The organism is Polaromonas sp. P1_F2, assembly GCF_056405735.1.
The window spans coordinates 225,940-281,881 of record NZ_JBFUBN010000004.1 but is presented as its reverse complement, the minus strand read 5'-3'; the positions used below and the strand labels follow the sequence as shown (position 1 = coordinate 281,881).

Annotated in this window: 51 protein-coding genes (2 of these 51 running past the window's edge); 20 read left to right on the top strand and 31 right to left on the bottom strand. The window is 65.2% G+C overall.

Annotation, left to right across the window (positions count from 1 at the left end; all coding sequences use genetic code 11):
* Positions 1–87, bottom strand: partial view of a selenoneine synthase SenA gene (senA, locus tag AC1D0O_RS10975; protein WP_477653676.1) — the 5' end (the start) only. 1,158 nt of this gene lie to the left of the window's left edge; only the first 87 of its 1,245 coding nucleotides appear in the window; the start codon lies at positions 85–87; its stop codon lies beyond the left edge, outside the window.
* 438 nt (positions 88–525) lie between these two features.
* Here senA and AC1D0O_RS10970 point away from each other — a divergent pair, with 438 nt between their 5' ends.
* Positions 526–2,292: a FimL-related protein gene (locus tag AC1D0O_RS10970; protein WP_477653554.1), complete on the top strand. Its 1,767-nt coding sequence runs from the start codon at positions 526–528 to the stop codon at positions 2,290–2,292.
* Between the two features lie 89 nt (positions 2,293–2,381).
* Here AC1D0O_RS10970 and AC1D0O_RS10965 read toward each other — a convergent pair whose 3' ends face one another.
* Positions 2,382–3,047, bottom strand: a complete 666-nt coding sequence (locus AC1D0O_RS10965; RefSeq protein ID WP_477653553.1) for a glycoside hydrolase family 25 protein — start codon at positions 3,045–3,047, stop codon at positions 2,382–2,384.
* Between the two features lie 11 nt (positions 3,048–3,058).
* Positions 3,059–3,727: a hypothetical protein gene (locus AC1D0O_RS10960; RefSeq protein WP_477653552.1), complete on the bottom strand. Its 669-nt coding sequence runs from the start codon at positions 3,725–3,727 to the stop codon at positions 3,059–3,061.
* A gap of 506 nt (positions 3,728–4,233) precedes the next feature.
* Between AC1D0O_RS10960 and AC1D0O_RS10955 the strand changes: the two genes are divergently transcribed.
* Both AC1D0O_RS10955 and AC1D0O_RS10950 read left to right on the top strand, forming a co-directional pair.
* Positions 4,234–5,229, top strand: coding sequence for an FHA domain-containing protein (locus AC1D0O_RS10955; RefSeq protein WP_477653551.1), 996 nt, complete (start codon positions 4,234–4,236; stop codon positions 5,227–5,229).
* A 15-nt stretch (positions 5,230–5,244) separates the two neighbouring features.
* Positions 5,245–6,738, top strand: coding sequence for a serine/threonine-protein kinase (locus AC1D0O_RS10950; RefSeq protein ID WP_477653550.1), 1,494 nt, complete (start codon positions 5,245–5,247; stop codon positions 6,736–6,738).
* 55 nt (positions 6,739–6,793) lie between these two features.
* Here AC1D0O_RS10950 and AC1D0O_RS10945 read toward each other — a convergent pair whose 3' ends face one another.
* The 7 genes from AC1D0O_RS10945 to AC1D0O_RS10915 all read right to left on the bottom strand — a co-directional run bounded on the left by AC1D0O_RS10945 (position 6,794) and on the right by AC1D0O_RS10915 (position 16,473).
* On the bottom strand, positions 6,794–9,118 hold the full coding sequence (locus AC1D0O_RS10945) for a glycosyltransferase family 2 protein (RefSeq protein WP_477653549.1): 2,325 nt from the start codon (positions 9,116–9,118) through the stop codon (positions 6,794–6,796).
* Complete coding sequence (locus tag AC1D0O_RS10940) at positions 9,119–9,973, bottom strand: FkbM family methyltransferase (protein ID WP_477653548.1); 855 nt, start codon at positions 9,971–9,973, stop codon at positions 9,119–9,121.
* Between the two features lie 20 nt (positions 9,974–9,993).
* Complete coding sequence (locus AC1D0O_RS10935; protein WP_477653547.1) at positions 9,994–11,376, bottom strand: hypothetical protein; 1,383 nt, start codon at positions 11,374–11,376, stop codon at positions 9,994–9,996.
* Positions 11,377–11,410: 34 nt separating this feature from the next.
* Entirely contained in the window at positions 11,411–12,058 is a 648-nt protein-coding gene (locus AC1D0O_RS10930) for a tail fiber protein (RefSeq protein ID WP_477653546.1), read from the bottom strand.
* Positions 12,055–14,838: a hypothetical protein gene (locus tag AC1D0O_RS10925; protein WP_477653545.1), complete on the bottom strand. Its 2,784-nt coding sequence runs from the start codon at positions 14,836–14,838 to the stop codon at positions 12,055–12,057. The genes AC1D0O_RS10930 and AC1D0O_RS10925 overlap by 4 nt, the downstream gene beginning before the upstream one ends.
* A gap of 284 nt (positions 14,839–15,122) precedes the next feature.
* A complete protein-coding gene (locus AC1D0O_RS10920) occupies positions 15,123–15,740 on the bottom strand; it encodes a hypothetical protein (protein WP_477653544.1) in 618 nt (205 codons plus the stop codon).
* Between the two features lie 112 nt (positions 15,741–15,852).
* Positions 15,853–16,473: a hypothetical protein gene (locus tag AC1D0O_RS10915; protein ID WP_477653543.1), complete on the bottom strand. Its 621-nt coding sequence runs from the start codon at positions 16,471–16,473 to the stop codon at positions 15,853–15,855.
* Positions 16,474–16,745: 272 nt separating this feature from the next.
* Here AC1D0O_RS10915 and selD point away from each other — a divergent pair, with 272 nt between their 5' ends.
* From selD to AC1D0O_RS10900, 3 genes are all read left to right on the top strand, one after another.
* Positions 16,746–17,822: a selenide, water dikinase SelD gene (gene selD, locus AC1D0O_RS10910; protein ID WP_477653542.1), complete on the top strand. Its 1,077-nt coding sequence runs from the start codon at positions 16,746–16,748 to the stop codon at positions 17,820–17,822.
* A gap of 378 nt (positions 17,823–18,200) precedes the next feature.
* A complete protein-coding gene (locus AC1D0O_RS10905; protein WP_477653541.1) occupies positions 18,201–18,800 on the top strand; it encodes a TRAP transporter small permease subunit in 600 nt (199 codons plus the stop codon).
* A 15-nt stretch (positions 18,801–18,815) separates the two neighbouring features.
* Complete coding sequence (locus tag AC1D0O_RS10900) at positions 18,816–20,609, top strand: TRAP transporter large permease (protein ID WP_477653540.1); 1,794 nt, start codon at positions 18,816–18,818, stop codon at positions 20,607–20,609.
* A gap of 196 nt (positions 20,610–20,805) precedes the next feature.
* Here the strand turns inward: AC1D0O_RS10900 and AC1D0O_RS10895 are convergent, their stop codons facing one another.
* The 6 genes from AC1D0O_RS10895 to AC1D0O_RS10870 all read right to left on the bottom strand — a co-directional run bounded on the left by AC1D0O_RS10895 (position 20,806) and on the right by AC1D0O_RS10870 (position 28,116).
* The gene (locus AC1D0O_RS10895) at positions 20,806–21,885 is read right to left on the bottom strand and encodes a TRAP transporter substrate-binding protein (RefSeq protein ID WP_477653539.1); all 1,080 of its coding nucleotides are present in this window, start codon (positions 21,883–21,885) and stop codon (positions 20,806–20,808) included.
* Positions 21,886–22,119: 234 nt separating this feature from the next.
* On the bottom strand, positions 22,120–23,199 hold the full coding sequence (locus AC1D0O_RS10890; RefSeq protein WP_477653538.1) for a TRAP transporter substrate-binding protein: 1,080 nt from the start codon (positions 23,197–23,199) through the stop codon (positions 22,120–22,122).
* A gap of 267 nt (positions 23,200–23,466) precedes the next feature.
* The gene (locus AC1D0O_RS10885) at positions 23,467–24,546 is read right to left on the bottom strand and encodes a TRAP transporter substrate-binding protein (RefSeq protein WP_477653537.1); all 1,080 of its coding nucleotides are present in this window, start codon (positions 24,544–24,546) and stop codon (positions 23,467–23,469) included.
* A gap of 365 nt (positions 24,547–24,911) precedes the next feature.
* The gene (dxs, locus tag AC1D0O_RS10880) at positions 24,912–26,819 is read right to left on the bottom strand and encodes a 1-deoxy-D-xylulose-5-phosphate synthase (RefSeq protein ID WP_477653536.1); all 1,908 of its coding nucleotides are present in this window, start codon (positions 26,817–26,819) and stop codon (positions 24,912–24,914) included.
* Positions 26,820–26,878: 59 nt separating this feature from the next.
* Positions 26,879–27,799 (bottom strand): polyprenyl synthetase family protein, encoded by a 921-nt coding sequence (locus tag AC1D0O_RS10875; protein WP_477653535.1) that lies wholly within the window; start codon positions 27,797–27,799, stop codon positions 26,879–26,881.
* Between the two features lie 56 nt (positions 27,800–27,855).
* The gene (locus AC1D0O_RS10870; RefSeq protein ID WP_477653534.1) at positions 27,856–28,116 is read right to left on the bottom strand and encodes an exodeoxyribonuclease VII small subunit; all 261 of its coding nucleotides are present in this window, start codon (positions 28,114–28,116) and stop codon (positions 27,856–27,858) included.
* Between the two features lie 281 nt (positions 28,117–28,397).
* Between AC1D0O_RS10870 and AC1D0O_RS10865 the strand changes: the two genes are divergently transcribed.
* The 3 genes from AC1D0O_RS10865 (at position 28,398) to AC1D0O_RS10855 (ending at position 31,427) form a co-directional block, all read left to right on the top strand.
* Positions 28,398–29,516 (top strand): aromatic ring-hydroxylating oxygenase subunit alpha, encoded by a 1,119-nt coding sequence (locus AC1D0O_RS10865; protein ID WP_477653533.1) that lies wholly within the window; start codon positions 28,398–28,400, stop codon positions 29,514–29,516.
* Between the two features lie 98 nt (positions 29,517–29,614).
* Positions 29,615–30,517, top strand: a complete 903-nt coding sequence (locus AC1D0O_RS10860) for a DMT family transporter (protein WP_477653532.1) — start codon at positions 29,615–29,617, stop codon at positions 30,515–30,517.
* 10 nt (positions 30,518–30,527) lie between these two features.
* A complete protein-coding gene (locus tag AC1D0O_RS10855) occupies positions 30,528–31,427 on the top strand; it encodes a sulfurtransferase (RefSeq protein WP_477653531.1) in 900 nt (299 codons plus the stop codon).
* A gap of 103 nt (positions 31,428–31,530) precedes the next feature.
* On the opposite strand, the gene AC1D0O_RS10850 is transcribed toward AC1D0O_RS10855, so the two are convergent.
* The 11 genes from AC1D0O_RS10850 to AC1D0O_RS10800 all read right to left on the bottom strand — a co-directional run bounded on the left by AC1D0O_RS10850 (position 31,531) and on the right by AC1D0O_RS10800 (position 39,253).
* Positions 31,531–31,806: a hypothetical protein gene (locus AC1D0O_RS10850; RefSeq protein WP_477653530.1), complete on the bottom strand. Its 276-nt coding sequence runs from the start codon at positions 31,804–31,806 to the stop codon at positions 31,531–31,533.
* A 188-nt stretch (positions 31,807–31,994) separates the two neighbouring features.
* Positions 31,995–32,174, bottom strand: a complete 180-nt coding sequence (locus AC1D0O_RS10845; protein WP_436157812.1) for a hypothetical protein — start codon at positions 32,172–32,174, stop codon at positions 31,995–31,997.
* 146 nt (positions 32,175–32,320) lie between these two features.
* The gene (locus AC1D0O_RS10840; protein WP_477653529.1) at positions 32,321–33,589 is read right to left on the bottom strand and encodes an FAD-dependent oxidoreductase; all 1,269 of its coding nucleotides are present in this window, start codon (positions 33,587–33,589) and stop codon (positions 32,321–32,323) included.
* Positions 33,590–33,671: 82 nt separating this feature from the next.
* The gene (locus AC1D0O_RS10835; protein WP_477653528.1) at positions 33,672–33,941 is read right to left on the bottom strand and encodes a hypothetical protein; all 270 of its coding nucleotides are present in this window, start codon (positions 33,939–33,941) and stop codon (positions 33,672–33,674) included.
* A 46-nt stretch (positions 33,942–33,987) separates the two neighbouring features.
* Positions 33,988–34,203 carry a hypothetical protein gene (locus AC1D0O_RS10830; RefSeq protein ID WP_477653527.1) on the bottom strand — a complete coding sequence of 72 codons (216 nt, stop codon included), beginning with the start codon at positions 34,201–34,203 and terminating at the stop codon, positions 33,988–33,990.
* Between the two features lie 240 nt (positions 34,204–34,443).
* On the bottom strand, positions 34,444–34,749 hold the full coding sequence (locus AC1D0O_RS10825; RefSeq protein ID WP_477653526.1) for a hypothetical protein: 306 nt from the start codon (positions 34,747–34,749) through the stop codon (positions 34,444–34,446).
* Positions 34,749–34,976 (bottom strand): hypothetical protein, encoded by a 228-nt coding sequence (locus tag AC1D0O_RS10820; RefSeq protein ID WP_477653525.1) that lies wholly within the window; start codon positions 34,974–34,976, stop codon positions 34,749–34,751. Before AC1D0O_RS10820 ends, AC1D0O_RS10825 begins: the two co-directional genes overlap by 1 nt.
* A 138-nt stretch (positions 34,977–35,114) precedes the next feature.
* Positions 35,115–35,957, bottom strand: a complete 843-nt coding sequence (locus tag AC1D0O_RS10815) for a ZIP family metal transporter (RefSeq protein WP_477653524.1) — start codon at positions 35,955–35,957, stop codon at positions 35,115–35,117.
* A 361-nt stretch (positions 35,958–36,318) separates the two neighbouring features.
* A complete protein-coding gene (locus AC1D0O_RS10810) occupies positions 36,319–37,230 on the bottom strand; it encodes a dienelactone hydrolase family protein (RefSeq protein WP_477653523.1) in 912 nt (303 codons plus the stop codon).
* Positions 37,231–37,386: 156 nt separating this feature from the next.
* Entirely contained in the window at positions 37,387–38,187 is an 801-nt protein-coding gene (locus tag AC1D0O_RS10805; RefSeq protein WP_477653522.1) for a fumarylacetoacetate hydrolase family protein, read from the bottom strand.
* 160 nt (positions 38,188–38,347) lie between these two features.
* Positions 38,348–39,253 (bottom strand): helix-turn-helix transcriptional regulator, encoded by a 906-nt coding sequence (locus tag AC1D0O_RS10800; RefSeq protein WP_477653521.1) that lies wholly within the window; start codon positions 39,251–39,253, stop codon positions 38,348–38,350.
* Positions 39,254–39,393: 140 nt separating this feature from the next.
* On the opposite strand from AC1D0O_RS10800, the gene AC1D0O_RS10795 reads away from it, so the two are divergent.
* From AC1D0O_RS10795 to AC1D0O_RS10775, 5 genes are all read left to right on the top strand, one after another.
* Positions 39,394–39,966: a GbsR/MarR family transcriptional regulator gene (locus AC1D0O_RS10795; RefSeq protein ID WP_007865774.1), complete on the top strand. Its 573-nt coding sequence runs from the start codon at positions 39,394–39,396 to the stop codon at positions 39,964–39,966.
* A gap of 65 nt (positions 39,967–40,031) precedes the next feature.
* The gene (locus AC1D0O_RS10790; RefSeq protein WP_477653520.1) at positions 40,032–40,577 is read left to right on the top strand and encodes a thiol-disulfide oxidoreductase DCC family protein; all 546 of its coding nucleotides are present in this window, start codon (positions 40,032–40,034) and stop codon (positions 40,575–40,577) included.
* Between the two features lie 61 nt (positions 40,578–40,638).
* Complete coding sequence (locus tag AC1D0O_RS10785; protein ID WP_477653519.1) at positions 40,639–41,052, top strand: hypothetical protein; 414 nt, start codon at positions 40,639–40,641, stop codon at positions 41,050–41,052.
* Between the two features lie 48 nt (positions 41,053–41,100).
* Positions 41,101–42,039 carry an SAM-dependent methyltransferase gene (locus tag AC1D0O_RS10780; RefSeq protein ID WP_477653518.1) on the top strand — a complete coding sequence of 313 codons (939 nt, stop codon included), beginning with the start codon at positions 41,101–41,103 and terminating at the stop codon, positions 42,037–42,039.
* Between the two features lie 16 nt (positions 42,040–42,055).
* Positions 42,056–43,105, top strand: a complete 1,050-nt coding sequence (locus tag AC1D0O_RS10775; RefSeq protein ID WP_477653517.1) for an SRPBCC family protein — start codon at positions 42,056–42,058, stop codon at positions 43,103–43,105.
* A gap of 51 nt (positions 43,106–43,156) precedes the next feature.
* Here the strand turns inward: AC1D0O_RS10775 and AC1D0O_RS10770 are convergent, their stop codons facing one another.
* Genes AC1D0O_RS10770 through polA form a run of 3 tightly spaced genes read right to left on the bottom strand, consistent with a single transcriptional unit; the run spans position 43,157 to position 47,785 of the window.
* Positions 43,157–44,308, bottom strand: coding sequence for a M28 family peptidase (locus AC1D0O_RS10770; protein WP_477653516.1), 1,152 nt, complete (start codon positions 44,306–44,308; stop codon positions 43,157–43,159).
* Positions 44,280–44,948, bottom strand: a complete 669-nt coding sequence (locus AC1D0O_RS10765; protein WP_477653515.1) for a hypothetical protein — start codon at positions 44,946–44,948, stop codon at positions 44,280–44,282. The genes AC1D0O_RS10770 and AC1D0O_RS10765 overlap by 29 nt, the downstream gene beginning before the upstream one ends.
* Before the next feature lie 5 nt (positions 44,949–44,953).
* The gene (gene polA / locus AC1D0O_RS10760; protein ID WP_477653514.1) at positions 44,954–47,785 is read right to left on the bottom strand and encodes a DNA polymerase I; all 2,832 of its coding nucleotides are present in this window, start codon (positions 47,783–47,785) and stop codon (positions 44,954–44,956) included.
* Between the two features lie 155 nt (positions 47,786–47,940).
* Here polA and AC1D0O_RS10755 point away from each other — a divergent pair, with 155 nt between their 5' ends.
* The 4 genes from AC1D0O_RS10755 to AC1D0O_RS10740 all read left to right on the top strand — a co-directional run bounded on the left by AC1D0O_RS10755 (position 47,941) and on the right by AC1D0O_RS10740 (position 51,078).
* Positions 47,941–48,291, top strand: coding sequence for a hypothetical protein (locus tag AC1D0O_RS10755; RefSeq protein WP_477653513.1), 351 nt, complete (start codon positions 47,941–47,943; stop codon positions 48,289–48,291).
* 54 nt (positions 48,292–48,345) lie between these two features.
* Positions 48,346–49,296, top strand: a complete 951-nt coding sequence (locus tag AC1D0O_RS10750) for a homoserine kinase (RefSeq protein WP_477653512.1) — start codon at positions 48,346–48,348, stop codon at positions 49,294–49,296.
* A gap of 156 nt (positions 49,297–49,452) precedes the next feature.
* Positions 49,453–50,277, top strand: coding sequence for a BPSS1780 family membrane protein (locus tag AC1D0O_RS10745; RefSeq protein ID WP_477653511.1), 825 nt, complete (start codon positions 49,453–49,455; stop codon positions 50,275–50,277).
* A 30-nt stretch (positions 50,278–50,307) separates the two neighbouring features.
* Entirely contained in the window at positions 50,308–51,078 is a 771-nt protein-coding gene (locus AC1D0O_RS10740; protein ID WP_477653510.1) for a FecR family protein, read from the top strand.
* Between the two features lie 3 nt (positions 51,079–51,081).
* On the opposite strand, the gene AC1D0O_RS10735 is transcribed toward AC1D0O_RS10740, so the two are convergent.
* Positions 51,082–53,511, bottom strand: coding sequence for a UvrD-helicase domain-containing protein (locus AC1D0O_RS10735; RefSeq protein ID WP_477653509.1), 2,430 nt, complete (start codon positions 53,509–53,511; stop codon positions 51,082–51,084).
* 60 nt (positions 53,512–53,571) lie between these two features.
* Here AC1D0O_RS10735 and AC1D0O_RS10730 point away from each other — a divergent pair, with 60 nt between their 5' ends.
* Together AC1D0O_RS10730 and AC1D0O_RS10725 are read left to right on the top strand one after the other, a co-directional pair.
* Complete coding sequence (locus AC1D0O_RS10730) at positions 53,572–54,258, top strand: hypothetical protein (RefSeq protein WP_477653508.1); 687 nt, start codon at positions 53,572–53,574, stop codon at positions 54,256–54,258.
* Positions 54,259–54,336: 78 nt separating this feature from the next.
* A protein-coding gene (locus tag AC1D0O_RS10725; protein WP_477653507.1) for a VIT domain-containing protein crosses the window boundary here: on the top strand, positions 54,337–55,942 show its 5' portion. It continues 1,424 nt past the right edge of the window; the window shows 1,606 of its 3,030 coding nt (coding positions 1–1,606); its start codon is at positions 54,337–54,339; its stop codon lies off the right edge, out of view.

Genomic DNA, 55,942 nt, shown 5'->3' with positions numbered 1-55,942 from the left:
ATGCTGGTATTGCGCGAACAGGTGCAGGGTGTTGTTGCGCGCATCCATCAACGCCAGCGACAGCGGGTCACGGCCCGCGCCGCGCATCGCGGGCGAATCCGTCAGGGCGCCTGCCGCGGCCGGCGATGAGGAGGGTAATGAATTTGGTGTAGCGTCTGAAGCCAAGGCTGCCGTCCTGCCGTGCCCGGTGGTGATGGCCGCCAACAAGGCGCCATCACACCTGCGCACGCGTGCAGGCCAGAATAGCAGAGACAGGGCCGCCCCGGCGGCTATAAGCCGATAGCGTGCATCACGCATTTCCCCCGGCCGACGCCTGTCTGTCGCGCCCGCCCCACCGCCGGTCGGCCCGGGTAAACCCATCCGTATTTTCCCCTTCTGATTCGGCAAGGACGCGGATAGACTGCGGCCAGCGCCTCCCCGACAGGAGGAGGCCCTGCCAAACGCAGCGTTTTCCCCAAAACCACGATTCCAACGATTTCCACGATTTCCACGATTCGAACTTCAGTCCCCCACTGACCTGACCCCATGCAACTACACGACCTGAATTCAGCGCCCGCCGAACTCGACATGACCCTGCTGGACCTCGGCCCCCTGGCCTGGGTGCTGGAAGAATTGCGCAAATCGCTGGAAGGCTCCACCAAGGCCCTCAAACGTTTTATGCGCGAGGCCGAGGCCGGGCGGAACTCCGACATCGGCGCCCTGGACGCGACCCAGTTGCGCACCGCGCGCCAGCAGTTGCACCAGGCCGTGGGCGCGCTCGAAATGGTGGGCATGAGTGCCCCCGCGCTGGTGCTGCGCGCCATGGAAACGGCGGTGCAGAAATTCATCCAGTCGCCGGCGCTGTGCACGCCGGACGCCGCGGGCAAGATCGAGCTCGCCGGCTTCTCCATCGTCCACTACCTGGAAAACGTCCTGGCGGGCAAGCCGGGCTCGGCCGTGTCGCTGTTTCCCCAGTACCGCGACATCCAGGGCCTGGTCGGCGCCGACCGCGTCCACCCCGCCGACCTCTGGGTTTTCGAGTGGCGCTGGATTGAGCCGGTGCTGGACATCACCGTCCCCGCCTGCGAATACGGCGATGAAACCCGGCAACTGCTCGACAAGCTGATGCTGACCTTGATCCGCACCGGCGCCCCGGAGGCCGCGCGCAGCCTCAGCGACATCTGCCTGGGTTTCGCCTGGACGCAAACCGGCATTGAGTCCAGGACCTTCTGGAAAATCGCCGCCGGCTTTTTCGAGGCGCTGGCGCAAGGACTGCTGAACGTCGACCTCTACGTCAAGCGCGCCACCTTGCGCGTGCTGCTGCAATACGTGTGGCTGGCCAAGGGCACCGAGGCCTCGGCCCGGCTCGCCGAAGACCTGCTCTTCCTGTGTTCCCAGGCCAAGGTCCAGCGCGCCGCCGACTCGCCCGTGCTGTCTGCGGTGCGCTCGGCCTACGGCTTGAAACGCTTCAAGCCGGTCGACTATGAATCGCTGCAGTTCGGCCGCTTCGCGCCGGCCCTGATCGCCCAGGCCCGCAAACGCATCGGCTCGGCCAAGGAAACCTGGTCCGCGGCGACCGCGGGCGACCTCGGCAAGTTCAAGACGCTGACCGACCAGTTCAGCCTGGTCACGGATTCGCTGGTCAAGCTGCACCCGCCCAGCGAATCGCTGGCGCGTGCCATGGGCCGCGTGATTGAAAGCACGGTCAGCTCCGGCCAGGCGCCCAGCCCCGAACTGGCGCTGGAATTCGCCACCGCCGTGCTCTTCCTGGAGGCCGTGTTCGACGACTTCGATCCCAACGACCCCCAGCTGTGGGCGCGCACGGCGCGGCTCGCCGAGCGGCTCGAGAGCGCGCGCAAGGGCGGGAAGGCGCAGCCCCTGGAATCCTGGATGGAGCAGCTCTACCAGCGCGTCAACGACAAGCAGACCATGGGCAGCGTGGTGGGTGAGTTGCACTCGTCCCTCGCCGCACTGGAAAAATCGCTGGACCAGTTTTTCCGCACGCCCGAAGACACGAAGCTGCTGGCCGTGGTGCCGGGGCAACTGGCGCAGATGCAGGGCGTGCTCTCCATGCTGGGCCTGGACCAGGCGGCGCTGGCGGTGACCCACATGCGCGAGCTGGTCGAGCGCATGCTCAAGCCCGGCGCCGACGAACAGCAGGCCCAGACGGCCGGCGCCTTCGACCGTCTCGGCAACAACCTGGGCGCCCTGAGCTTCCTGATCGACATGCTCAACTACCAGCCCGCGCTGGCCAAGCGGCTGTTTGTCTACGATGCCGCCAAGGGCGAACTCAAGGCGGACAAGGACCAGTAAGCCGGCTCAAAGACGCCTGCCGCGCTGACCAGATCGTGTACCGCGGCGAGGTGTTGCCCTGGATGCGATGCTGAGGGTCACGTAACGGGTCATGGGAGTCCCTGGCCGGAAGCGGTTTGAGAGCCGGTCAGCGCTTCAAAGGCTTCCGGCTGGAACCAGTTCTGGTCCACATCGCCGGCTACGCCGGGCACAAGCGTTCCGCCATTGACGGTGCCGTCGCTGTACTGCCAGCACGACCACGCCTGCCAGGGCGCGGGAACGGTGGGCTGCGCCGCGTAGTCGGCCAGCCACAGCGGCCGCGCGCCCAAGGACTGCGAGGCCATCGCTTCGCCGGCCAGAAGGGGAACCAGCTTCTGCCAAAACCCGCCGTCGGTGTAGACCATGGTCTGGCGCCCGAACAAGGCGTCGGCGGCGGCGGTGAAATCCAGCACCCACTGCAGCACGGCCTGGGCGCCGCATCCGTCCGGGGTCTCGATGTCCAGCACCGGCGGCAAATCATTCGGCCCCAGTGCCCCCACGGTCGCGAAAAATTGCTGGGCCTGGGTTTGCGCATCGGTACCCGGCCGCCCGAAGTGGTAGGCGCCGCGCCGCAAACCGGCGGCTGCGGACCCCGCCCAGTTTTCCTTGAAAAAGGGATCCACCACGTAAATCCCTTCGGTGGCTTTGATAAAACAGAAAGCCACATTGCTGCCGGCCACCTGCGGCCAGTTGATGCTGCCCTGGTAGTGGCTGACGTCTATGCCTCTCAACAACATGCTCGCCTCCCTCAGACGACGTTGTTGAGCATGTCGACCTGCATCTGCTGCAGGCCGTCGATCTTGAGCACCGTCTCCAGCGCAAGGTGGTTGTCCCACACCTCGCCGCAGTTGTATTTCAGCTTCTTCGGATTGGCCAGGCTGCCGCTGACTTTCTGCTGGAAGGTGGTGGTCACGCCGTCGGTGGCCTGCACGCCCAGTGCCCAGTGGTCCCAGCCGTACCAGCTGCTCGATTTCATGATCATGGTGTAGACGTCCGAGCCTTCGTCGCCCAGCACCGTGTGGCCGTTGAGCTGCGCGGTGATCGTCATCAGGGCCACGCGGCAGGCATCCTGCGCGTCTTCGTCGCCGTCCAGCGCGGCTTGAAGGTTGTCGGCCAGCGCCCGGTGAAACCGGCGCGTCTGCGGAAAAATCTCGTCCGTGACGGCGAAGAAGCCAGCATTGAGGCCGGTAGGCACGCGCTCGTTGTCGAACACAAAAGCGCCCTCGCCGGAGTTGTAGATGGAGGGGGCGGTGTAGGCGTTGTCGGCGCTCTCGTACTCGCCCGTCAGGGCCCAGCCCCAGCAGGCGGAAAAGATGAAGGGCGGCTGGTCCGACGTCGGCACGATTTCGCCATCGCGTGGATGGTCTTCACCGGCCGGGGCCAGCAGGTTGCGTTGGGCGTCGCTGAGTCTAGGCATGGACTTCTCCGAAAAAAGGGGGTTGCTGCGAAGGGCAGCCGCCGCGTCGCTGAAGAAATTGTCGGCGCGGGTCCGTGCGCTGGCGATTACAGCGCATTACACGCGGCCGGCGCCGCGCCCCGCATCGCTAACACTTTGAGGTTCAAACGCGCTCGCGCAATTTTCCTGGCGAAACGTTTTGACTTAAGGCCCATGCGCCCCACCGCCGGCCATCGCCATGCAGGCGGAAAGTCCCGATTGAACTGCGTTTCGAATCAGGTCATGCTGTGTGTGAAAGCACGGCTCGCGGGCTCCTCCTGAACATGCCCGCCATGCAAAGCTGAATCAAGGCAATTAATGCCGAAACGGAGTTGTTCTCTAAATACGGCGCCGCGGCGCTTGACGATGATTGAACGTCTCGCAGATACTGCGCCGACCGATACGGTTTTCCAACACTGGCAGGATGCACAACGCCGCAGAGCGATGGCTCATGCCATGGGCTTGATGCCAAGAAGGGGAGAAGGCAAGTGGCTATTCTGAAAAACCGCGCCACGCAGCGCAAAATCTATCTGCGGGCACACCATGTCTTCGGGCGGGGCCGTTCCGCCGACACCCTGCTTGAAAACCTCGACGCCTCGCAGCTGCACGCGTCGATACGCTGGACCGGCAAGGCCTGGGAACTGCACGACCACAGCCGCAACGGCACCCTGCTCGACGGCGCGCTGCTCTCCAACACCAAGGGCCTTCCGCTGCGCGTGGGCGGCGTCCTGGCCTTCGGGCGCGAAGGCGGGGCCGCCTGGCTGGTGGAAGACCTGTCCCCGCCGCGCAACCTGCTGTGGCCGCTGGGCCATGACGATCCCTACATCCCCCTGGGCCACTCCAACCTGCTGCCGCAGGGCCTGGCCGCCGAGCTGTCCATCCACCGCAGCGACACCGGCCAATGGGTACGCACCACGCCCGAAGGCAGCTGGCTGCTGGAAGACGGCGACGAGGTCCGCTTCGCCGGCAAGGCCTGGTGCTTCCTGCTGGCGGCCGAGGTGGTCTCGACCATGGACTGCATGGCCGGCGGCAAGGCCCTCTTGAGGCGGCCGCAGCCGGCGCTGTTCTTCAAAGTGAGCCAGGACGAGGAACACGCGTGGCTGGAACTGCACGACGCCGGCCTGCACCTCAACCTCGGCGAACGTTCGCACCACTACGCGCTGCTGATCCTGGCGCGGCTGCGGCTGGCCGATGCACAGCGCCAGCTCACACCGCACGCGCAGGGCTGGGTCGAACTCGATCGCCTTGCCAAGATGCTGGGCCTGGAGCCCGGCCACCTGAACATCCAGATCTTCCGCATGCGCAAGCAGCTTGCGCTCGCCATGCCGCACGGCGCGCGCGTGCCCGAACTGATAGAGCGCCGCCGCGGCTCGCTGCGCTTCGGCGGCCTGCGCTTTCGCATCATCCGCGGCGGCGCGCTGGAGGCCGACTTCGACCCACTGGCCGGCGGCCAGAGCCTGCCTGAAGAATCGCTGCTGGCCTGACCCCCGCCCCCGATCATGACGCGGGTGCCCACGCACGGCTTTCCCGTGGGCGTGCCGGGTTACCAGCCGCTGGGCTTGCTGGGGCAAGGCGCATCGGGCCAGGTCTTCAAGGCCAGGCAGCGCAGCACCGGCCAGTTCGTCGCCATCAAGATTCCCCATACGGCTTCGGCCGACGACCCCGCGGCCAACCGGCGCGTGCAGCAGCGCCTGCACCAGGAGACCCGGGTGCTGGCCATGCTGCAGCACGCGCACGTGGTGCGGCTCATCGACAAAGGCATGGCGGCGGGCGGGCTGCTTTTCGCGGTGCTTGAATTCATCCCCGGCGAAACACTCAGGGATTTCCTGCAGCGCAACGGCGGCCTGCCCCTGCAAGACGCCATGGCCCTGATGGCGCAGCTGCTGGACGCCCTGACTTTTTTGCACCAGCACCAGGTGGTGCACCGCGACCTCAAGCCCGAGAACATCATGGTCGCCTCCGCCGGCACGGCGCTGCAACTCAAGCTGCTGGACTTCGGGCTGGCCAGCCACCAGGGCGAGCCGCGCTTCGAGGCCGGCGCCGAGGGCACGCCCGCCTACTGCGCGCCCGAGCAGCTGCGCGGCGAAGCCTGCACACCCGCGACCGACATCTATGCCTGGGCCCTGGTGTTTCTCGAATGCCTGAGCGGCCGGCCCTTCGTCCAGGGCGCGGACGTCGGCGAAGTACTGCAGCGCCAGCTCAGCGACACAGCCCACGCCTTGCCCGAAGAACTGGCAGGCCACCCGCTGGCGCCGCTGCTGCGGCAGGCCCTGCAAAAAGACCTTGAACAACGCGCGGCCGACGCGGCCGGCCTCTACCTCGACCTGGTGCAGTGCCTGGCGCAACTGCACGGCGCGCGCCAGGCGCCCTCCGCGCCGCCCGCCCCCGTGGCCGGCGCCAGGCAGCTGACGCTGGACAGCATGGACATCCGGGAGGACGCCCACAGCGCCGAGCATGCCCTGGGCATCCTGTGCGTCGCCCTGCGCCTGTACCCGGCGAGGAATTCCTCACTGGCCCTGGCCTACCTGCAGGAGATGCGCGAGCAGCAGATGCGCTGGTGCGCCAACGCCGTGCAGGGCGGCCAGGGCGAGAGTGCCGGTGTGCTCGGCGACTGCATGCTGTTTCATTTTGAACAGGGAGACAGCAGCGCGCAGAACCTGCAGCAGGCAGCCGTCGCCGCCATGGACTTATGCACACGCGTGCAGCGCAGAAGCCGCCTGCTGGAAGTCCAGCACGGCGTGCGACTCGAAATTTCAGGCGGCATCCACAGCGTGATACCGGCCTCGCGCCAGGACGCCACCAGCCGCAACCAGGGTGCCAACGTCGCGCTACACCTGAACAGCGTGGCCGCACCCGGCGCCATCGTCGCAAGCCAGCACGCCCGCCGCGAGCTCGCGGCGAATATGCAGCTCGAGGAATACCTGGGCACGGCGGCCGCGCGGCATGAGGGGGAGGAGCGGGTGTTCAGGCTGATGGCCGATTACCGGGCTTGAGCCCGCCCGAAAATATTCTGCGCGCGAGACCCCGCGAGAATAGGCCACCCCACCCTCACAACATCAAGCTCTCCACCTGCTCCACCGGATAACTGCGCCAGCGCCGGTTCAAGGTTTCTTTAGGGCTGGTATTGCGCGCGTGCACACGGGCAACATAAAGGTGCTGGTCGGGGTTGATCGCGATGCGCTTTTGCTGCGGGGCCCAGACAAAGGCGTTGTCTTCGCCGATATTGATGTCGGCGAAGGGCGCGCCGCGCCAGAACTCTCGGCGGTAGCAAAGGGTACCGCCGCAGACCCAGGGTGAGCGGCCGTCGTAGACGTATTGCCAGGCGCGCCGGCCCTCGGGTGCGTAGAAAAATATTTTGTCCAGGCCGCAGATGTCGGCGCCCTGCTCCAGCAAGGCCTTGGCCTGCGAGCTGAGCCAGCCGGGCGCCATCCAGTCGTCGTCGTCCCAGTGCGCGATGAGTTCGCCATGGGCGAGTTCACAGGCGATGTTGCGTTTGGCGCCCAGGGTCAGCTTGCCGTCCAGCCGCATGTAGTGGATGCTTGGGTGCGGCGGGATCAGGTCGGCGATGCTGTCGCGGCCGTCGTCTAGCACGATGAGTTCGCGCCGGCCGTCGTAGTCCTGTGCGAGGAAGTTGCGGATGGCCTGGGGCACGAATTCGCGCCGGTCGGCGGTGGGCATGATGCAGGACAGCATGGGCCGCGCGGGCGGTGCGGCGCGCGGCGCCGGCGGCAGTGGCGCGGCAACAAGGGCTTTTTGCGGAAAGTAAAAATCGCGCTCCTCAGGCTGCAGGCACTCAGGCTGGGGCATGCGCGTCCAGGCGTTTTGCTGCAGGTACTGCCCTTCCTTGAACTTCCAGGTGTTGCCGTCGTGGCGCACGTAGATCTGCAGTTCGCGCCCGGGCACGCGGCACAGGCGCGCGCCGGTGCCCAATATTTTCAGCAGGAAGTCGGCGTCTTCGCGCAGGGAGGTGGCGGGGTAGCGGCAGTCGGCCTGCCACAGGCTGCGCCGGAACACCAGGGTGCCGCCGCTGACGTTCTCGACGAACATGCGGCGGAACAGCGCGCGGCTGGCGGCCCAGAACTCGGCCTGGGGCCGGGCCATGAAGAGCATGTCGTTGAGGCCGGTGACGTCGGCGATGTTGTGCAGGACGGGCGCGGCCTGGCGGCTCAGGCGCTGGTCGCCGTACCAGTCGTCGTCGTCCCAGTGCGCGACGAGTTCGCCCTGGGCCAGGCGCACCGCCTCGTTGCGTTTGGCGCCTATGCTGGTCCCGGCAGGCATGCGGACGCAGCGTATGCGCGCGTCGCTGATGATGTCGGCGGGCAGGTCGTTGTCTTCCTCGTAAATGATGATGAGTTCGAGCGCCGGGTAATCCTGGCGCTGGAAGTAGCGTATGGATTGGGCGACGAAGGCGGACCGGCCGCGCGTGGGCATGATGCAGCTCATCAGCGGTGGCGCGGCGGCCGGCGCCGGCAAGGGTGGCGGCGGTGCTGCGGCCGGGCCGGCGGGCGGCGGCACAAAGATGCGCATGCGCTCGGGCATGGCGAAGTAGCGGCACTGCTCGCCGGCGCAATGGGCGTGGTAAGGCAGGTGGTGAGGCGGGGGCTGCTGGTGCGCCTCGCCGCGCCAGGCGCAGAAGCGGTCCTGGTAGAGCCGCTTGCTGGCGTCTAACAGGGTTTCCTGCAGCCGCGACTGCCGCGGGCAAGGCGGCGCGCGGTGCACAAAAGCGCCCTGGGCCCAGACGCCTCGGAAGCCGGCGCGCGCGGCGCGTATGTTGTAGTCCATCTCCCAGCACGGGCCCTGGGCATAGGCGGTGTCGGCGGCGCCGATGGCGGCCACCACCTCGTTCTTCACCACATAACAAAAGTCCGAGAGGCTGTGCAGCGGCTCGAGCGTGGTGCAGGCATTGCCGAACTTTGCCGCCAGCGCATCGGCTTGCATCCACAAGGCGTCCTGCGTGGCGGCGCAGGCCGGGGCCGCGGCCTGCTCATTCCAGCAGCGGTTGGTCGAGGGGCCGGCCAGGCCGTGGCTGGCGTCGGCATCAAGCGCGGCCAGCAACAGCTCCAGCCAGCCGGGCGTGACGCGCGCGCCGTTTTCGAGGAAGACATAGATGTCGGCCGGCACGCCGACCAGCCGGTTGAAGCAGGCGGCTGCGCCTTCATGCACGGGCCCGGGCAGCTGCGCGATGCCAGGAAGGGTGTCGAGCAGCGCCTGCAGCGCGGCGGCCGTGGCCTCGTCGGCCGGGTCGGGCAGCAGCCGCAGGCCGAAGGGCATGGGCGTGTTCTCGAACAGGCTGGCCAGGGTGGCGGCCAGGGCGTCGTGGTGCGCGGCCACATGCACGCCGACCAGGATCTGGCGCTCCTGCGGGGCCGGCATCTACCACTCCTCGCGGCTGGCAAGCAGGCCGGCGCCCAGCAGCGCTTCGAGCTTGCGCCAGGGGCTGCCGGGCGCTTCGTCGCCCCAGTCGTCCACCGTATCGAGCATCTGCTCCAGCGCCACCGCGCGGACGTCCACCGTGCTGTAAAAGCGCGGGTAGCACAGCAGCAGTTCCTCGATGCAGGCGCGCACCAGCGCCTCGCGGCGCGCCGGCTCGGGCGCGTGGAAGGAGACATACAGCGTGGGCAGGCCGAGCTGCGGCAGGCGCCGCCACAGGCCGGGGATCACGGCGTACTCGCCGCCCTCGATGTCCATCTTGATGAAGTTGCAGTCGTCAATGGCGTTGACGGCCAGGAAGCGCTCCAGGTCCATGCCCTGGACTTCGCGGCAGGGCTGGCCGACGGCGCCGGGAGCGGCCAGCATGCCGGACATGCTGTCGCCGAACTCGCTTTGCGCGCCGAAATACAGGCCGCCCGCATACAGTTGCAGCGGGCCACTCTCGGGACCGATGCCGTAGGGGTAGAGCGCGATGTTGGGCCGCAGCGCGGGATTCGCCTCGACGTTGGCGGCCAGTTCGGCAAAGGCCACCGGGTCGGGCTCCAGGGCATGCACGCGGCGCGACAGCATGGCGCCATAGAGCACCGTGGGCCCTATCCAGGCGCCCATGTCGACATAGGACCTGTCGGGCCGCAGGAAGCGCTGGAACACCTCGAAGGTCTGCGGCTCCCACAAGCCGGCGGCGACACGGCGCCAGAAGTCCTGGCGCGCATCGCCGGCGCGGACCCGGAAGGCGTGTTGGTGGATGGACACGCTGAGCGCGTGCCGCGTGTCGTCCTGCAAGCTGATGGTTTGCACGGCCGGCTCCGCTGGGCCGCTCACCAGCACGTGAAGGGCTCCGCGCCGGAGATGTCGGCGCTGAACGCGAAGGCGTTGCCCTGGAAGTCAAGGTCGGACACCTTGATCTTGCACCAGACCATGCCCGAGTAGGGACTGCTGCCGGGCTTCAGTTCCATCTGGATGCTCACGTTCTGCTTGAGCGAATCTTGCGTCTGCAGCGACAGCGGCAGGTAGTAGTTGTTGCCGTAGAAGTTGGTCTGCTTGCTGCGCGGTTCGCAGACCATGGTCACGAACTTGCCCCTGTCGTCGTAGACCAGCAGGAAGACGAACTGGTAAAGGGGGCTGGCCTGCCAGAAGAGCCGCACGGTGTGGCCCGGAACGGTCTGTTGCGCCGGCAGGTCGCGCACGGGGTAGATATTGACCACGCCGGGGCCGCTGGGATAGACGTGGCTGATATCCACCATGGTCCCGTTGTCCAGCGGAAGCTGGCCGTTGCCGACCGGCGTGCTGGAGGTCCGCGGAACATCGGCCAGCGGCGGCACCTGCTCGGCCAGCGTGGAATGGCGCGCGGTGCCGGAGCCGTCGCAGTTGAACACATAGCCTCCGAACTGCGTGACCACGCTGGGGGCCTGCACGCCCATGCCGCAAGAGGGCACCAGTTGCAGCTGGATCAGGTTCTCGCCCGGCAGCTGCGGCGACTTCTGCAGGCGGCGCACGGTGTCGCGATGGTCGAGGCAGACCTCCAGGCCCCAGGTGATGCCGGCCAGCGAGAACACGCCCGCGCCGTCGTAGTTGAGCACCTGCTGCTCGCGCCCCGGGCCGCCCGTGGTGGACGGCGCCAGGTGGTTGACCTCGCCGAGCAGCAGGCTGTTGGCAGTGGCCGCGGTGGCGAGAAAGTCGACACCCGACATGAGTTCCTTCATCACCACGACCGTGCCCGCGTCACCCTGCGCCATCATGTTGCCCTGCTGCACCAGCGCGAAGTTGTAGACCTCTTTATTGGCCAGCGGGTCGATGTCGTAGGGCGGCGCCTTGAGCGTGGGCGAGGACACGCCGAGAATGGTGCCGAAGACGAACACCCAGTCGGCCCAGTCCGCGAGGGCGGCGTAAGCCTGCAGCCTGGTGATGATCTGCTGCACATCCTCCATGCCGTAGGCGCCCGCCGGGCCCCGGAAAAAGAACTCCGGCGCCATGAAGACATTCAGGGTGTCGCTGGGCACAGGCGGCGACGACGAGGGCGGCGAGGCGGACGGCTGCAGCACATCGAACGCGGCGTCCATGGCGCGGAACATCAAGGCGCAGCGCGCCTCGAGGTCGAACTCCGGGTTGTCCAGCCCGAGGTAGGCTTTCGACCCATCGGAATTTACTTTGGGCGCGGTATCCACCACGTAGCCTATGAATCGGACCTTGCTGTAAGCCATGCTGTTTCTCCTGTGAAAATTTTCTGGGGTGGGGTCAGGCGGAAGTCCGCATGAACGGCGTCAAACCACAGGTGAACTTGATGATGTGGTTGACGTAGACGTTGATGGGACGCGTTTCGTACTGGCTGACCAGCACCGGGGTTTTTTGGCCCTGGCCGGCCACCGGCCCGCCGGTGGTAAGCGTGGGCGTGGCGCTGGGCGCACCGGCCGCCGTGCCGCTGGGCGAGGCGGTCGCCGGCGCGGGCGCGCTGTTGTAGCTGTGCTCGTGGGTTTCCACCGCGAAGGGCTGGGTGGAGCCCACGCCGCTGCTCTGCCCCTGGCCGTCGCGCGGCACCTTGCGATCGGCGATGTCGGGGTCGTTCTTCGTGCCGGTGCCGTTGCCGCGCAGGAAGAAGCCGCGGTAGTCGGGGATCCGGAACTCGTTGCCGCTGCCGCCATAGACATAACCGAGCACCGCGAACAGCTCGGGGTAGTCATAGGTGCGCAGCAGGCGGCCGTCGCAAAACATCCAGCCCCAGGCCTCCAGCGGGTCGGTGACGTAGGCCTGCGGCGTCACGGTGGTGGCGGCGCCGGCGCTGTCGGGTGCGCCCAGGGTGCCGGCGAAGGCCGTGACGGAGCCGACCGGCAGCTCGCCAAAGCCCGGGCGCACGAAGAAGGGGTTGTTGATGCCGGGCGCCATCATGGTGCCGCACTCCCCGCATTCTCGATAGCGGCGCCGGGCAGCACCTGCGTGCCGGCGCCGGGCTCGTCGAGCACCTGCATGGCCGTGGGCACCACCACTTCCCAGCACGGGCCTATAGGCCGCAGCGGGGGGCGTTGCGGCCCGGACTGCTTGAGGTCGTTGACCAGGGGGACGTCGCCGGGATTGGCGGGCGCCAGCCGGTCGCCGGAGGCCCACAGCATGCCGGACGAGTAGAAGTACAAAAACGCCATCACGTGCGCGGGCCGCACCGGCAGCAGCACACGCGCCTGGTCGGCCTGCAGGAAGCTGGAGAACAGCGCGTCGTCATCGGCGGCCAGGCTGCCGAGTTCGAACTGCGCGCCGCCCGGGCCCAGGCCGGGACTGGCGTAAAAGCTGTAGACCATCTCGTTCCACTCGAGCACCTCGTCGAAGAACTGCAGGTAGCGCGGCTCGTAGACGGCGAACTCCGAGGGCGGCGACAGCGCGCCGCCGCGCGAGTCCATGCCGGTCAGCGTGAGCATGCGCTCGAGCAGCAGGCGCAGGCAGGCGTTGCGGAGTTCGCGCTGCTCGGTCTGCCGGTTCGCCAGGGGCGAGCGTGGGGCGATGCGTCCCTGCGGGCCGCCGTCGGCGCGCGTGTGGTAGCCGGCCAGCCGCTCCTGGTAGGCGCGCATGACGGCGGCGTAAATGCGGATGCGCCACTCGTCCATGCAGCGCTCGGAAGGCGCGCACTGGATCTCGACGTTGACCTGCACCTGCGGATCGACGGGCGGCGACAGGCTGGGCGGGTAGTCGAGCACGGACACCGGCACGCTGTTGTCCTCGCCGAACAGCGCCATGCCGTCGGGGCTGCCGGTCGGGGTGTAGGCCTGCCGCCCCACCAGCACCACGGGCGCCGGCAGCCCCGTGGGCGCGCTGACGTAAGCCACAAAGGCCTTGGTGGCGCAATAGCCGGCGGGAACGGCGACCTGTTTCTCTTCACCGTCTCTCAAGGTGGCGGAGGCGAAACGCTGCGCCAGCGGCGGCGGCTCGAGATCCAGCACGCCGTAGTAGGCGCCCAGGCCGGCGTAGTTGCCCGGCTGGATGTCTTTGAAGGTGGCGATGTGCAGCCGCAGCGGCGGCACCGGCTTGACGAAGTCCTGCCCGGCCGAGGCCTGCTCGCCGGCGATGAAGGCGGCGGCGGGCTTGCAGACCATAAACTCCATCATGAGCCGCTGGCCGTAGTTGACGACGCAGGCCTCGTAGACCTTGTTGAGCCAGCGGTAGACGCCGCGCAGGCTGCGCGTGCCGGCCGTGTTGTCGACCAGGCTGACCACCGAGTCCTCGGTCTGGCTCATGGTGCTGCTGGAGCGCGTGAGGCTCACGCTGCGGCTGATGCGGTTGACGGTCTTGTTGAGGATGTCGCGCGCGAAACGCGTGGTGTCGTCCAGGCCCGGCGTGGCGCCCGGCTGCACGGTCTTGCTCCAGGAGCCGTCCAGCGTGGCCTGGGTGGGCGGGCCGTAGCTGCTGGTGAACTTGTTGTACTGGTTGGTTTCGATGGACTCGGCCACCGTCTTGCGCGACTCCTCCTGCAGGTTGCTGCGTTCGTCCGCGGCGTCGTTCTGCAGCAGCTGCTTCTCGCCGCTGCTCTGGTGCGACTCGTCGAGCTGGCGGTGGGTGCGCCTGTGGGTCACTTCGCGGCGCTCGCCGCGCATGACGTTCTCGATGCGCGCGATCTCGCCGCACTGGTAACGCAGCAGGCGCTGGCGCACCATCTGCAGGTCGCCGATGGCATAAGGTTCTATCCAGCCCGGCAGCCCCGGCGGCGGGGAAGCCGCGGGATCCTGGGCCTGCGCCGCCGGCAACGGGAACACCTGCGCGCTGAGCACGGGCGTGGCCTGCAGCAGCGCGCTGATCTGCTGCGTGCTCAGGCAATCCAGCCCCGGCACGAGGACGGGCGGCGCCGCGGGGATTTCGCCGGCAGCCGCGGTGGGGGCATTGGCGGCGGTAACGGCAGCATTGGCTTGCGCGAAGCTCTCGAAGGGCTGCAGCCCCACCTCGATCAGGTGCGCCATCAGCAGCGCGCGGGTGAATTCGTCGAGCAGCGCGCTGTCGTAACCCAGCGTGACCACCAGGGCGAAATAGCTCTGCCAGACCTGGTCCAGCGCTTTGGCATAGCCGGTGGAATCAAGATAAGTCCAGTCCAGCGCATAGCGCGACAGCAGCCGCGTGAGCTGCTCGCAGGCTTTGGCCAGCCAGGCCGCGGGTGCGTCGTCCGGTTTGGGCAGGCGCATGAAGAGCTGGGGGAACTCGCTGACGGGGCAGGCCAGGCTGTTCATGTCGCGGACGAAATCTCCGGCGTAGACCTTGCCGTCGATGAATTCCACGGCCAGTTGCTGCGCGGCCTCGCGCGCGCCCTGCGCCAGGTTGCGGGCGTTCACCAGGTCGCCGAAGAAGCCGCTGGAAGGCGGGCTGGAACTGACGTAGTTGACGAAGCCGTAGAGCAGGTCGTCGGCGCCCACCTTGGGCCAGCGCCGCACATAGACATAAGGAAACAGTTCGTCAGGATGGCTGGTGACGATGGGGATCGGCTCGACCGGGTCGACGGAGGGATCCGGCTCTATGGGCGGCCCCGGCGGCCCCGGTGGCGGAATCGGCCCGCGGGTCGGGCAGGCCACCATGTTGCCTTCGAAGTGGTGGTCGTCGCCCTGCCCTCTCGTGCCGTAGTGGATGTTGGCGAAGATGGTGGTATTGGGGACACCATCAATGTTTACCGGTGTTTTTTGCTGCAGGTAGCCTCGCACGTAGCAGCCTGAGCGAAACTTGAAATCAAAGCCTTGCTTTGGCCGCAGCTTGGTAATCGTGACCCGTTGGCTCTCTGACAGACCTGACTTGCAAGACACGTCGGCGCATGACGGAATGTCATCGGCCGGCTCGCGATTGATCGTGATGTCGAAAACCAGACAGCCATCCAAGGCAGTCCATTTTCTTTTGATCATTTCGTTCACGGTGTGTGTCCTGGAGAACAGCGCCTAGGTCCAGGCATCGGCGCAAGGCTGCCGAACAGCCGGGCGCCGACGCCGGGGCCTTAGCACATCTGGATGTTTTCGAGGTTGAAGACAAACGGAGTGGAGTTGGGGCCAGGGCCGCCGCCTGTCATCACAATGTCCGCACTGGCAATGCCCAACAAGGACAGCTCGGTGTTGATGTTGGAGATGATGGCCGAGTTCATGACTTCGCCCTGCTCGACTTGCGATACCACGCCGATCCAGATGGTGGGCTTGAACTCGAACACCGCTTTTTGCTGGGGTGCGATCGAGGTCTTGACCGCCAGCAACTTGCCCGACTTGTAAATGCTCGCGTTGACGGCGCCTTTGGGCAGGTTGTTGAGCACCTGCACTTCCTTGGAGCTGGTGCCGGTGCCCGCGGCGATCAGGCGATCACCCGAACTGGTCAAGGCCATCTGGAACATCTGGCCGTTTCTGGCGGCCAGTTGAGGGGTGAAGTTACCGTGGCTGTCACTGGCACCGACCTGCATGGCCATAGGGAACTCGAAGGGATGATTGTCGCCCTGGCCGCAGTACTTGATGACCTGCCAGGCCACGGACAACTCATCGAAGTTTGTAGCGACATTCTTTTGGAATATCACAACCTCCGAGTTGTTCGTGTCGTTCGAGTTGTTGATGAAGTTGAGTAGCACGCCCATAGATTTCTCCTGTTGATGAAAATGACGGCAGCACACCATGTACTGCCTGTTTGCCCTCGCAGCTTTGTGGCTGCGGAGGCGAACGCTGTGTGCCCGGATCTGCGCGTCGCTGTCAGATCGGGACAATGTTGTCGAGATTGAATTCGTAAGGCGTGGAGCCCTCGCCCGGCCCGCCGCCGCTCATCACGATGTCGGCGCCGGCGATGCCGATCAGAGAAATTTCGGTGTTGATGTTCGACATCACCGCCGAGCTCATAGGCTGGCCCTGCACGACCTCGGAGGCCACGCCTATCCACAGCGCCGGCTGGTACTGGAAGACCGCCTTCTGCCCGGGCACCACCGAGGTCTTCACGCCCACCATGCGCCCATCCCGGAAGACGCAGATGTCGATCGCGCCCTGGTTCATGGCGTTGAGCACGTCGAGTTCGGTCGACGCGCGGGCCGGCCCCGTGTACAACAGGCGCCGGCCGCCGGTGGGGGTGGATACCAGGCTCAGCATCTGGCCGTTTTTGGCCGGCAGGCGCGGCGTGAAATTTCCGTACTCGTCGGTGACGGCCACCTCGTAGCCGTCGGGATAGACAAAGGGATGGGTGCAGTCGCGACCGCAATAGCGGATCACCTTCCAGGCCACGGAGAGGGACGCCATGGTGGTCAGCACGTTCTTCTGGTAGACCACCACCTCGGACTTGTTGCCGTCGCTGGACTTGTTGACGAATCGCAGTTTGATATCCATGGTGATTCCCTGTGGTGGCTGGTCTGCTCGGGGCCGGTGGGCCTTTGCGTTTCAGTGCCGCTACTCTAGGGATGGCCCATGGCCAAAGCGATTACAGGCCATTACAAAAGCGCGCAGGAGCGCGCGTGAAAATTACCCTTGCGCGGCGGCCCTGAAAGCGCTGCGAATGCAGGGACCGCCTTGTCATAAACTTGACGCACTTACTCGCGGCCCGCGGCCCGCTTCCGCGCGCGATGCACCCCGGCACTCCCGACCGAATGGAAACCTGACCCATGACCCAGCCAGCCATCCCCAAGCCACTCGCCGCCGCGCCCCGGCTCACCAGCCTGTCGCATGGCGGCGGCTGCGGCTGCAAGATCGCGCCCGGCGTGCTCAGCGAGATCCTCAGGAACTCGGGCAACCTGCCGGGCATCAACCTTCCGCCGCAGTTGCTGGTGGGCATTGAAACCGCGGACGACGCGGCCGTGTACCAGCTCAACGACGAGCAGGCGCTGATCGCCACCACCGACTTCTTCATGCCCATCGTGGACGACCCCTACGACTTCGGCCGCATCGCCGCGACGAATGCGATCAGCGACGTCTACGCCATGGGCGGCACGCCCATCATGGCGCTGGGTCTGGTGGGCATGCCCGTCAACGTGCTGCCGCTGGAAACCATAGGCGCCATCCTGCGCGGCGGGCAGGACGTCTGCCGCGATGCCGGCATCCCGATCGCGGGCGGCCACACGATCGACTCCGTCGAGCCGATCTACGGCCTGGTGGTGATGGGCCTGGTGCACCCGTCGCGCGTCAAGAAGAATTCGGGCGCGCGTGCCGGCGACGTGCTGGTGCTGGGCAAGCCGCTGGGCGTGGGCATTCTTTCGGCAGCACTGAAGAAAGAGGTGCTGGATGCCGAAGGCTACGCGCGCATGGTGGCGCTCACCACGCAGCTCAACAAGCCCGGCATTGAACTCGCGCGCATGGAAGGCGTGCACGCGCTGACCGACATCACCGGCTTCGGCCTGGCCGGCCACGGCCTGGAACTGGCGCGCGGCGCCGGCCTGCAGGTCCGCATCGACTGGCAACGCGTCCCGCTGATCAACGGCGCACGCGAACTCGCAACGCAAGGTTGCGTGACGGGCGCTTCAGGACGCAACTGGGCCAGCTACGGCCATGAAGTGATGTTGCCGGCCGGCTTCGCCGAGGTGGACAAAGCCTTGCTGAGCGACCCGCAAACCTCGGGCGGGCTGCTGGTGTCCTGCAGTGCGGACAGCGCCGCCGAGGTGCTGGCGATTTTTCGGGCCCAGGGCTTTGCCGAGGCAGCGGTTATTGGGGAAGTTGTTGCCGGTCAGGGTATGGCTGTGCGCTGAACTGAGGCGGAGCCATCCAGCGCCTGAATTACCGGTCAGGGAATCCATGCCGCGGTCTTCTGGAACACACAACCGGAACAGCGATGGGCGCACGGCTTCCGCGCAGGCAGCCGTTGGCGGCAGGCGGCAGCCCTGAGGCCGCAGCGGGCACCGCCAAAACAGGGGTGAACACGTCGTCGGCTTGAAAAGCGCGCCAAATCGGGGCAAACCACGTGTTTACCCCTATGTATCCGGGGGCCTACCGTCAAAATGCTGTCAGCTTGCCTTCTATAGTTCTTTATAGAATTTCCTGGCTGCAAAGACTCATCCGGACTCACCGCAAAAGCGGGGACTCCGGATGAATTTTTATGCGGATTCCCTTTACCCCGGAGACAAACAATGCGCGCATTACTGAGATTTTCCAATGCGGTGGACTGGCTCAACACACAGATCGGCAAGCACGTCATCTGGTTGATACTGGCCTCCACCGTGATCAGCGGCCTCAACGCCATCGTCCGCAAGGTGTTCAACGTGAGTTCGAACGCCTATCTGGAAGTCCAGTGGTACCTGTTTGCCGCATCCTTCCTTATCGCGGCCGGCTATACCCTGCTGCAAGGCGAACACGTCAAGATCGACGTACTCTCCAGCCGGCTTTCCAAGCGCGGCCAGATCTGGGTGGACATTGTCGGCTTCACCATTTTCCTGACGCCGGTGTGCGCCGCCCTGCTCTACTACGGCATCCCGTTTTTCCTGCGCGGCCTTCAGTCCGGTGAAGTCTCCGGCAACGCCGGCGGCCTGATCCGCTGGCCTGTCTACGCCATGATCCCGCTCGGCTTCACCCTGCTCCTGCTGCAGGGCTGGTCGGAGCTGATCAAGCGCATCGCGTTCCTGAAGGGCCTGATCGAGGACCCGACCGTCAAGAAGGTGGAAAAAACCGCCGAAGAAGAACTGGCCGAAGCCATCCGCAGGCTTGCTGAAACCAAAACCAACGCCGGCTGATCGGGAGACACATTCATGCAATTTTTCATTCAAAATCTTGCCCCGATCATGTTCCTGGGGCTGATCGTTTTCCTGCTGATGGGTTTTCCCGTTGCCTTCAGCCTGGGCGCTTGCGGCCTGTTTTTCGGCTTTGTCGGCGTGGAACTCGGCGTGCTGCCGGAAGCGCTGCTGCAAGCGCTTCCGCTGCGCGTTTTCGGCATCATGCAGAACGACACGCTGCTGGCCATCCCGTTCTTTACCCTGATGGGATTGATTCTTGAGCGAAGCGGAATGGCCGAGGATTTGCTGGACACCATAGGCCAGCTCTTCGGCCCGGTTCGCGGCGGCCTGGCGCTTGCCGTGATCTTCGTGGGCGCCCTGCTGGCGGCGACGACCGGTGTCGTGGCGGCCTCCGTTATTTCCATGGGCCTGATCTCGCTGCCCATCATGCTGCGCTACGGCTACGACAGGCGCATCGCCGCCGGTGTCATCGCCGCGTCGGGTACGCTGGCACAGATCATTCCGCCGTCCCTGGTGCTCATCGTGCTGGCCGACCAGATGGGCCGCAGCGTGGGTGAAATGTACAAGGGCGCTTTCATCCCGGGCTTCGCGCTGACGGGCATGTACGTGCTGTACGTTGTGGGCCTGGCCATCTTCAAGCCGCACTGGGTGCCCGCACTGCCGGCCGAAGCGCGGACCATACGCGAAGACAGCGGCAAAAACGGCCTGCTGTCGCTGCTGGTCCTGACGGTAATTTCGACCGGCATCGCCTTTTACTTCGGCGAACACTACGCAGCCGTGCAGAGCTGGGTCACGGGTGTGCCCGTCACCACGGTGGCAACCGATGAAACCATCGTCGTTTCCATGTGCGCGGGCGTCATGCTGGCGTTCCTCATCGCCGTGATCAACAAGGTCACGGGCCTGAAATTGCTCTCGCGCATGGCTGAGCGTGTCACCTTCGTCCTGATCCCTCCCCTGCTGCTGATTTTCCTGGTGCTGGGCACGATTTTCCTGGGCATCGCCACCCCGACGGAAGGCGGCGCCATGGGCGCACTGGGGGCCTTTGTGATGGCCATGGTGCGGCGCAGGCTCAGCTTCTCGCTGCTCAGGCAGGCCCTGGCGACCACCACCAAGCTGTCTTGCTTCGTTGTGTTCATCCTGATCGGTTCCACGATGTTCAGCCTGACCTTCCAGGGCGTTGACGGCCCGAAATGGGTCGAGCACCTGCTCACCGGCCTGCCGGGCGGCCAGACCGGCTTCCTGATTGTGGTCAACCTCTTGATCTTCTTCCTGGCTTTCTTCCTGGACTTCTTCGAGCTGTCCTTCATCGTGGTGCCATTGCTGGCGCCGGTTGCGGAAAAGCTGGGTATCGACCTGATCTGGTTCGGCGTGCTGCTGGCCGTGAACATGCAGACCTCGTTCATGCATCCGCCGTTCGGATTCGCCCTGTTCTACCTGCGCAGCGTGGCGCCCATCAAGGCCTATACCGACAGGGTCAGCAAAAAGCTGATCGAGCCGGTGACGACGATGCAGATCTACTGGGGTGCCGTGCCCTTCGTGCTGATCCAGGTCATCATGGTCGGGCTGATCATTGCGTTCCCCGGCATCGTCTCCAGCGGCCTGGACAAGAAGCAGGCCTATGACCTGGACAAGGTGCGCATCGAGATGGAAAACAACATGCCCGCCGTGGAGCCGGCAACGGATCCATTCGCAACCACGCCGGAACCCGCGGCTTCGGACGCCGCGAGCGGCATGCCCGCGCCGGAGGCCGCGCCCTCCGCCGAGGTCGACCCCATGAAGGCGCTTGAAGAAGCCGCGAAAAAGAAATAAGCGGATTCAGCCCTCTCCCCAGCCCCGTCACGACGGGGCTTTTTTTTTCCCGGAACAGGCGGGGTGAGCCTTGATGCGCCCGCGGGCAGCCGGGAAAGCTTGCCGCGGATCGGGCCAGGCAGACGGCTGGGAGAAACAGCAGGGCAAAAAAAAGCCCCGCCAAGGCGGGGCTTTGTGAGCGGAAGGTCTCCGGCTCTTACATCTTGCGGCTTTGCATGAAGGTATCGAAGCGCGACTCGGCGAAACGGAACCAGAGGATCTGGTCGCGCTGGAAGGCACGGTAGTCACCGTAGATCTTCTTCCAGTCCGGGTTCTTGGCGGCGATCTCTTCGTACAGGTCCATGGAGGCCTTGAAAGAGGCTTCAAGCACCGTGGTGGGGAAAGGCAGCACTTTGGTGCCCCCGGCGACCAACTGCTTCAGCGCACCGGGATTGCGGGCGTCGTATTTGGCCTGCATGTCGATGTGCGCGTGCGAGGCGGCGGTCTCGACGATGGCCTTGTATTCCGCGGGCAGGGCTTCGAGCGCCTTGTTGTTGATGAAGAAATCAACTTCGGGGCCGCCTTCCCACCAGCCGGGGTAATAGTAGAACGGCGCCACCTTGGCAAAACCGAGCTTCTGGTCGTCGTAAGGGCCGACCCACTCGGCGGCGTCCAGCGTGCCCTTTTCGAGGGCCTGGTAGATTTCGCCGCCCGGCAGGTTTTGCGGGACCACGCCCAGCTTCTCGACCACCTTGCCGGCGAAGCCGCCGATGCGGAACTTCAGGCCCTTCAGGTCGGCCACTGTCTTGATCTCCTTGCGGAACCAGCCGCCCATCTGGGTGCCGGTGTTGCCGCCGGGGAGGCTCACCATGTTGTACTTGGCGTAGAACTCGTTCATGAGCTTGCGGCCATTGCCCTCGTACATCCACGCGGACATCTGGCGCGAGTTCATGCCGAAGGGAATGGCCGCGCCGATGGCGAAGGCCTCGTTCTTGCCGAAATAGTAGTAAGGCACGGTGTGGCACATTTCCACTGTTCCCTGCTGAACGCCGTCGACGACGCCGAAGGCGGGCATCAGTTCACCGGCCGCGTGCACGCTGATCTGGAACTTGCCGCCGGTCATCTCGCCGACCTTCTTGGCGAACACTTCAGCGCCGCCGTAAATGGTGTCCAGCGGCTTGGGGAAGCTGGAAGCCAGGCGCCAGCGGATGGCCGCCTGCGCGTGAACCGCGGGGGCGATGCCGGCAGCGAGAACGCCGGCAATGCCGGCGTTTTTGATAAGGGAGCGACGATCCAAAATACTATCTCCTGAAGAGTTGTCGAATGTGCGGACCCTGAATGGGAATCCGCCGGACCGCTCGAGCCGGCACGGCCCGTACGGGCGGCGTGCTCAAGCGAAGTCTGTCTCGGATTCTGTCAGCTTTCACTCTCAAAATCACCCCGTTCTTACCCCTAGGTTTCCTGAAATAAAAAAGCCGCCTGCGAGAGGCGGCTTGCAAATTCCTGACGGGGCGCGAAGGCCCCGCGGGAATTACAGTTTCTGGGCTTGCATGAAGCGATCAAAAGTGGCTTCGGTGAAACGGAACCAGAGGTTCTGATCGGCGCGGAACTTGGAGTAATCAGCGTAGATCTTTTTCCAGTTCTCGTTCTTGGCGTTGAGCTCCTCATACAGGGCCATGGACTCTTTGAAGGCGGCGTTCATCACGTCGGTGGGGAAAGCCTTCAGCTTGGTGCCAGCGCCCACCAGCTGCTTCAGGGCCGCCGGGTTCTTCGCATCGTATTTGGCCTGCATCTCGCTGTGGGCCTGGGCTGCCGCGGCCTCCACAATGGCTTTGTACTCGGGCGTGAGCGCCTCGAAGGCCTTGTTGTTGATGAAGAAGTCCAGCTCGGGGCCGCCTTCCCACCAGCCGGGATAGTAGTAAAAGGGCGCGACCTTGTTGAAGCCCAGCTTCTGGTCGTCATACGGGCCCACCCATTCGGCGGCATCGATGGTGCCCTTTTCCAGCGCCTGGTAAATCTCGCCGCCGGGAATGTTCTGCGGCACGCCGCCTATGCGCTCCAGCACCTTGCCGGCAAAGCCGCCTATGCGCATCTTCAGGCCCTTGATGTCCTTGACGGACTTGATTTCCTTGCGGTACCAGCCACCCATCTGGGCGCCGGTGTTGCCGCCGGGGAAATTGACGATGTTGTACTTGGCATAGAACTCGCGCATCAGCTTCATGCCGTTGCCTTCGTACATCCAGGCGCTCATCTGGCGGCTGTTCAGGCCGAAGGGGATCGCGCAGCCCAGCGCAAAACATTCGTCCTTGCCGAAAAAATAATAGGGCGCGGTATGGCACGCCTCGACGGTACCCTGCTGCACGCCGTCAACCACGCCGAAGGCGGGCATCAGTTCGCCGGCCGAATGGACGGAGATTTCGAACTTGCCGCCCGACATGGCTTTCACGGCCTTGGCGAACACCTCGGCTGCGCCGAAGATGGTGTCCAACGATTTGGGAAAGCTGGAGGCCAGGCGCCATCGAACGGCAGCCTGGGCATGAACGGCGGGCGCCACGCCGGCGGCCAGTACACCGGCGATGCCGGCATTCTTGATAAGTGAGCGACGATCCATAAAACTCTCTCCTGAAGTTATAGAAGTTTTCCGTAGGGGGTCCGTAGCGGGGCCGGGTACTGCAATAGTTGCAGTGCCCCGGACACGCCGGCGGAGCATGGACACTTTGTCACTCTTTTTCATAAAGCTACCCCGTTCTTACCCGTAGATCGCAACAGATTTCTCCAAAAAAAAGCCGCCCGGCAGGGGCGGCTTTTTCCCGGCACCCGCTGCGTGCAGGCGTGCCCAGGCAGGGAGCCCGGGCAGTTGCCCGGGCGGGGCGCCGGCTTACAGCTTCTGGCTTTGCATGAAGCGGTCGAAGGTGGCTTCGGTGAAACGGAACCACAGGTTCTGGTCGCCGCGAAACTTGGAATAGTCCGCGTAGACCTTGCGCCAGTTCTCGTTCTTGGCCGACAGCTCCTCATAGAGCTTCATGGATTCCTTGAAGGCGGCGTTCATCACGTCGGTGGGGAAAGGCTTCAGCTTGGCGCCGGCGCCGACCAGCTGCTTCAAGGCCGTGGGGTTCTTGGCGTCGTACTTGGCCTGCATGTCGACGTGGGCGGCCGCGCTGGCGACTTCAACGATGGCTTTGTATTCGGGCGACAGCGCGTCGTAGGCCTTCTGGTTGATGTAGAGGTCCAGCTGCAGGCCGCCTTCCCACCAGCCGGGGTAGTAGTAGTTGGGCGCCACTTTGTTAAAGCCCAGCTTCTGGTCGTCGTAGGGGCCGATCCATTCAGCCGCGTCGATGGTGCCTTTTTCCAGCGCCTGGTAGATCTCGCCGCCGGGAATGTTTTGCGGCACGCCGCCCAGGCGTTCGATGACCTTGCCGGCAAAGCCGCCGACGCGGAATTTGAGGCCCTTCATGTCGGCCAGCGACTTGATTTCCTTGCGGAACCAGCCGCCCATCTGCGCGCCGGTGTTGCCGCAGGGAAAGCTGACGATGTTGTATTTGGCGTAGAACTCGCGCATCAGCTTCAGGCCGTTGCCCTCGAAGGTCCAGGCGCTCATCTGGCGGCTGTTCAGGCCGAAGGGGATCGCGCCGCCGATGGCGAAAGTCTCGTCCTTGCCGAAGAAGTAGTACGGCGCCGTGTGCGCGGCTTCAATCGTGCCCTGCTGCACGCCGTCGACCACACTGAAGGCGGGCATCAGCTCGCCGGCCGAATGCACGGAGACTTCGAACTTGCCGCCCGAGATCGCCTTGACGTGCTTGGCGAAGGTTTCCGCGCCGCCGTAGATCGTGTCCAGCGACTTGGGAAAGCTGGACGCCAGGCGCCAGCGAACGGCGGCCTGCGCATGAACGGCGGGCGCAACGCCCGCGGCCAGAACGCCGGCAACGCCCGCGTGCTTGATGAGTGAACGACGATCCATCAGCTTGACTCCGAAAGGTGAAAAATAAAATCCTTGGGCCGGCGCGCGCGCCGGCCAAGCCGCTTCTACAGGCCTACAGGTCCTGGGGAATTCTAGAAATGGAGGGGGTGGCGACCGGGCGGGTTTACCCTTGAAGACCTGACACGAAGCTGAAGGCCCCCACGCTTTTCACTTCGTGTAATGCGCGAGGCCTTGCAGGCCGCGGCTCGCGAGACGCTTCGCCTCTGTCGCCCGTCCAAGCCTGCGCAGGCAGGCTTGGAGCCGCGGGCTCCAGCCCCTCGGGGCGCTGCGCCTGCGGCCCGGCAAAGCCGGTTCCGCGGCCCCGGCTTGAATGAAGAGCTTTCAGGGTCTAGCGAATTCCGTGTTCAGGCAACGGACTTGAGTGCAGGCTTCGCAGACTTGCCGGCAAGCAATGCGCCGAAGCGCGCGGTGACGGCGGCTTCGATGCCGGCTGCGTCCAGCCCTTGCAGGGCCAGCAGTTTGGCCGGATCGCCGTGTTCGATGAACTCGTCTTTGAGGCCCAGGTGCAGCACCTGTTTGGCGACGCCGGCGGCTTGCAGGGCTTCGCTGACGGCGCTGCCTGCGCCGCCCATGATGGCGCCCTCTTCGACGGTGACCAGGGCTTCATGGCTGGCCGCGACTTTGAGCAGGAGCTCGGTGTCGAGTGGCTTGGCCCAGCGCATGTTGACGACCGTGGCGCCCAGCTTTTCGGCGGCCTGCAGGGCCGGGTAGAGCAGCGTGCCGAAGGCGAGGATGGCGACGCCTGCGCCTTCGCGGCGGACTTCAGCCTTGCCGAAAGGCAGTGCCTCGAGCCCGGCTTCGGGTTCCACGCCGGCGCCGGCGCCGCGCGGGTAGCGCACGGCCACCGGATGGTTTTGTTCGAAGGCGGAACTCAGCAGCTTGCGGCATTCGCGTTCATCGGCGGGGCAGGCCACGCTCATGTTGGGGATGCAGCGCAGGAAGGGAATGTCGTAAGCGCCCGCATGCGTGGCGCCGTCGGCGCCGACCAGGCCGGCGCGGTCGAGTGCGAACACCACGGGCAGATTCTGCAGGGCCACGTCGTGGATCAGCTGGTCGTAGCCGCGTTGCAGAAAGGTCGAATAAATGGCCACCACGGGCTTGAGGCCTTCACAGGCCATGCCGGCGGCGAAGGTCACCGCGTGCTGCTCGGCGATGCCGACGTCGTGGTAGCGCCCGGGAAAACGTTTGTGGAATTCGACCATGCCCGAGCCCTCGCGCATGGCCGGCGTGATGCCGACCAGGCGGGCGTCGTGTTCGGCCATGTCGCACAGCCACTGGCCGAAGACCTGGGTGAAGGTCTGCTTGGCAGGCGCGCTGGATTTTTGCAAGCCCATGGCCGGATCGAACTTGCCGGGGCCGTGGTAGGCGATGGGGTCGGCTTCGGCGAGCTTGTAGCCCTGCCCTTTTTTGGTGACCACGTGCAGGAACTGCGGGCCGCCCTGGGTGTCCATCAGGTGCTTGATGTTTTCCAGCGTGGGGACCAGGGACTCGAGGTCGTGGCCGTCGATGGGGCCGATGTAGTTGAAGCCGAAGTTCTCAAACAGCGTGGCCGGCACCACCATGCCCTTGGCATGCGACTCCAGGCGCTTGGCCAGCTCGAGCAGCGGCGGCGCCACGCGCAGCACCTGCTTGCCCATGTGCCTGGCCGATGCGTAAAAGCGCCCGCTCATGAGCTGGGCCAGGTAGCGGTTCAGCGCACCCACCGGCGGGCTGATGCTCATGTCGTTGTCGTTGAGCACCACCAGCAGCTTGCAGTGGTCGTGCACGCCCGCGTTGTTCAGGGCCTCGAAGGCCATGCCGGCGCTCATGGCGCCGTCGCCGATGATGGCCACCGCATGGCGGTCTTCACCCTTTTGCTGGGCACCCAGCGCCATGCCCAGCGCGGCGGAAATCGAGGTCGAGGAATGTGCGGTGCCGAAGGTGTCGTATTCGCTTTCGTCGCGGCGCGGGAAACCCGACAGCCCGCCGAACTGGCGCAGGCTGCCCATGCGCTCGCGCCGGCCGGTCAGGATTTTGTGCGGGTAGGTCTGGTGGCCCACGTCCCACACCAGGCGGTCTTCGGGCGTGTTGAAAACGTAGTGCAAGGCCACCGTGAGCTCCACGGTGCCGAGGTTGGAACTCAGGTGCCCGCCGGTTTTGGAGACGCTGTCGAGCACGAAGGCGCGCAGTTCGTCGGCCAGGGGTTTCAGGCCGCTGCGCGGCAGCTTGCGCAGGTCGGCGGGGCTGTGGATGGTTTCGAGCAATGGGTACATCGTGTGTCGTTGTTATGGCGAGGCCGGGTCCTCTGTCCCTGTCTGTCGTTCAGTCCTGGTCAATGGTGGCGGTTGACGAGCATGTCGGCCAGCGCGCGCAAGGCCTCGGTGCGGGCCAGGCCGCTGGCGTCCAGCCCGGCCTGGGCCTTGGCCAGCAACTGCTGCGCATAGGCTTTGGAGGCCTCCAGCCCCATCAGCGAAACAAAGGTGGGCTTGTCCTGGGCGGCATCCTTGCCGGCGGTCTTGCCCAGCGTGGCGGAGTCGGCGGTGACGTCGAGGATGTCGTCGACCACCTGGAAGGCCAGGCCGACCGCCGCGCCGTACTCGCGCAGGGCTTGCTGCGCGGCGGGTGTCACGGCGCCGCAGGCCGCGCCCATCATGACGCTGGCTTCCAGCAGCGCACCGGTTTTCAGGCGGTGCATTTCGTGCAGCTGCTGCGAATTCAACGGCATGCCCACGCTGGCCAGGTCAATCGCCTGGCCGCCGGCCATGCCCTGGAAGCCGGCCGCCTGGGCCAGCATCCGGCACAGCCGCGCCTGCGTGGCGGCGTCGACGGCGCCGCCCTCGGGTGTGAGGAATTCGAAGGCCAGGGCCTGCAGCGCGTCGCCGGCCAGCAGCGCCTGGGCCTGGCCGAACTTGACATGCACCGTGGGCTTGCCGCGGCGCAGCACGTCGTTGTCCATGCAGGGCATGTCGTCGTGCACCAGCGAATAGGCGTGGATCAGTTCGACCGCGCAGGCCGCGCGCAAGGCGGCTTCGGCATTGCCGCCGACGGCCTCGCAGGCGGCCATGACCAGCAGCGGGCGCAGGCGCTTGCCGCCGTCGAGCACGGCATAACGCATGGCGTCGCCCAGGCCTGCGGGCGCGGGGGAATCGGTGGGGCAAGCCACCCAGCGGGACAGGGCTTGTTCGACGGTGGCAAGCTGCCTTGCGCTCCAGTCGCTCAAGGTGAACAGGGGCAGTTTTTCAGGGGCGTTCAATCGGGGTCTCTGGTTGTGTCTGGGTCATCGGGCGCCTGGAGGGTGGCTCGCGCCCCCTACTCCTGCACCCAGGGCTTGAGTTCCGTGCCTTCCAGCACCTTGATCTGGGTTTCCACGGCCTCGAGCTTGTCGCGGCAAAACTTGAGCAGTTGCGCGCCGCGCTGGTACCCAGTCAGCAACTGGTCCAGCGGCAGCTGGCCGGACTCCAGGCTGTCGACCAGTTCCTCGAGTTCCTGCAGGGCCGCCTCGTAGCTGGCGGGCAGCGCAGTAGCGGCGGCGGGCGTGGGAGAGGCGGAGGATGAAGCGCTTTTGGCCATGGTTCTTTGGATGAAGGCCTTGATTTTAGGCCGTTGCGGACGGATTGCAGGCCCCGGCGTTCCGGGGTTGAAATTGCAATGTTCGCATTATCCGGCGGCGGCGCGCCAAGTCCCCGGATTTGCCCCGCACGGGTACAATTGATAACAGTTCTCGATAACAACGGCATCGCCGCCGCGGGATACCCGGCCTTGTTTTCATCCGTGGGCTGTCGCTCAGCCTGCTTCCCTCGTTTGTCAACTGCCTCCAAGCCTCGCGCGGCGGCATGTTCACCGAAATTTGCATGTCTGATCTCAGCCTTCGTCTCCTGCAGGCCACCAGCCAGCTCCCGATCTCCAGCTACTTTGACGCGGGCCTGTACCAGCGGGAGCAGCAAAAGCTGTTCGCGCGCGGGCCGCGCTACCTGGGCCATGAACTGGCGGTGCCCAATCTGGGCGACTACTACGCGCTGCCGCATGAAGGCGAAGGCCGCGCGCTGGTGCGCAATGCCTCGGGCATAGAGCTGATTTCCAACGTCTGCCGGCACCGGCAGTCGACCATGCTGCAGGGGCGCGGCAACACCGGCAGCAACATCGTCTGCCCGCTGCACCGCTGGACCTACAACACCTCGGGTGAACTCATAGGCGCGCCGCACTTCGAGATCGACCCCTGCCTGAACCTGAACCGCTACAAGACCACCACCTGGAACGGCCTGGTGTTCGAGGACAACGGCCGCGACGTCGCGGCCGAGATGTCGCAGCTGGCGACGTACGCCGACCTCGACTTTTCCGGCTACCAGCTCGACAAGGTGCACCTGCACGAGTGCAACTACAACTGGAAGACCTTCATCGAGGTCTACCTCGAGGACTACCACGTCGGCCCCTTCCACCCCGGGCTGGGCGGCTTCGTCACCACCGACGACCTGCGCTGGCAGCTGGAGGCCGACTACTCGGTGCAGACGGTGGGCGTGTCCGACAAGCTCGGCAAGCCCGGCACAGACACCTACAAAAAATGGCACGACGTGGTGCTGCAGTACCGCAAAGGCGTGCCGCCCAAGTACGGCGCGATCTGGCTGACCTACTACCCGCACGTGATGGTCGAGTGGTACCCGCACGTGCTGGTGGTCAGCACGCTGCATCCGCGGGGCCCGGACAAGACGCTCAACGTGGTGGAGTTTTTCTATCCCGAGGAAATCTGCGCCTTCGAGCGCGAGTTCATCGAGGCGCAGCAGGCGGCCTATATGGAAACCTGCGTCGAAGACGATGAAATCGCCCTGCGCATGGACGCCGGCCGCAAGGCCCTGCTGCTGCGCGGCGACAACGAGTTCGGCCCTTACCAAAGCCCCATGGAAGACGGCATGCAGCACTTTCACGAGTGGTACCGCCGCGAAATGGGCGCCAGCAAGACCACGCAGATGATCTGATTTCGCGCCCTTGCATATGATGGCTGCTGTCCCGCTTTTTTTCGGGGCCGCGGCCATTTTTCATTTCCCCTTTCATTCCCCCTAACCCACCGCCCGCCATGCAAGCCGTCTGGATGATTTTTTCCTCGTTCATGTTTGCAACCATGGGGGTCTGCGTCAAGTACGCATCGGAACACTTCAACAGCGCCGAGCTGGTGTTCTACCGCGGCATCCTGGGCATCGTCTTCATGGCGGCCTACGCCCGCGCGCGCGGCATCACCCTGGGCACCCGCTACCCGGCCATGCACGCCTGGCGCAGCGTGATCGGCGTGATGTCGCTGTCGGCCTGGTTTTACGCGATCGCCCATTTGCCGCTGGCCACCGCCATGACGCTCAACTACATGAGCAGCGTGTGGATCGCGGCCTTCCTGGTCGGTGGCGCGCTGATGCTGGGCAAGGCCGGACAGAAAGGACCCAGTCAGGGGCCCCTGGTGATGGCGATTCTTGCCAGTTTCATCGGTGTGGTCATGCTGCTGCGCCCGGCCATAGACCAGAACCAGACTTTCGCCGGCCTGGTGGGCCTGATGTCGGGCCTGGGCGCCGCCTTTGCCTATATGCAGGTCATGGCGATCTCGCGCATGGGCGAACCCGAAACCCGCACGGTGTTTTACTTTGCGGTGGGAACGGCGGTGGCCGGCGCGCTGGGTATGGCGGTCATGGGCGTGACGCCCTGGAACTGGCAGCACGCGCTGTGGCTGCCGCCCATAGGCATCCTGGCGTCGCTGGGCCAGATGGCCATGACCAGGGCCTACTCCATGTCGGAAAACCACGGCGGCACGCTGATGGTGGCCAACCTGCAATATTCAGGGATTGTGTTCGCGGCCCTCTACAGCCTGATCGTGTTTGGCGACAATATTCCCCTGATCGGCTGGGCCGGCATGGCGCTCATCATCGTGAGCGCGATCGCAGCCACTGTTCTGCGTGCCCGCGCCGCGCCGAATGCACCCGCTGAAGAGCATTAAGGAGCAAAAAATGAGCTACACCACCCTGATTTCCGCCGAGCAGTTGCAAGCCCTGGTCGCCGCGGCAAAGCCGCTGCGCATCTTCGACTGCACCTTTGACCTGATGAAGCCGAACGCCGGCCAGGAGCAATACCTGGCCTCGCACATCCCCGGCGCCGTGTATGCCAACCTGGACACCGCGCTGAGCGCAAAGCACGGTGTACCGGGCGCCCACGGGGTGATCACCGCCAGCGGCGCCGACGCGCCCGCGTCCGGCGGGCGCCACCCGCTGCCCAATCGCGAGAAGTTCGCCACCTGGCTTTCCAGCGTCGGTTTTGCCAACGACATGCAGGCCGTTGTCTACGACCGCAACGGCGCCAACTACTGCGGGCGCCTCTGGTGGATGCTCAAATGGGCCGGCCATGAAAACGTCGCCGTGCTCGACGGCGGGCTGCAGGCCTGGCAGGCCGCGGGCGGCGCGGTGAACAGCGGCGAGGAGCCCGCGCATTTCCAGGCCAGCTTCCTGCTGGCGCCGGCCAGGGCCGCGCTGGTGTCGGCCGATACCGTGGCCGGGCAACTCGGCCGCCCGGCCCAGACCCTGATCGATGCGCGTGCCACACCGCGCTTCAAGGGCGAGGTGGAACCGCTGGACCCGGTGGCGGGCCACATCCCCGGCGCCCTGAACCGGCCTTTCAGCCAGAACATGGCGCCTGACGGCAAGTTCAAGCCGGCCGCGCAGCTCAAGGCCGAGTTTGAAACCCTGCTGGCCGGGCGCGAGCCGGCGAGTGTGGTGCACCACTGCGGCAGCGGCGTCAGCGCCGTGCCCAACCTGATCGCGATGGAGGTCGCCGGCCTGGGCCGGACCGGCCTGTACGCCGGCAGCTGGAGCGACTGGTGCAGCGACCCGCAGCGCCCGGTGGCGCAGGGCTAGAACCTTACTCCTTCGAGGCGATCCGTTCGCGCAAGAAAAAAGCCACCCGGCCTTCAGCCGGGTGGCTTTTTTTGGGCCCACGAGAGGCCCATGGCAATCCGCATTATTTGGTGCCGCCGCTGGCCGGCGTGCCGGGTGCCGTCGAACCCGAGTTCGAGACAGCCGCGCTGGACTCCGGCGTCGGCATGGGGCTGGTGCTGCTTGAGCTGGAACCGGATGAACCCGTCGAACCACCGCTGGTGGAAGGCGTGGACGGTGTGGAGGGCGTTGAAGACGTCGCGCCGGTGTCCTCCACTTTTTTCCCGCAAGCGCCCAGCGCCAGCAGGGCGGCCAGGGCAAGGGCCGTTGCGGCAGCGGGTTTGAATTTGGATGCGTGCATGTCTGTTCCTTTTATGAAAAATGAAAAGTGAAAATCAAAGGTGAAGCTCAATCTGTCGATCGGCGGATATTTGGCTGAACGCCAGCCAGACACCAATTTAGCGGCGTCTTGCGGGTATGCCCCATGAGACAGCGTCCCACAGGGCTGTAGGGGTTTTTCGACGAGTGCGAGCCTGCGGGCCCGGGTCTTCAGTGCGCGCGACCGTGGCCCGTCAGGCGTATGCGCTTGTGCGGGTTGTCCAGCCGTGCACCCGAGGTAGGTCCGGCGCCGCGGCTGCTTCTGGAGCCGTTGTCCGGCCTGTCCCCCACTTGACCTTTGGAAGGGCTGGGCTCTGGTTTGTGGGCGTGAAGGGTGTTGCTGCTTTTCATGGGGCCTCCTTGGCTTGCAGGCGCCGGCTTTCCGGACGGTCCGCCGCGCCTGCTGTCATGGGAATCCTGGGATTCGTTCAATTCACTTTAAAAGCCATGCGGCATGGCAGTTGTAGGCAATGCCTGCCCATGACGTAGGAAAAAACCTACAAAACCCCACCTGCTTGGGCGACAGGCCGTGCCGGCGAGCGCACATGCTCGGGCCGCACGCCCACGCCTACCGCATAAGCCGGCAGCGCCTGCAGCAGCGGCCAGCGGCGCATCAGCCGCAAAGGCCAGGGCAGTGCCATGGGCGGCGCCTCGGTGCCGCGCGCCGCCAGCACCGGGCTGAGCAGGCGGTTCTGGATGGCCACCTGGGCCGCCTGAGTGAGGCGCGTCGGCAACAGGCGCCGCTTTTCTACCTGCGCCAGGAAAGGCGTCAAGGCAGGGGTGCCCACGCGCGCATCCGCCAGCGGCGCGGCCAGCGCGTTGGCCGCCGCCACCGCATCCTGCACCGCCAGGTTGATGCCGACGCCGCCCACCGGCGACATGGCGTGGGCCGCGTCGCCTATGCACAGCAGGCCGGGCTTGTACCAGCGCTCCAGCCGGTCCACCGTCACGCTCAGCAGCTTGACGTCGTCCCAGCTTGCCAGCGCATCCATGCGGCCCGCGAAGAGCGGCGCCACCTTCACCATGTCGGCCTTGAAAGCCTCCAGCCCGCGCGCGCGCACCGCCTCGATGCCGCCCTTGGGAATCACATAGGCGCACTGCCAGTAGCTGCCGCGGTCAATCATGGCCAGGAAGATGCCGGTGGTGATACGCCCGCCCGTGGTGGAAGGGTCGTCCAGCAGCTTGGGCAGGCGCATCCACAGAACGTCGATGGGCGCGCCGAGGTCGCGCACCACCAGCCCGGCGGCGGCGCGCACCGTCGAGCGCCGGCCGTCGGCGCCTATGACCAGGTCCGCCTTCACCTGCAAGGGGCCGTTCGGCGTCATGACCCGCACGCCCGTGACGCTGCCGCCCTCCTCGGTCACGCCGGTGACCTCGGCGTTCTGCAGCAGGCGGAAGCCGGGAAACACTTCAGCCTCGTCGCGCACGAAATCGAGGAACTCCCACTGCGGCATCATCGCGATGAACTGGCAGCGTATGCGCAAGCGCTTGAAGCTGGCCAGCACCAGTTCCGTATCACCGACCACCGCACGCAGTTCGCTGACCTCGTCATGCGGACGCGCCAGGAATTTATCGAGCAGGCCCAGCTCGTGGATCACCTGCAGCGTGGACGGATGCACCGTGTCGCCGCGGAAGTCGCGCAGGAAGTCGGCATGCTTTTCAAGCACCAGCACATCCACACCGGCGCGTGCCAGCAGCAGGCCCAGCATCATGCCGGCCGGGCCGCCGCCTGCAATGCAGCAGCGAACATTGAGAATTTCGGCCATGGTGTCTCCTGCAGAGGGGGAAGTCCCCGACCTTATAGAAGCTTGCCCACCGGCGCAAACCGCACGGCGGCGGCGCCGCGCCCTAACGCGCGGCGTTGCCGGTGCTGTTGTTCGGGCTGCTGTTTTTGCTGCCGCCGGGCGTGGCGATGCTGCCGAGCTGGCTGGCCGGAAGGCCGCCGTTGGTCGTCACGCCGCTGGCCGGGCTGGAGGAACCAGCCGCGGGAGCTGCCGGCGCAGCAGCTGCGGGCGTACTTGCCGCGCCGCTGCTGCCTTCCTTGCCGCAAGCGCTCAGGCCCAACACCAGTGCCAGAGTCATGACCAGCGCACCGGGCGCCGAATGGAGGTGCTGCATCCATCGCCTCATGATTTTCCTTTGCGGACTGCTTGAATGACGTCCCTCAATGCCCCAGCGGCGGCTGGATCGGCGCCGGCTCCCGGGTTGCACCGCCGCTAACGCCTTGCAGCACGCTGTCAAGGTCGTGGTTGTGGCCGTCATCGCCGGCCTGCGGGGCTGGATGGGCGTGGTGGGGGTGTTTGGGACTGGTCTCGGGAAATGGCTTGACGACGGGCTGGTGTAGCAGCTCGGCGCCCTCGGGGCTGGTGTCTATCGGCATGTCGGTTCTCCTTGTAGCAGTCAAACCCTGCAGGAAACCGGAACGGGTGACCCTCCTGCATTGCGCATTCCTGTTGCGCTTTATGACACTACACCGGTTTCGCTTTCATTGCCGACGGCGCTTTTCCCGCCTATTTCAGCGTCATTGGCATGGGTGTGGTCTGCACCTCGCCCGGGTCCGGCGGCGTGTCCAGGGGCGGCAGCGGCTCAGGCGGCGGAACGTTGGGGTTGGTGGCCATCGCTACTTTTCCTTCTTCCCGATGTTCCCGGTCTTCCCGGCCTTGCGCGGCAGGTCCCGGATCATGGCTTCGCCTTTTTTGTCGCGGCCGTCGGATGGAAGGTCGTCTTCGAGCGTCGGTTCGGGCTCTTCATTGCCCGCGTGCTTTTGGGTGCCGGACCGCGGCTGCGCTGCTTCGGCTTTATCGGCAGGCGCCTTGGCCTTGGTGATCTGCGTCGGCTCGGCCGGCAAGGTGTGCGCCGGTTCGTCAGGCGATCCCGCGCCCAGCGGAACGCCGCCGTCCGGCGAATGGCTGCGTCGGGTGTTCATCACAACAACCCCACCATCATGAGCGGCATGTCGTGGGTCGCCAGCGCCGCAGCGGCCGCCATGCTGGCGAAGACGGTGATGAAAAAGGCGATATAGGCTGCGGCATGTGTTCGGCGGACAAGCCGCGGCTTGTGCTGCGATGTTTTGCGGAACGGTTCACCGGTGCCGAAGGCGGTCGACGGGCGGAAGGCACTGGAAACCGTGCTGGGGTCTGAATGGAAGTTCATGGCGGGCCTGCCTTTGCACAATGGAACGGGGGCTTTGGGAAGATGCTGAACTCATCTTCCCTCTCCGCCCCGGCCCGGCCTATAGGCCGCCAAGCCCAGACCTTGTCAGGCGCTGTCTGACAGCGGCGCCGCCCTGCTTCAGTGGTGGTGCGCCATCCCGCTGATCAGCGTGACCAGGCCTATGCCTATGGCCAGCCAGGCGATCTGCGCCACGGTTTCGCGGGCGGTCACGCGTTTTTGCAGTTGCGGGATCAAGTCGGCCAGCGCAACGTAAATAAAGCTGCTCGAAGCCATGATCAGGAAAAACGGCAGGTAGTCGTAGAGCTGGTCGACCAGCGCATAGCCCACCACGCCGCCCAGCGCCGTCACCGCGCCGGCCAGGGACACCTTGACGAGGGCGGCGCGGCGATTGTTCGAGGTCTGGCGCAGCACCACCAGGTCGCCCATGTGGTGGGGCACCTCATGCACCAGCACCGCCAGCGAGGCGACGATGCCCAGCCGCAGGTCGGCCATAAAGGCCGAGGCGATCAGGATGCCGTCGCCGAAGGCATGCACGCTGTCGCCGGCCAGCACGGCCCAGCCGCCGGTTTTTCTCTCGCCATGCTCGTGGCCATGGTGGCCGTGGCTGTGCGCAGCATGGACGTGCCCGGTATGGTCATGCTGCGCATGCGCAGCCGCTTCGGGGCCGTGATGTTCGCCGCCGTGGTGCTCATGGCCGTGGTGCCAAAGCTCGGCCTTGTCGAGCAAAAAGAAGAACACCAGTCCCACCAGCAAGGTGGCGAACAGCTCCTTGGCGCCGGCCTGGCTCTCGAAAGCCTCGGGTAGCAGGTGCATAAAAGCCGTGGCCAGCAGCGCGCCGGCGGCCAGGCTCAGCATGTGCTGCGTGTAGCGGGCCAGCACGCCGAAGCTCAGCAAAGCCGCCAGCCACACGCTGCCGATACCGGCTGCCAGGGTTCCCATCAAGATTGCTAGCAAAGTCATAGCTGCTTACGCTCGTATTTATTGGGCTGGAGCCCGAAATCATTCACAAACACCCATGGAGGTTACACCACAGACGACAAACCCCGGGCGTGGCATCCAGATGCCTGCGGCCGGGGTTGTTTTTATCTTATCAAGCGTGTCAAGAGGGCCCCCACGGTCGCTCACTTCGTGTAGCTCCCTGCCCCCCCGAGGGGGCCGCCCGCCTGCGGCCCGGCAAAGCCGGTTCCGCGGCTCATGCTGGGTTGAAGAATTCTTTGAACACTACCAGCGGGGGCCGCGGGACTGGCTTTGCCAGACCGCAGGCGCCGCCCCCTTGAGGGGGGAACAGGCTACACGCAGTGAGCCTGGATGGGGGTGCTTTTTAACCCACGCCGTGGGTTTTAAACCATTCCAGTGCGCGTTTAAAGCCGTCGTCCGCAGCATCCTTGCGATAGCTCGGCCGGTAATCGGCATGGAAGGCATGAGGCGCCTGCGGGTAAACCACAAATTCAGAAGTGGCTGCAGCCTTGTTGCCTTTGGCGCCGGCTTCGGCCAGCGCGTCCTTCATCTGATTGACGGTGGTCAGCGGGATGCCGCCGTCCTGACCGCCGTACAGACCAAGCACCGGGGCCTTCAGGCCTGCCGCCAGATCCAGCGGGTGTTTGGGCGTGAGGGCCGAGGGCTGGCCGACGAGGCGGCCGTACCAGGCCACACCGGCCTTGACGTTCTTGCTCTGCTCGGCATACAGCCAAGTGATGCGGCCGCCCCAGCAAAAGCCGGTGATGCCGACCTTTTTGGTGTTTCCGCCGTTAGCGCCTGCCCACTTCACCGCGCCGTCCAGGTCGGCCATGACCTGCGCATCGGGCACCTTGGAGACGACTTCGGCCATGAGCTTGGCCATTTCGTTGTAGGTGCTGGGGTCGCCCTGGCGCGCATAGAGTTCGGGGGCGATGGCCAGGTAGCCGGTTTTGGCGAAGCGCCGCGCGGTGTCGGCGATGTATTCGTGCACGCCGAAAATTTCCTGGATCACCAGCACCACGGGCAGGTTGGTCTTGCCGGCAGGCGCCGCAAAAAACGCGGGCACCTTGAAGCCATTGACCTCGTAGGTGGTTTCGCCGGTCTTCAGGCCTTCAGAGGAGGTCTTGATGGCGGTCTGCGCCATGATGGGCATGGCGGTGGCGGCATACCCGACTCCCAGGGCCGTCTTGAGCGCGGTGCGGCGGCTGGCGCCGGCTTCGGTGGAGCGCCCGGGCAGCAGTGCGTTGAAGTCTTTTTTCTGGTCGTGTTCAAGCATGGCGGTTTCCTCGGTTGGTTGTTGGAGGGTAAAAGGCGAAGGAGGCGAGAGGAGGCAAGCTGTCGGAGTCTATGCGGCCCCGGAAGTTCTTGCCACCGCGCGACGACGACACGGTGTTTTCCCTTGCCCCCTCGCCCTCCCTGCCAGTGCCAGTCCTCAGACGATCTTGACGCTGAGCTCCGGCAGGCCGTCGATGTGGCATTCGATGACGTCGCCCTTGACCACCGGGCCGACGTTCTCAGGTGTGCCCGAATAGATGATGTCGCCGGGAAACAGCTCAAAGGCCTCGGACAATTTGGAGATCTGCTCGGCCACCGACCAGATCATGTGGTTCAGCGTGGCCTGCTGCTTGACCTGGCCGTTGACCTTGAGCCAGATCGCGCCCTTGGTGTAATGGCCGGTCTGCGCGACCTTGTGGATGGGGCCTATGGGCGCCGAGCGGTCAAAGCTCTTGCCGATTTCCCAGGGCTTTTTCTGGTCGCCCATGCCGCGCTGCAGGTCGCGCCGCGTCATGTCCAGGCCCAGCGCATAGCCGTAGACCATGTCCAGAGCCTTGTCCATCGGGATGTTGCGTCCGCCCTTGGCGAGCGCCGCCACCAGCTCCACTTCATAGTGGTAGTTCTTGGTCAGCGTGGGATAGGGATGGTCGGCGACCTTGCCGGGCGGCACCACCTGGATGGCGTCGGTGGGCTTCTGGAAGAAGAAAGGCGGCTCGCGGCTCGGGTCGGAGCCCATCTCGATCGCATGGGCCGCGTAGTTGCGGCCTATGCAGTAGATGCGGCGCACCGGGAACATCTCGCTGCTGCCCGCAATGGGGATGTAGGTCCCGGCCACACCGAAGGGCGTGGCCGGTGCATTGGCCGCCGTGCCGGGCGTGGCGCAGCCGACGACGGCGCCCGTCGCCATCAGGGCGCCTGTCTGCAAAATTCCGCGTTTGCTCATGTCTGGTTTTGTCATGTGTGTCTCCTGGGATTGATGAAAGCTGGAGCTTGTTGTCAGCGTGTTTTTTTCTCCAACCATCGAGCTTAGAGCGCACAAGGGTCATGCAGGCGGACGCAATTACGCATTTACCGGACGATTCAATGCAGCGGTGTTGCGCCGCAGCAGAGGCGGCGGCTCAGGCCCCTGAAATTTTTGCCCGTACGCTGTCGCGGTAAGCCTTCGGAGTCTGGCCGAAACGCTGGCGGAAACGCCGCGCGAAATAGGCCTCGTCGGCAAAGCCCGAGGCATGGGCGATGCTCGCGATGCGCTGGCTGCTGTGCGCCAGCTGCTCCTGCGCGAACTCCAGGCGCCGCTCGGTCACGAGGTCGGTGAAGGTCTTGCCGGTTTCCTTCTTTAAAAGGTGTGCGAGGTAATTGGGCGACAGGAAGGCAGCCGCCGCTGCGTCGGCCAGCGTGACCTCGCCGGCCAGGTGCTCACGGATGTAGCGCACGGCGCGCTGCAGGCTGGCGCGCCGGCTGCCCTGCTGCGCCTGGCTGGCCGAAAAGCGCAGCAGGTCGGACTCGTACTTGCGGCAGACCAGGCCTATCAGCTGCAGCATCAGGCCGCGGATCATCTCGATGGAACCGAAGCGGCGATGCGCGTTTTCAAAGGCGAGCTTTTCGAGCAGCACCTCGACCTCGGGAAATTCATCCTCGGAGAAATAAAAATCGGCGTATTCCTGGAACAGGAAGGGCGCCAGTTCGGGCGCGCGGCTCAAGGGCACGTCTTCCAGGTCCAGCGGGTCCACGTCCAGCCCAGGCCGCAGGAACTGCTGCGACATATTGATGATGACGTAGCGCGAGCCCTCGGGATGCGGGATCACATGCACGCGGTAGGGCAGGATAAAACTCAGGTAGCCGCGCCGGAAAGGCCGCACCGTGCCGGCCACGTTCTGCTCGGTGTCGCCCTGCAGGCTGATCTGGATCTGGAAATATTCGTGCCGGTGCGGGCGTACCAGCGGCGGCCGCACCAGCTGGGACCGGATGTCGAAGTCCAGGTGGTCGGCCCGCTCGGACATGCCGTAGGTCTTGATGTCTGTCATTGCAGGTATTTTCAACGCCCGCGTTTCGGAGCGCATCGGTAGAAAGCCTTCATGCAAGCTCGCCGCCGGTCCTGTTGTTTCTTTTTCATATCTTCAATTTCTGTATTGACAGAAATTACAGACGGCATATAGTCGGTGCCATGGAACTCAGCCCCGTCGCTCGCAAATTTGTTGTCCACTGGGGAGAAATGGGTACCGCCTGGGGCGTGAACCGCACCGTCTCGCAAATCCACGCCCTGCTCTTCTTCCACGGCCGCCCGCTGCATGCGGAAGACATCGCCGACACGCTGGCCGTGGCGCGTTCCAACGTCAGCACCAGCCTCAAAGAGCTGCTGAACTGGAACCTGATACGCGCCACCCACGTGCTGGGCGACAGGCGCGACTATTACGAAACCTCGCTCGACGTCTGGGAGTTGTTCCGCACCGTGGTGCGCGAGCGCAAGGAGCGCGAATACGACCCGACGGTGCGCATGTTGCGCGAACTCGTGAAAGACCAAGGTTTCGAGGCCGAGCCCGCTGACGCGCAGGACCGCGTGCGCGAAACCCTGAGGCTGATGGAATCGCTGGGCCTGTGGGCCGACGAGATGCTGCGCCTGTCGCCCAACACGCTCGAAAAAGTGCTGCGCATGGGCGCCAGCGTGCAGAAATTCGTGCGCGGCGACAGCGATGCCAAACCCATGGACCCTTCGGAGTTGCTGCCGCCCACCTTCTGAAAGGCCGGTGGCTTTTTTTTGGATATTGATTTCTGTTTGTACTGAAATTTCTAAAGGAGAGAAATATGACTGCAATCCATAACACCGACAGCTTGGGCTACAGAGGTAGCAGAGGCAACGCGGGCAATGCCGGCAACACCCGCTACGACAGCTTCAAGGCCACCATGGATCCGGCCATCTATCCGCTGACCCTGTATTACGAATCGGCCTGCCCGCTTTGCAATGCCGAGATGAGCAACCTGATGCTGCGCAACACCGAGGGCCACCTGCGCTTTGCCGACGTCTCGGCGCCGGATTTTGCCGACCTGCCCGCGGGCGCCACGATGCAGGACCTGCTGGCGCTGATCCATGCGCGTACGGCTGACGGCCGGGTGCTCAAGGGCGTGGAAGTGTTCCGCCTGGCCTACGAAGCCGTCGGCCTGGGCTGGGTCAGCGGCGCCATGCGTTTGCCGCTGCTGCGTCCGCTCGCCGAATGGGGCTACCCGGTGCTGGCGCGCAACCGCCACCGCATCCCGCGCGGGCTGGTGCGCCTGATGTTTGAAGGCGCCGTGCGCCGCGCCGCCGAACGCTCGGCCGCCGCGCGCTGCGATGCCGCCAGCTGCCCACGTTAAGCCATTACGTCAAGCAATCCCGTCAAGCACGTCACGTCCAACAAGGAAAGGAAACACCGCCATGCATGCCAACCTCGATGCCAACCTGTTTTTTGTCTCGCTGCTGATCGCGCTGGCCGGCCCCATCATCGCCATCAGCTACCTCAAGCCCATCCTCCACAAGGTGCTGCGCATGCTGTGCGACGCGGACGGCGGCGCGGAGTTCTGGATACGCTGCGCCTACTTGCTGGCGGTATCAGGCACCCTGCTGCTGATGCTGAGCTTCGGCGAATTCAGTGACCGCAGCAGCCTGGTCGACGCGGTGCGCCGCTCGCTGGGGCTGGTGATGGCGGGCGTGTTCCTCACCGTGGCCATCATCTCGCGCAACGTCTGGACGCAGGTGCGGCAATGGGTCGCCGCGCGGGAACTGGCCGCCCATGTGCAGAGTGCCCGCCCCGCCGCGCCGGCTGCAGCTGCAGCAGTCGACGCACGCTGAGGACATCGGCGGAATTCAAAGCTAAAAACACCCCAGACGGAGGAAAAAATGCTCACCACAACCCCTGCTGTCCACCACACCACCTCTGCGGCAACCCCGGGCAAGGAAGCCCGGCTGGCGGACATCAGGTCGTATTACAACGCCGTGGCCGACGACTACCGCGCGTGGAGCCCCGGCATGAACATGCACTTCGGCTACTGGTCCTGGAAGGTCAACCCCTTGGCCCGCGAAGCCATGCTTGAGCGCATGAACCGGGAAGTGCTGCACCGGCTGGCCCTGCCAGGCAGCGGTGCCGTCCTGCTGGCCGACCTGGGCTGCGGCGCGGGCGCCACGGCGAGATCCATCGTCAAAAACCGCAGGCACAGCACCGTGGACGCCGTCACACTGGTGGCGCGGCAAATCGTCCAGGGCGTTGAGCTCAACCAGGCCGCGGCCTTGCCCAACCAGGTCCGCTTCCACCTGGCCGACTATGTCGACACCGGCCTGCGTGCCGGCGCTTACGACGGCGTTTACGCCCTTGAAAGTTCCTGCCATGCAGCGGGGGCGGATAAACGCGCTTTGGTGCGTGAGGCGGCGCGCCTGCTGCGGCCCGGCGGCACGCTGGTGATTGCCGATGCCTTGCGGCGCAACAGCAAGCCTTTGCCCGGTTTCATGGAGCGGATCTACAGGCTGTGGTGTCATCACTGGGCCGTCAACGAACTGGCCGAGAAACAGGCACTGCACGCCGCGCTGGCCAGCCAGGGATTCACCGACATCCGGTTTCAGGACATCAGCCTGCGCCTGGCGCCCAGCGCCCTGCAGATTCCCCTGTTCGCCACGCGCTTTGCCTTGCGTGAACTCTGGCGGGCGCGCTTCCGCCTGTCGCCGCTGCGCCGCGGCCACATCGTGGCGTCGTATGCCGCCTTCCTGCTGGGCGCATGGCTGCCGGGGTTCGGCTATTACATGGTCACGGCCCGCAAACCGGCGGACGGCGGCACGTCGCACTAACATCGCCCACACCATCATGACCCCAGATAACCAAGCCGCACCATCGAGCCCCGCCGCGCAAGGCAGCGCCATGGCTGCAAAAGAAGATACCGCATCGCCGCAAGGCATGCCGTTTTCAGGCTGGGCGCCTTTTATGGCCGGAGCGCTGAGCGGGCTTCTCCTGCGCCTGATGTTTTCCGGTGCAGCGGGGAGCGCGCTATCAGCCATGGCGGCTGGTTTTGTCTGGTTCGCGCCCATCGCGGTAGGCGCCATCACGGTGTATGCGGCCGAGCGGCAAAAACGCAGAAGCTTTTCCTACTACCTCTTCGCACCGGCGCTGGCGACCTTCGTGTTTGTGCTCGGCAGCCTGGTCATCCTGATAGAGGGGCTGATCTGCGCCATCGTCATCCTGCCGATGTTCACCCTCCTCGGCATGTTCGGCGGCCTGGTCATGGGGCTTGTTTGCCGGCTGACCAATTGGCCAAAGCAGGCGGTCTACAGCATTGCCGCCTTGCCACTGCTGGTGGCGATGGCATTTCCTCAAAACCAGGTGCAGCGCATCGGCAGCGTGGAGCGGAGTGTTCTGATACAGGCAACGTCAGCTGAAGTGTGGCAACAGATCAACAACGCACGCGATATCGCACCCGCTGAGGTACAGCATGCCTGGGCCTACCGGATCGGCGTTCCGCTTCCGGTCAGCGGCATCACGACAGACACTGCGGAGGGCCCCATCCGCAAGAGCACCTGGGGCAAGGGCGTTCACTTCGACGAGGTGATACGCCAATGGGAACCGCAACGCCACGTGCGCTGGACCTACCGTTTTGCAAACGATTCATTTCCTGCGGGAGCGCTGGACGACCACGTGACAGTGGGCGGTGCCTATTTCGACCTGCGCGACACCGCCTACACGCTGACGCCCGAAGAAGGCGGCACACGCCTGCACATTCGCGTGAGCTATCGCATCAGCACGGATTTCGACGCCTATGCGAACTGGGTCGCCCAGCGCCTGCTGGGCAATTTTTCAGAAGTGATCCTGGACATGTACAAGGCACGCAGTGAACATACCGGGAGCGCGGCGATGTCTTGACTGCCGCCGCGCCGGACTGGACGGTGGTGCGTGTGCTGGGGTCGGCGGCAACTAGCGCGCCGGCACGGCGGGCCCAGCGTGCTGCATGACCACCGCACGCACGCCATCAACAACCTTTGCCATGCGCCGGTAATCCAGCCGGTCCGCCGTGTCCTGCGGCGTGTGATACGCCTTGTTCCTGTAGAAAGCCGTGTCGGTGACCATCATCCCGACATAGCCCTCATTCCAGTAATTGAGGTGGTCCGAAAAGTCGACCCCCACCACGAAGCCCGGCGCATTGATCGAGTACACCGGCAGGTCGGAGGCCGATTTCATCGCCGCCTTCACCTGGCGCGCGACCTCGCCGTCCTGGTAGAAGCCCACCAGTGAGATGAAATTCCCGGTGGTCGGGTAGATCGCATTGAGAAGCCGCACGGGATGGTCCTGGCTTCCCGGCTCGTCACTGAAGTAGCCGATGCACTCGAGCGACAACATGAGGGATGCGCGCTTGCCGGATTCAGTGAGCGATCGTGCGTGGATGGCGCTGCCCATATAAGGTGTGCGGAAAAACGGAGGCTCTTCATTCGTGTAGACCACCAGTTCCACGCGCTGGCGAAAAGTTTGCCCTTTGAGCAGCCGCGCCAATTCAACGAGGCCCGCCACACCGCTGGCATTGTCGTCCGCACCGGGCTGCTCGCCTGCCACGTCATAGTGAGCGCCCACCACCATCACCTCACGCGTATCAGGGCCCAGCTTCACGACCAGGTTGCGGTAGGGCCGGCCCTCGGCGGTGAAGCGCTGGCTCTCGACCTTGAGGCCCAGTCCGGCAAACTGCGACTCCAGGTACACGGCAGCGCCTTCCAGCCGGATTTTGTTGTCAAAGGTGCGATCCGGAAAATCGATGGAAAGTTTGCGGACCAGTTGCTCGAGCCTGACAGCGGAGGCGGTTTTCGCTGCCGGCCCCGCTGTTTCACTGGCGGTCACAAAAGGCTGGGTCAACCTGTACCAGGCGTACCCTGCCGCGGCACCAGCCGCCAGCACCGCCATAGCGGTAAAGACGACGAAAATTTTCCGGGTTCTTCTCATAGGTGGGTCCACGGCAAAGGGACTGAGGACGCATGAATGTGCCTTGTCCCAGTTCGGCCCAACGCCGATTTCAGGGAACAGCGGCACATCCGCCGGCGCAAGGCGTTGTTCAACGCGTCCTCCGGAACGGTGCGCCACGGCGCGACCAGTGCGCCGCTGCAAACGCGGCTCCCAGCCCTGTGGCAAACAGCACAAAGCCCCAGAACAGATACTTACCCGCTTCGTCCGGGGCATGCCGGCGCACCCAGACCTCGTAATAATCGCCCGGCTGCCCCGCGCTGACGGGCAGCAAAAGGTAGTAGGCCTTGCCGTCCTGCAGGTCATACAGGCCTTGCTGCACATAGTGGCCGCCCAGCGCATACAGGTTGAGGTTGGGGTCGGCCGGCCCGCCCTTTTTGCTGCGCCGCAGGCGCTCGCGCTTCCCCATGGCGTACGTCAGGCGCTCGGGGGTGAGCTCCATCAAGCCCGGCCCGAAGCGGGTGTCGAATTGCCAGGACCAGTCCCGGGTCACGACGGCGATGGGCCCGTCGCCGGGGCGGATGTCCAACGGCAGCACGAACGGAATTTCGCCCGTCTTGCTTTTCTGGTGATGGGCGAACTGCTCGCCGCCGGGCAGGCTGGTCACAGGCACGGCGCGAGGGTCCCGGGGACCCGAATGGACCAGGAGTTCGCCGCCCCACAGCGGCAGGTACACCAGGTCGGCCAGCACCAGCGCCAGGCCCAGCAGGGCGACCACCATACCGGCTTGGGCGCAACGCCTGGCCGCAGGAAAGGACACCACCGTCAGTGCGCCTTGTCCCAGTTGGGCCCGATACCGATTTCAGCGAGCAGCGGCACTTTCAGGTCGGCCACGCCGGCCATCAGCCGCGGAATCTCGGTGCGCACCCATTCGACTTCGGCCTCGGGCACCTCGAACACCAGTTCGTCGTGCACCTGCATGATCATCTTGGTGGCTCGTTTCTCTTCATCGAGCACCTGCTGCACCTTGTTCATGCTGAGCTTGATCAGGTCGGCCGCCGTGCCCTGCATGGGCGCGTTGATGGCCTGCCGTTCCGCGGCCTTTTTGCGCGGGCCGTTGCCGCCGTTGATTTCCGACAGGTAGAGGCGCCGGCCGAACACGGTTTCGACGAAGTGATTCTCCTGGGCGAACACCACGGTCTGGTCCATGTAGTTCTTGACGCCGGGATAGCGCTGGAAGTATTTGTCGATGTAGGCCGCCGCGGCCTTGGTTTCTATGCCGAGGTTGCGCGCCAGGCCGAAGCTGCTCATGCCGTAGATCAGGCCGAAGTTGATGACCTTGGCATAGCGGCGCTGCTCGCTGCTGACCTGCTCCAGCGCCACGCCGAACACTTCGGCGGCCGTGGCGCGGTGCACGTCCAGGCCGTTGGTGAAGGCGCTGAGCAGCGCCTCGTCGCCGCTGATGTGGGCCATGATGCGCAGCTCGATCTGTGAATAGTCGGCGCTGGCGATCACGCTGCCGGCGGGCGCTATGAAGGCTTCGCGCACACGCCGGCCTTCCACGGTGCGGATCGGGATGTTCTGCAGGTTGGGGTCGTTGCTCGAAAGCCGCCCCGTGACCGCGACGGCCTGCGCGTAGTGGGTGTGCACGCGGCCCGTGCGCGGCAGTGCCAGCTGCGCGAGCTTGTCGGTGTAAGTGCCCTTGAGCTTGCTGAGCGAGCGGTGCTCGAGCAGCTTGGCGGGCAGCGGGTAATCTTCGGCCAATTTTTCGAGCACTTCTTCATCGGTGCTGCGCGCGCCGCTGGGGGTCTTCTTGATGACCGGCATGCCGAGCTTGTCGAAGAAAATCTCGCCCAGCTGCTTGGGGCTGCCCAGGTTGAAGGGCTGGCCGGCGATCTCATAGGCCTCGGCTTCCAGCTGGATGATGCGCTGGCCCAGTTCGTGGCTTTGCGCGGCCAGGGTGGGCGCATCGATCATGACGCCGTTGCGCTCGATGCGGTACAGCGTTTCGCTGCTTTGCATTTCCAGTTCGTAGATAAAACGCAGCTTCTCATTGGCCTGGATCTGTGGCCACAGCACACGGTGCACGTCCAGCGTCTGGTCGGAGTCTTCGCAGGAATACTCGGCGGCCTTGGCGATGTCGACCTGGTTGAACTTGATCTGGTGCGCACCCTTGCCGCACAGGTCTTCGTAGTTGATGCCGCTGCGGCCCACGTGCCGCTCGGCCAGGCTGGCCAGGCCGTGCGGCTTGGTCACTTCCAGCACATAGCTTTGCAGCATGGTGTCGTGCACATAACCCTGCACCTCGACGCCGTGGTTGGCGAACACGTGGCGGTCGTATTTGACGTGCTGGCCCAGCTTGGGTTTGGCCGGGTTTTCCAGCCAAGGCTTGAGGCGCGCCAGCACCTCGTCGCGCGGCAGTTGCGCGGGCGCATCGGGGTAGTCGTGTGTCAGCGGGATATAGGCCGCCTCGCCGGGTGTGACGCTGAAACTCAGGCCGACGATTTCAGCCAACATTTCGTCGAGCGAGGTGGTTTCGGTGTCCAGCGCGACCAGTTCGGCTGCTTCGATCTTGGCCAGCCAGCGGTCGAAGGCCTCCCAGGTCAGCACCGTGTCGTAGTTCAGGTTGCTGGCGCGCTGGGCCGGCGCGGTGTCGGTGAGCGGTGCCTCGTCGAACAGGCCCGGCGAATCCGAACGGCCGCCTGAACCGCCGGGAGGCGGGGGCTGGTGCCGGCCTTCGGGCCCACCTATCAGTTCGGGCGGGGTGCTTTCAATCTCGATTTGTTTGACCAAGCCCTTGAAGCCGTACTTTTCATAAAAGGCTTTCAGGGCCTCGGTCTGCTGCCCGCCTATGGCAATTTCGTCCAGGGCCGGCAGGCCGGCGATGTAGTCATCCAGCTCGCAGTCCTTCTTGATGGTCAGCAGCTCACGGCCCTTGGGCAGCCAGTCCAGCGACTGGCGCAGGTTTTCACCGACCACGCCCTTGATCTCGCCGGCACGGGCTACCAACGCATCCAGCGAGCCGTATTCGAGCAGCCACTTCACAGCAGTCTTCGGGCCGACCTTGGGCACGCCGGGCACGTTATCGACCGCGTCGCCGACCAGGGCCTGGTAATCGACCATCAAACGCGGCGGTACACCGAACTCCGCCTCGACCCCGGCCAGGTCGCGGCGACGGTCGTTCATGGTGTCGATGACGGTGATGTTTTCGTCGACCAGCTGGCTCAAGTCCTTGTCGCCGCTGGAGATGACGACTTCAATGCCCTGGGTGGACGCCAGGCAGGCCAGCGTGCCGATCACGTCGTCGGCCTCCACGCCGGGTACGTCCAGCACCTTCCAGCCCAGGAGGCGCACCACCTCGTGGATGGGCTCGACCTGGCTGCGCAGGTCGTCGGGCATGGGCGAGCGCTGCGCCTTGTACTCGGGATAAAGGGCGTCGCGGAAAGTCGGCCCCTTGGCGTCGAACACGCAGGCAGCGAAGTCGGCGCGCACGTCCTTGCGCAGCTTCTGCATCATGTTGACCATGCCGCGTATGGCGCCGGTGGCCGGGCTGGCCGGGTCGCCCGGGTTGGCGCGCAAATCGGGCATGGCGTGGAAGGCGCGATACAGGTAGCTGGAGCCGTCCACCAGCAGCAGCGTTTTTTTGTCGGTACTCATGGGGCCTGATTGTCGGGGATATCGGCCCGACCCTGCCGGGGCCGATACAAGCGGCCCACACCGGCCCCGGCAAGGGGATTTCGCCTACATGGGCAGCCTCTTTATTACGACAGCAGGGCTTTGTCGCCCGCCTCCCGCAGGCCTACAATGCAGGCATGAACCACGCTTTCCGCCTCCTTATCGCTGCTGCCGCAGCGCTGCCGCTGGCTGCGGCCATGGCCCAGGCACCCGCGCAGAACGCGGCGCCGCCCGCCGCCAGGGCAGAAGCGGCGCCGGCCCCCTCGGGACGCCCCGACCAGGCCATCAAGCGCATACGCACCGAGGATGCCGGCACCCGCATCGACGAGTTGCGCGTGGGCGGCGAAACCCAGCAGATCATCGTGCAACCCAAGACCGGCGGCGCGGCCTATGAGGTCAAACCGGCCGAAGGTGCCCGAGGCAGCGCACCGGGGTCGACCAGCAACGACACCAACGGTTCGCGCGTGTGGAACGTGCTGAAGTTCTGATCTTCGCCCCCCTTCCAGACACAATTCCAAGAATTCCAGGGTTCAGTTTCAGGCATGGCCGTATATACCGAAGTCTCGTTTGACGAGGCTGCAGCGTTCTTGAACGCCCTGAACCTGGGGCAGCTGCAAAACATCAAGGGTGCCGCGGGCGGCATCGAAAACACCAACTACTTTGTGGACACCGACCAGGGCCAGTACGTGCTGACCCTGTTCGAGCGCCTGAGCTTCGAACAGCTGCCGTTCTACCTGCACCTGATGCGGCACCTGGCGGCGCATGGGATCCCGGTGCCCGACCCGGCAGGTGATCCCAAAGGCAACATCCTGCACGAGCTCAAGGGCAAGCCCGCCTCGGTGGTCAGCAAGCTGCGCGGCCACAGCGAACTCGCGCCCAGCGCCGCGCACTGCGCCGGCGTGGGCGAGGCGCTGGCGCGCATGCACCTGGCGGGCCTGGACTATCCCCGGCGCCAGCCCAACCTGCGCGGCCTGGACTGGTGGAACGAGACGGTGCCGGTGGTGCTGCCCCACCTCACGCCCGAACAAAGCAGCCTCATCCTGGGCGAGCTGGCCTACCAGAACCACGTGGCGGCCTCCTCCGCCTGCGGCAGCCTGCCGCGCGGCGTGGTGCATGCCGACCTGTTTCGCGACAACGTGATGTTCGACGACGGCAAGCTCACCGGTTTTTTCGACTTTTACTTCGCCGGCTGCGACAGCTTTTTATTCGACCTCGCGGTCTGCCTCAACGACTGGTGCATAGACCTGGACACGGGCGCCAAAGACGAGGAACGCTCCGCGGCTTTCGTGGCGGCCTACCAGGCGGTGCGCCCCCTGACCGCGCAGGAACGCCAGCTGCTGCCGGCCATGCAGCGCGCCGGCGCCCTGCGCTTCTGGCTGTCCCGGTTGTGGGATTTGCACCTGCCGCGCGAAGCTGCCGTTCTCAAGGCGCACGACCCCAGCCACTTCGAGCGTGTGCTGCGCGAGCGGCTTGCGCAACCTTACCTCCTATAGTTCTCATATCCCCGGCGAAGTGCATCTGTACCTCCGCCGGGCTGGATACACAGTCTTGCCGCATTGCCTGCCGCTTTAAGGCACACTGCCCCTGCAATCCCTGTCCGGTTCCACCCCGGCCACCCATTTCCCAAAGCCCCCGAAGTCCCGAAGACCATGAAACTCAACATCGTTCCCGCGAGCACCGGCATCACCTGGGTCAAGCTGGGCGTCAAAACCTTTTTGCAGCAGCCGCTGGCCATGTCGGGCCTGTTCTTCCTTTATATGGCAGTGGGAACGCTGCTGTCGCTGTTGCCGGTTCTGGGGCTGATCCTTGCGTTCATGATCGTTCCGGCCGCCACGCTGGGCCTGATGGCCGCCACGCAAGAAGCCCTCAAGGGCAAATTCCCCATGCCCACGGTGCTGGTCAGCGCTTTTCGCGCGGGCCGCCAGCGCATGCGCGCCATGCTGGTCCTGGGCGCGCTGTATGCCGCGGCCTGCCTGCTGCTCGTGATGGTCGTCCCCCTCCTGGTGGATGCGCCACCGGTACCGCCCGTCGCGCCCGCAACGGCCGAAGCCGGCCGCGACGCCATGCTGGCGCCACAGTTCCAGCTGACCATGCTGGTCACCATGCTGCTGTACCTGCCGATCTCGCTGCTGTTCTGGCATGCGCCTGCGCTGGTCCACTGGCACGGCATTTCGCCGGTCAAGAGCCTGTTTTTCAGCTTTGTCGCCTGCATACGCAACGCCGGCGCCTTCCTGATGTACGGCCTGGGCTGGTTCGGCGTGTTCCTGGGCATGGGCATTGTGCTCAGCATCATCACCGGCCTGACGGGCAGCACCACGCTCATGGCCGCGGCCATGATGCCGCTGGCCCTGCTCATGGCAGCCATGTTTTCCACCTCGATTTACTTCACGTTTCGTGATAGCTTCGTGGCCACGCCACCCGACGATTCGACGGGGAGCGCTGAGGACGCCGATAACACCGACGAAAAACCCTGACGACCCCACCGTTATCCCAGGAGATTCTTCATGACCCAGCACCAGTTGCAAGGCCGTAGCGAAAAAGAGATTTTGTGGTTCCAAAGGCGTGACACGCTCAAGGCCGCCGCGGCCTGGGTCGCCATGGGCGGGCTGCCCGCCGCCATGGCCCAGCAGCGCAGCAACATCGTCGAACTCCGGGGCGACGCCCTGCTCAACGGCAACCGTTTGCAAACCGGCCAGACGATCATGACCGGCGACCAGATCCAGACCGGGCCGGGCTCCAACCTGATGTTCGTCATCGGCAACTCGGCCTTCCAGGTGCGCGAAAACTCGGCGATGACGGTGGAGCGCGGGAGTTCGCTCAACACCGTGAGCCTGCTGCGCATGATCACGGGCGCCGTGGTCAGCGTCTGGGGCAAGGGCAGTAACCGCTCCATCATCATGCCCACCCTGACGGCCGGCATACGCGGCACCGGCGTGTACGCCGAGGTCTTCGCCGACCAGGGCAACCGCAGCTACTTCTGCAACTGCTACGGTACCGTCGACATGGAGTCGAACGGCCAGAAAGTCGTCTCGCAGGCCAGCTACCACCAGTCCTTCTGGGGCGAAGTAACGCCCAGGGACGGCCGCCAGCTGACCCCGGCGAATGCGATCAACCACGGCGACGAGGAACTGGAATTCCTGGCCGGGCTAGTCAACCAGCAGACAGCCTGGCAGATCGCCGGCAAAAAAGGCGTCAAGGACGGCCGGGGCTATATGGACCCGCAGCCAAGCCAGATGCACCCGGCGCAGATGCCGGTGCTCCCGGCGACCCGATAAACGCTAGACCACCGTAAGCTTGGCGACGCTCAGCGCCAGCCACTTCACGCCATGCCGCGTGAAATTGATCTGCGCGCGGGCATCGTCGCCGCTGCCTTCGAGCATCATCACCTTGCCTTCGCCAAACTTGGCGTGGAACACTTCCATGCCGGTCTTGAGGCCGTGCGAGGGCGCGCTCTTCTGCGGCGGCACCGGTGGGTTGGCAAAACGCTCTGAGGCGCCCGCTTTGGACGAAAACACGCTGCTGGCCCAGTCCTTGCGCCCGCCGCCCGCATTGCCGCTGCCGCCCCACGCGCCTGATCCCATGCCCGAGGCAAAGCCCTGGTTCTTGGGCGTGATCCATTTGAGCGCGGCTTCCGGCAGTTCGTCAAAAAAGCGGCTCTTCAGGTTGTAGCGCGTCTGCCCGTGCAGCATGCGGGTCTGCGAATGGCTGAGGTAGAGCCGCTTGCGCGCGCGCGTGATGGCGACATACATCAGGCGGCGCTCTTCCTCGAGGCCGTCGCGGTCGCTCATGGAGTTTTCATGCGGAAAGATGCCGTCTTCCAGGCCGGTGATGAACACGCAGTCGAACTCCAGCCCCTTGGAGGAATGCACCGTCATGAGCTGCACCGCGTCCTGGCCGGCCTGCGCCTGGTTGTCGCCCGATTCAAGCGCCGCGTGCGTCAGGAAGGCCGCCAGCGGCGACAGCGTTTCGCCGGTTTCGGTGTCGGGCGCCAGGGCCTCGGGCAGGGGCTCGTTGAGCTGCGGGGTGGATGCATCCAGCCCCTGGCTAGCCGGCGACTGCGTGAGCCGCGCGCCCAGTTCGTCGACCGGAAGCGCCACCGCATCGCGGCCAAAACCTTCCTGGCTCACGAAGGACTCGGCGGCGTTGACCAGTTCGGCCAGATTCTCCAGCCGGTCCTGGCCTTCTTTTTCGGTCTTGTAGTGTTCCTCGAGGCCGCTGTGCTGCAGCACCAGTTCGATGATTTCGCGCAGGCTCAGCCCGGTCGTCTGCTCGCGTAGCACGTCGATCTTGGCCGCGAAAGCGCCCAAGTTGGCACCGGCCTTGCCCGGCACGGCACTCACGCCGTCATAGAGCGAGCAGCCGGCCGCGCGGGAGATATCCTGCAATTGCTCGATGCTGCGCGCGCCTATGCCGCGCGGCGGGAAGTTGACGACGCGCATGAAGCTGGTGTCGTCGCGCGGGTTCTCCAGCAGGCGCAGGTAAGCGAGCGCATGCTTGATTTCGGCGCGCTCGAAAAAGCGCAGGCCGCCGTAAACGCGGTAAGGCACGCCGGCGTTGAAAAGCGCCGTCTCCATCACCCGGCTTTGCGCATTGCTGCGGTAAAGCAGTGCGATCTCCTTGCGCTCCACGCCGTCGCGCACCAATTGCTTGACCTCGTCGACAAACCACTGCGCCTCTGCGAAATCGCTGGCCGACTCGTAGACGCGCACCGGCTCGCCGGGGCCGGCTTCGGTGCGCAGGTTTTTGCCCAGGCGCTTGCTGTTGTGGCTGATCAGCTCGTTGGCCGAATCCAGGATGTTGCCGAAGCTGCGGTAGTTGCGCTCCAGCTTGATCTGGTGCTGGACCTCGAACTCGCGCACGAAGTCGGCCATATTGCCCACGCGCGCGCCGCGAAAGGCGTAAATACTCTGATCGTCGTCACCCACGGCGATCACCGAGCCGCCGGGCATCGCGCCTGCGCCCTGGATGGCGTCCGGCCCCTGCCCCGCCAGCATCTTGATCCAGGCGTACTGCAGCTTGTTGGTGTCCTGGAACTCGTCGATCAGGATATGGCGAAAGCGCCGCTGGTAGTGCTCGCGCACCGGTGCGTTGTCGCGCAGCAGTTCGTAGCTGCGCAGCATCAGTTCGCCGAAATCGACCACGCCCTCGCGCTGGCACTGTTCTTCATAGAGCGCGTAGATCTCGACCTTCTTGCGGCCCTCCTCATCGCGCACCTGGACGTCCTTGGCGCGCAGGCCGTCTTCCTTGTTGCCGGCGATGAACCACATCAGCTGCTTGGGTGGAAAACGCTCGTCGTCGACGTTGTGCTGCTTGCACAGGCGCTTGATGGCCGAGAGCTGGTCTTGCGTGTCCAGGATCTGGAAGCTCTGCGGCAGGTTGGCCAGTTTGTAGTGGGCGCGCAGAAAGCGGTTGCACAGGCCGTGGAAAGTGCCTATCCACATGCCGCGCACGTTCACCGGCAGCATGGCCGACAGCCGCGCCAGCATTTCCTTGGCGGYCTTGTTGGTGAAGGTCACGGCCAGGATGCCGCCCGGCGAGACCTGGCCGGTCTGCAGCAGCCAGGCGATGCGCGTGGTCAGCACGCGGGTCTTGCCGGAGCCGGCCCCCGCGAGAATCAGCGCGTGCGTGGGGGGCAAAGTCACCGCGGCCAGTTGCTCCGGGTTAAGATTTTGTAAGAGTGGGGATGTTGGCGCGACTTCTGAGAACATCCCTCATTGTAGAAAGCCCCGATGAAACTGTTTTCGCACCGCCCTTCAGCCCTGGCATCCATGTCCCTAATGGCGGCCTTTGTCGCGCTGGCCGCCGGCCAAGCCCGGGCCCAGTCCTTTTGTGCCAGCGACGGCCAACCCAGGCCTGCGCAGCTGCTGGAACGCTTTATCAACGCCAATTGCGAAAGCTGCTGGGCCGACCCGGCCACACCGAAAGCCGCCGCCGGCCAGCTCGCGCTGGACTGGGTGCTGCCCGGCGACAGGGGCGAGGATGCACCGCTGTCGGCCGTCGCCGCCCGCGAGGCCCTGGACCGCCTGGCGGCGCTGCACCAGGGCCCGCCCGCGCAAACCCTGGCCAGCACGCGGCCGGTCCGGGGACTCAAGGGCGCGACCCTGCGCGTGGCCCACGGCCTGCCGCTCAGCGGTTACCTGGGCGCCTCGATTGAACTCAAACCGATCCCGGCGGCCGCCAAAGGCCGGCAGTGGACAGCCTGGCTAGCCCTGGTCGAAACCCTGCCGACAGGCACCGAAGGCTCGCCGGTGGAGCGCAACCTGGTCAGGAACGTGCTGCAAACACCCTGGGACGGCCGCAAGCCACTCGCCAAAGACGCACCCAAGCGTTTCTTCGACGCGCGCTCCATGAGCATCGCCCAAGGCGCCAACCCCGAACGCATGCGGGTGCTGGGCTGGGTGGAGGACGACCAGGGCCGGGTGCTGGCGGCGGCACAGTCCCGTTGCACGCCTTAAAAATATTTCGCGTCGCTTAACCCCTTTGCAGCGCGAGCCCCGTTTCAGGGTGCATCGCCAACAACAAAAGGGGTTTTCATGCCACACGGCCATACCTATACCGCGCGCGCCACCATCCGCTTACTCCAGGCTCTCGCTGCGGCCTGCTTCAGCCTCCAGGCGCTGGCGCTCAGCGCCGTGCCGCAGCCGCCCCCAGGTGTCAAATTCGCACCGCCGCCCGACTGGCGGCCGCCGGTGATCGCAGTCAACAACAACGCGGGCCAACCCATACAGCTGCGCGCGGCTTCCATCGAAGTCGACCTTTTCGGCGACCAGGCGCGCACCAGCGTCGAGCTGCACCTCTTCAACCCCAACCACCGCGTGCTCGAAGGCGAGCTGCAATTCCCCTTGCAGGAGGGCCAGGTGGTGACCGGCTTCGCGCTGGACGTCAACGGCCGGTTGCGCGACGCGGTGCCCGTGCCCAAGGCCAAGGGCCAGGAAATATTCGAGGACATACGCCGCCGGCGCGTGGACCCGGGGCTGCTGGAAGCCGCGGCCGGCAACCAGTACAAGCTACGTGTCTACCCGATCCCGGCCATGGGCGAGCGCCGCGTCGTCATCACCTTCACCGAAACCCTGGCGCGCCGGCTTGATGCGGGCGTGCTCAGGGTGCCGCTGGCGTTCGCATCCAGCGTGGGCGAGTTGCAGGTCAAGGTGCGCGCCCATGGCGCCGCCCGCCAGGATGTGCAACTGCTGCAGGCCCCTCCCGGCACCGAACTGGACGCCAGCGCCAACGGCATGGAACTGAGCCTGCAGAAAACCCAGTGGCAGGCGCCGCAGGGCCCGTCGGGCTGGCTGCAACTGGCGCTGCGCCGCACAGGCAAGCCCCAGGTCATGGTGGGCGAGACCGGTGGCAAACCGTTTTTCGCCGGGCAGATCGATGTGCGCGACGAGCTGGTGAGGCGGCCCGTCCCCGCACATATCGCGCTGGTGTGGGATGCCTCGGCCTCGGCCGCCGCGCAAGCCCGCGTGCTGCCGGTGCTGGAGGCCTATTTCCGCAAGCTGGGCAAGCCCGTCAAGCTCAGCCTGCTGGTGGTGCGCAACAAGGCCGAAGCCGTGCGCAGCTTCACGCTGGCGCCGGGCCGCTTTGACGAACTGGCCGACGCGCTGCGCGCGGAACCTTTCGACGGCTCCAGCAACTTCGACGACCTGCCGATTCCCGCCGACGTGGACACCACCCTCATGGTGACCGACGGCCTGATGACGGACGGCAAAAAACTCATTCGCTACACCCACACGGCGCCGGTGATGGTGATCAACGGCGCCGCTTCCGCCGACATGGCGCGGCTGGCCCGGCTGGCCGACCGGACCGGTGGCGCGCTGGTGGATGCCGCGCTTCAATCTCCCGACGAGGGCGCGCAGGCCATGCTGATGCACGGCTGGCGCATCGAGAAACTGTCCAGCCTGTCGGCGCGGCAACTCGTGACACCCACGACGCGCGTGAGCCAGGGCCGCATCGCGGTGGCCGGTGAGCTGCTCGACAGCCAGGCCCGCATCGACGTCATGCTGGTCCACCCGGACGGCCGCAGGCGCACGCTGGCGCTGCAGGTCAATGCCAAGCCTGTGAGCGGCCACTGGCCCGGCCAGCAATGGGCCCAGTGGCGCAGCGCCGAACTGGCCGAGAACGCCAGCCTCAACACCGGCG

What these genes read in the sequence shown, in the direction of transcription:
- AC1D0O_RS10820 (WP_477653525.1), bottom strand. Translation starts at nt 34,976, where the DNA reads ATGAACTTCCATTCAGACCCCAGCACGGTTTCCAGTGCCTTCCGCCCG.
- AC1D0O_RS10755 (WP_477653513.1), top strand. Translation starts at nt 47,941, where the DNA reads ATGAACCACGCTTTCCGCCTCCTTATCGCTGCTGCCGCAGCGCTGCCG.
- AC1D0O_RS10805 (WP_477653522.1), bottom strand. Translation starts at nt 38,187, where the DNA reads ATGACAAAACCAGACATGAGCAAACGCGGAATTTTGCAGACAGGCGCC.
- AC1D0O_RS10840 (WP_477653529.1), bottom strand. Translation starts at nt 33,589, where the DNA reads ATGGCCGAAATTCTCAATGTTCGCTGCTGCATTGCAGGCGGCGGCCCG.
- AC1D0O_RS10915 (WP_477653543.1), bottom strand. Translation starts at nt 16,473, where the DNA reads ATGGATATCAAACTGCGATTCGTCAACAAGTCCAGCGACGGCAACAAG.
- AC1D0O_RS10930 (WP_477653546.1), bottom strand. Translation starts at nt 12,058, where the DNA reads ATGATGGCGCCCGGCATCAACAACCCCTTCTTCGTGCGCCCGGGCTTT.
- AC1D0O_RS10860 (WP_477653532.1), top strand. Translation starts at nt 29,615, where the DNA reads ATGCAAGCCGTCTGGATGATTTTTTCCTCGTTCATGTTTGCAACCATG.
- AC1D0O_RS10890 (WP_477653538.1), bottom strand. Translation starts at nt 23,199, where the DNA reads ATGGATCGTCGCTCACTTATCAAGAATGCCGGCATCGCCGGTGTACTG.
- AC1D0O_RS10885 (WP_477653537.1), bottom strand. Translation starts at nt 24,546, where the DNA reads ATGGATCGTCGTTCACTCATCAAGCACGCGGGCGTTGCCGGCGTTCTG.
- AC1D0O_RS10775 (WP_477653517.1), top strand. Translation starts at nt 42,056, where the DNA reads ATGACCCCAGATAACCAAGCCGCACCATCGAGCCCCGCCGCGCAAGGC.
- AC1D0O_RS10920 (WP_477653544.1), bottom strand. Translation starts at nt 15,740, where the DNA reads ATGGGCGTGCTACTCAACTTCATCAACAACTCGAACGACACGAACAAC.
- AC1D0O_RS10965 (WP_477653553.1), bottom strand. Translation starts at nt 3,047, where the DNA reads ATGTTGTTGAGAGGCATAGACGTCAGCCACTACCAGGGCAGCATCAAC.
- AC1D0O_RS10865 (WP_477653533.1), top strand. Translation starts at nt 28,398, where the DNA reads ATGTCTGATCTCAGCCTTCGTCTCCTGCAGGCCACCAGCCAGCTCCCG.
- AC1D0O_RS10870 (WP_477653534.1), bottom strand. Translation starts at nt 28,116, where the DNA reads ATGGCCAAAAGCGCTTCATCCTCCGCCTCTCCCACGCCCGCCGCCGCT.
- AC1D0O_RS10810 (WP_477653523.1), bottom strand. Translation starts at nt 37,230, where the DNA reads ATGCTTGAACACGACCAGAAAAAAGACTTCAACGCACTGCTGCCCGGG.
- dxs (WP_477653536.1), bottom strand. Translation starts at nt 26,819, where the DNA reads ATGTACCCATTGCTCGAAACCATCCACAGCCCCGCCGACCTGCGCAAG.
- polA (WP_477653514.1), bottom strand. Translation starts at nt 47,785, where the DNA reads ATGAGTACCGACAAAAAAACGCTGCTGCTGGTGGACGGCTCCAGCTAC.
- AC1D0O_RS10855 (WP_477653531.1), top strand. Translation starts at nt 30,528, where the DNA reads ATGAGCTACACCACCCTGATTTCCGCCGAGCAGTTGCAAGCCCTGGTC.
- AC1D0O_RS10800 (WP_477653521.1), bottom strand. Translation starts at nt 39,253, where the DNA reads ATGACAGACATCAAGACCTACGGCATGTCCGAGCGGGCCGACCACCTG.
- AC1D0O_RS10970 (WP_477653554.1), top strand. Translation starts at nt 526, where the DNA reads ATGCAACTACACGACCTGAATTCAGCGCCCGCCGAACTCGACATGACC.
- AC1D0O_RS10825 (WP_477653526.1), bottom strand. Translation starts at nt 34,749, where the DNA reads ATGAACACCCGACGCAGCCATTCGCCGGACGGCGGCGTTCCGCTGGGC.
- AC1D0O_RS10900 (WP_477653540.1), top strand. Translation starts at nt 18,816, where the DNA reads ATGCAATTTTTCATTCAAAATCTTGCCCCGATCATGTTCCTGGGGCTG.
- AC1D0O_RS10850 (WP_477653530.1), bottom strand. Translation starts at nt 31,806, where the DNA reads ATGCACGCATCCAAATTCAAACCCGCTGCCGCAACGGCCCTTGCCCTG.
- AC1D0O_RS10830 (WP_477653527.1), bottom strand. Translation starts at nt 34,203, where the DNA reads ATGCCGATAGACACCAGCCCCGAGGGCGCCGAGCTGCTACACCAGCCC.
- AC1D0O_RS10945 (WP_477653549.1), bottom strand. Translation starts at nt 9,118, where the DNA reads ATGCCGGCCCCGCAGGAGCGCCAGATCCTGGTCGGCGTGCATGTGGCC.
- AC1D0O_RS10730 (WP_477653508.1), top strand. Translation starts at nt 53,572, where the DNA reads ATGTCCCTAATGGCGGCCTTTGTCGCGCTGGCCGCCGGCCAAGCCCGG.
- AC1D0O_RS10780 (WP_477653518.1), top strand. Translation starts at nt 41,101, where the DNA reads ATGCTCACCACAACCCCTGCTGTCCACCACACCACCTCTGCGGCAACC.
- AC1D0O_RS10960 (WP_477653552.1), bottom strand. Translation starts at nt 3,727, where the DNA reads ATGCCTAGACTCAGCGACGCCCAACGCAACCTGCTGGCCCCGGCCGGT.
- AC1D0O_RS10845 (WP_436157812.1), bottom strand. Translation starts at nt 32,174, where the DNA reads ATGAAAAGCAGCAACACCCTTCACGCCCACAAACCAGAGCCCAGCCCT.
- AC1D0O_RS10950 (WP_477653550.1), top strand. Translation starts at nt 5,245, where the DNA reads ATGACGCGGGTGCCCACGCACGGCTTTCCCGTGGGCGTGCCGGGTTAC.
- AC1D0O_RS10790 (WP_477653520.1), top strand. Translation starts at nt 40,032, where the DNA reads ATGACTGCAATCCATAACACCGACAGCTTGGGCTACAGAGGTAGCAGA.
- AC1D0O_RS10905 (WP_477653541.1), top strand. Translation starts at nt 18,201, where the DNA reads ATGCGCGCATTACTGAGATTTTCCAATGCGGTGGACTGGCTCAACACA.
- AC1D0O_RS10815 (WP_477653524.1), bottom strand. Translation starts at nt 35,957, where the DNA reads ATGACTTTGCTAGCAATCTTGATGGGAACCCTGGCAGCCGGTATCGGC.
- AC1D0O_RS10740 (WP_477653510.1), top strand. Translation starts at nt 50,308, where the DNA reads ATGACCCAGCACCAGTTGCAAGGCCGTAGCGAAAAAGAGATTTTGTGG.
- AC1D0O_RS10745 (WP_477653511.1), top strand. Translation starts at nt 49,453, where the DNA reads ATGAAACTCAACATCGTTCCCGCGAGCACCGGCATCACCTGGGTCAAG.
- AC1D0O_RS10750 (WP_477653512.1), top strand. Translation starts at nt 48,346, where the DNA reads ATGGCCGTATATACCGAAGTCTCGTTTGACGAGGCTGCAGCGTTCTTG.
- AC1D0O_RS10935 (WP_477653547.1), bottom strand. Translation starts at nt 11,376, where the DNA reads ATGGCTTACAGCAAGGTCCGATTCATAGGCTACGTGGTGGATACCGCG.
- AC1D0O_RS10795 (WP_007865774.1), top strand. Translation starts at nt 39,394, where the DNA reads ATGGAACTCAGCCCCGTCGCTCGCAAATTTGTTGTCCACTGGGGAGAA.
- selD (WP_477653542.1), top strand. Translation starts at nt 16,746, where the DNA reads ATGACCCAGCCAGCCATCCCCAAGCCACTCGCCGCCGCGCCCCGGCTC.
- AC1D0O_RS10785 (WP_477653519.1), top strand. Translation starts at nt 40,639, where the DNA reads ATGCATGCCAACCTCGATGCCAACCTGTTTTTTGTCTCGCTGCTGATC.
- AC1D0O_RS10835 (WP_477653528.1), bottom strand. Translation starts at nt 33,941, where the DNA reads ATGCAGCACCTCCATTCGGCGCCCGGTGCGCTGGTCATGACTCTGGCA.